This is a genomic window from Curvibacter sp. Hmag1.1 (assembly GCF_059769165.1).
In genome coordinates this window covers 3,831,640-3,888,260 of record NZ_JBMBGX010000002.1, presented here as the reverse complement: position 1 = coordinate 3,888,260, position 56,621 = coordinate 3,831,640, and the positions used below count along the sequence as shown (strand labels likewise).

General features: G+C 58.3%; 54 protein-coding genes (2 of these 54 only partly in view). 18 read left to right on the top strand and 36 right to left on the bottom strand.

What is annotated here, in order from left to right:
• Positions 1-193, bottom strand: the start of a protein-coding gene (gene rlmB / locus ACOAP0_RS18765; RefSeq protein ID WP_498377662.1) for a 23S rRNA (guanosine(2251)-2'-O)-methyltransferase RlmB. It extends 587 nt beyond the left edge of the window; only the first 193 of its 780 coding nucleotides appear in the window; the start codon lies at positions 191-193; its stop codon lies beyond the left edge, outside the window.
• 145 nt (positions 194-338) lie between these two features.
• Between rlmB and ACOAP0_RS18760 the strand changes: the two genes are divergently transcribed.
• Positions 339-3,176, top strand: coding sequence for a CHASE domain-containing sensor histidine kinase (locus tag ACOAP0_RS18760; protein WP_498391503.1), 2,838 nt, complete (start codon positions 339-341; stop codon positions 3,174-3,176).
• 63 nt (positions 3,177-3,239) lie between these two features.
• Here the strand turns inward: ACOAP0_RS18760 and ACOAP0_RS18755 are convergent, their stop codons facing one another.
• Together ACOAP0_RS18755 and ACOAP0_RS18750 are read right to left on the bottom strand one after the other, a co-directional pair.
• Positions 3,240-3,842, bottom strand: coding sequence for a YdeI/OmpD-associated family protein (locus ACOAP0_RS18755; protein ID WP_498377660.1), 603 nt, complete (start codon positions 3,840-3,842; stop codon positions 3,240-3,242).
• Between the two features lie 15 nt (positions 3,843-3,857).
• On the bottom strand, positions 3,858-4,544 hold the full coding sequence (locus tag ACOAP0_RS18750; RefSeq protein ID WP_498377659.1) for an ABC transporter ATP-binding protein: 687 nt from the start codon (positions 4,542-4,544) through the stop codon (positions 3,858-3,860).
• Here ACOAP0_RS18750 and ACOAP0_RS18745 point away from each other — a divergent pair.
• On the top strand, positions 4,543-5,196 hold the full coding sequence (locus tag ACOAP0_RS18745; protein ID WP_498377658.1) for an arylesterase: 654 nt from the start codon (positions 4,543-4,545) through the stop codon (positions 5,194-5,196). The two genes, ACOAP0_RS18750 and ACOAP0_RS18745, sit on opposite strands and share 2 nt — an antisense overlap.
• A 54-nt stretch (positions 5,197-5,250) precedes the next feature.
• Here the strand turns inward: ACOAP0_RS18745 and ACOAP0_RS18740 are convergent, their stop codons facing one another.
• The 23 genes from ACOAP0_RS18740 to ACOAP0_RS18630 all read right to left on the bottom strand — a co-directional run bounded on the left by ACOAP0_RS18740 (position 5,251) and on the right by ACOAP0_RS18630 (position 27,169).
• The gene (locus ACOAP0_RS18740) at positions 5,251-5,439 is read right to left on the bottom strand and encodes a hypothetical protein (protein ID WP_087493702.1); all 189 of its coding nucleotides are present in this window, start codon (positions 5,437-5,439) and stop codon (positions 5,251-5,253) included.
• A 46-nt stretch (positions 5,440-5,485) separates the two neighbouring features.
• On the bottom strand, positions 5,486-6,379 hold the full coding sequence (locus ACOAP0_RS18735) for a DUF2189 domain-containing protein (RefSeq protein ID WP_498377656.1): 894 nt from the start codon (positions 6,377-6,379) through the stop codon (positions 5,486-5,488).
• A 53-nt stretch (positions 6,380-6,432) separates the two neighbouring features.
• Positions 6,433-7,638 carry a PLP-dependent transferase gene (locus tag ACOAP0_RS18730; RefSeq protein WP_498377655.1) on the bottom strand — a complete coding sequence of 402 codons (1,206 nt, stop codon included), beginning with the start codon at positions 7,636-7,638 and terminating at the stop codon, positions 6,433-6,435.
• A gap of 28 nt (positions 7,639-7,666) precedes the next feature.
• Entirely contained in the window at positions 7,667-8,191 is a 525-nt protein-coding gene (locus ACOAP0_RS18725; RefSeq protein ID WP_087493699.1) for a phosphoribosyltransferase, read from the bottom strand.
• Between the two features lie 74 nt (positions 8,192-8,265).
• A complete protein-coding gene (locus ACOAP0_RS18720; RefSeq protein ID WP_087493698.1) occupies positions 8,266-9,642 on the bottom strand; it encodes an adenylosuccinate synthase in 1,377 nt (458 codons plus the stop codon).
• Positions 9,643-9,653: 11 nt separating this feature from the next.
• Entirely contained in the window at positions 9,654-10,802 is a 1,149-nt protein-coding gene (locus ACOAP0_RS18715) for an ATP phosphoribosyltransferase regulatory subunit (protein WP_498377654.1), read from the bottom strand.
• A 55-nt stretch (positions 10,803-10,857) separates the two neighbouring features.
• A complete protein-coding gene (locus tag ACOAP0_RS18710) occupies positions 10,858-11,049 on the bottom strand; it encodes a DUF2065 domain-containing protein (RefSeq protein ID WP_498377809.1) in 192 nt (63 codons plus the stop codon).
• 1 nt (position 11,050) lies between these two features.
• Entirely contained in the window at positions 11,051-11,953 is a 903-nt protein-coding gene (hflC, locus tag ACOAP0_RS18705) for a protease modulator HflC (RefSeq protein ID WP_498377653.1), read from the bottom strand.
• A gap of 9 nt (positions 11,954-11,962) precedes the next feature.
• The gene (hflK, locus tag ACOAP0_RS18700; protein WP_498377652.1) at positions 11,963-13,333 is read right to left on the bottom strand and encodes an FtsH protease activity modulator HflK; all 1,371 of its coding nucleotides are present in this window, start codon (positions 13,331-13,333) and stop codon (positions 11,963-11,965) included.
• Between the two features lie 38 nt (positions 13,334-13,371).
• Complete coding sequence (hflX, locus tag ACOAP0_RS18695; RefSeq protein WP_481874050.1) at positions 13,372-14,544, bottom strand: GTPase HflX; 1,173 nt, start codon at positions 14,542-14,544, stop codon at positions 13,372-13,374.
• 52 nt (positions 14,545-14,596) lie between these two features.
• The gene (gene hfq / locus ACOAP0_RS18690; protein WP_313866398.1) at positions 14,597-14,842 is read right to left on the bottom strand and encodes an RNA chaperone Hfq; all 246 of its coding nucleotides are present in this window, start codon (positions 14,840-14,842) and stop codon (positions 14,597-14,599) included.
• A 116-nt stretch (positions 14,843-14,958) separates the two neighbouring features.
• Positions 14,959-16,296, bottom strand: a complete 1,338-nt coding sequence (der, locus tag ACOAP0_RS18685; RefSeq protein ID WP_481874051.1) for a ribosome biogenesis GTPase Der — start codon at positions 16,294-16,296, stop codon at positions 14,959-14,961.
• A 12-nt stretch (positions 16,297-16,308) separates the two neighbouring features.
• On the bottom strand, positions 16,309-17,403 hold the full coding sequence (bamB, locus tag ACOAP0_RS18680; protein WP_498377808.1) for an outer membrane protein assembly factor BamB: 1,095 nt from the start codon (positions 17,401-17,403) through the stop codon (positions 16,309-16,311).
• A 38-nt stretch (positions 17,404-17,441) separates the two neighbouring features.
• Positions 17,442-18,089, bottom strand: a complete 648-nt coding sequence (locus tag ACOAP0_RS18675; RefSeq protein WP_498377650.1) for a YfgM family protein — start codon at positions 18,087-18,089, stop codon at positions 17,442-17,444.
• 12 nt (positions 18,090-18,101) lie between these two features.
• On the bottom strand, positions 18,102-19,415 hold the full coding sequence (gene hisS / locus ACOAP0_RS18670) for a histidine--tRNA ligase (protein ID WP_498377649.1): 1,314 nt from the start codon (positions 19,413-19,415) through the stop codon (positions 18,102-18,104).
• Between the two features lie 6 nt (positions 19,416-19,421).
• The gene (gene ispG / locus ACOAP0_RS18665) at positions 19,422-20,678 is read right to left on the bottom strand and encodes a flavodoxin-dependent (E)-4-hydroxy-3-methylbut-2-enyl-diphosphate synthase (RefSeq protein WP_498377648.1); all 1,257 of its coding nucleotides are present in this window, start codon (positions 20,676-20,678) and stop codon (positions 19,422-19,424) included.
• Between the two features lie 11 nt (positions 20,679-20,689).
• Positions 20,690-21,592 carry a helix-turn-helix domain-containing protein gene (locus ACOAP0_RS18660; protein WP_498377647.1) on the bottom strand — a complete coding sequence of 301 codons (903 nt, stop codon included), beginning with the start codon at positions 21,590-21,592 and terminating at the stop codon, positions 20,690-20,692.
• On the bottom strand, positions 21,585-22,424 hold the full coding sequence (gene pilW, locus ACOAP0_RS18655) for a type IV pilus biogenesis/stability protein PilW (protein ID WP_498377646.1): 840 nt from the start codon (positions 22,422-22,424) through the stop codon (positions 21,585-21,587). The genes ACOAP0_RS18660 and pilW overlap by 8 nt, the downstream gene beginning before the upstream one ends.
• Entirely contained in the window at positions 22,417-23,568 is a 1,152-nt protein-coding gene (rlmN, locus tag ACOAP0_RS18650) for a dual-specificity RNA methyltransferase RlmN (protein WP_498377645.1), read from the bottom strand. Before rlmN ends, pilW begins: the two co-directional genes overlap by 8 nt.
• A 6-nt stretch (positions 23,569-23,574) precedes the next feature.
• On the bottom strand, positions 23,575-24,000 hold the full coding sequence (ndk, locus tag ACOAP0_RS18645) for a nucleoside-diphosphate kinase (RefSeq protein ID WP_087493686.1): 426 nt from the start codon (positions 23,998-24,000) through the stop codon (positions 23,575-23,577).
• Positions 24,001-24,068: 68 nt separating this feature from the next.
• Positions 24,069-25,301, bottom strand: coding sequence for a pseudouridine synthase (locus tag ACOAP0_RS18640; RefSeq protein ID WP_498377644.1), 1,233 nt, complete (start codon positions 25,299-25,301; stop codon positions 24,069-24,071).
• Positions 25,298-25,969, bottom strand: a complete 672-nt coding sequence (gene scpB / locus ACOAP0_RS18635) for an SMC-Scp complex subunit ScpB (RefSeq protein WP_313866389.1) — start codon at positions 25,967-25,969, stop codon at positions 25,298-25,300. The genes ACOAP0_RS18640 and scpB overlap by 4 nt, the downstream gene beginning before the upstream one ends.
• 108 nt (positions 25,970-26,077) lie before the next feature.
• The gene (locus ACOAP0_RS18630) at positions 26,078-27,169 is read right to left on the bottom strand and encodes an RluA family pseudouridine synthase (RefSeq protein WP_498377641.1); all 1,092 of its coding nucleotides are present in this window, start codon (positions 27,167-27,169) and stop codon (positions 26,078-26,080) included.
• Here ACOAP0_RS18630 and ACOAP0_RS18625 point away from each other — a divergent pair.
• On the top strand, positions 27,120-27,926 hold the full coding sequence (locus ACOAP0_RS18625; protein WP_087493683.1) for an outer membrane protein assembly factor BamD: 807 nt from the start codon (positions 27,120-27,122) through the stop codon (positions 27,924-27,926). The genes ACOAP0_RS18630 and ACOAP0_RS18625 overlap by 50 nt on opposite strands.
• Here the strand turns inward: ACOAP0_RS18625 and yoaA are convergent.
• Positions 27,895-29,898, bottom strand: a complete 2,004-nt coding sequence (gene yoaA / locus ACOAP0_RS18620) for a DNA repair helicase YoaA (RefSeq protein ID WP_498377640.1) — start codon at positions 29,896-29,898, stop codon at positions 27,895-27,897. The genes ACOAP0_RS18625 and yoaA overlap by 32 nt on opposite strands.
• The gene (locus tag ACOAP0_RS18615) at positions 29,895-30,053 is read right to left on the bottom strand and encodes a DUF465 domain-containing protein (protein WP_442873360.1); all 159 of its coding nucleotides are present in this window, start codon (positions 30,051-30,053) and stop codon (positions 29,895-29,897) included. The genes yoaA and ACOAP0_RS18615 overlap by 4 nt, the downstream gene beginning before the upstream one ends.
• Positions 30,054-30,212: 159 nt before the next feature.
• Between ACOAP0_RS18615 and ACOAP0_RS18610 the strand changes: the two genes are divergently transcribed.
• A complete protein-coding gene (locus ACOAP0_RS18610) occupies positions 30,213-30,974 on the top strand; it encodes a PP2C family protein-serine/threonine phosphatase (protein ID WP_481874062.1) in 762 nt (253 codons plus the stop codon).
• On the opposite strand, the gene ACOAP0_RS18605 is transcribed toward ACOAP0_RS18610, so the two are convergent.
• From ACOAP0_RS18605 to ACOAP0_RS18570, 8 genes are all read right to left on the bottom strand, one after another.
• A complete protein-coding gene (locus ACOAP0_RS18605) occupies positions 30,971-31,474 on the bottom strand; it encodes a hypothetical protein (RefSeq protein ID WP_498377639.1) in 504 nt (167 codons plus the stop codon). The genes ACOAP0_RS18610 and ACOAP0_RS18605 overlap by 4 nt on opposite strands.
• 41 nt (positions 31,475-31,515) lie before the next feature.
• The gene (gene zapE, locus ACOAP0_RS18600; protein ID WP_498377638.1) at positions 31,516-32,613 is read right to left on the bottom strand and encodes a cell division protein ZapE; all 1,098 of its coding nucleotides are present in this window, start codon (positions 32,611-32,613) and stop codon (positions 31,516-31,518) included.
• Positions 32,614-32,694: 81 nt separating this feature from the next.
• A complete protein-coding gene (lpdA, locus tag ACOAP0_RS18595) occupies positions 32,695-34,122 on the bottom strand; it encodes a dihydrolipoyl dehydrogenase (RefSeq protein ID WP_498377637.1) in 1,428 nt (475 codons plus the stop codon).
• Between the two features lie 140 nt (positions 34,123-34,262).
• Entirely contained in the window at positions 34,263-35,528 is a 1,266-nt protein-coding gene (odhB, locus tag ACOAP0_RS18590; RefSeq protein ID WP_498377635.1) for a 2-oxoglutarate dehydrogenase complex dihydrolipoyllysine-residue succinyltransferase, read from the bottom strand.
• Between the two features lie 45 nt (positions 35,529-35,573).
• On the bottom strand, positions 35,574-38,468 hold the full coding sequence (locus ACOAP0_RS18585) for a 2-oxoglutarate dehydrogenase E1 component (protein WP_498377634.1): 2,895 nt from the start codon (positions 38,466-38,468) through the stop codon (positions 35,574-35,576).
• Positions 38,469-38,675: 207 nt separating this feature from the next.
• A complete protein-coding gene (locus ACOAP0_RS18580) occupies positions 38,676-40,568 on the bottom strand; it encodes a propionate--CoA ligase (protein WP_498391502.1) in 1,893 nt (630 codons plus the stop codon).
• Positions 40,569-40,741: 173 nt separating this feature from the next.
• Positions 40,742-41,350, bottom strand: a complete 609-nt coding sequence (locus tag ACOAP0_RS18575) for an isochorismatase family protein (RefSeq protein ID WP_498377632.1) — start codon at positions 41,348-41,350, stop codon at positions 40,742-40,744.
• A 56-nt stretch (positions 41,351-41,406) separates the two neighbouring features.
• On the bottom strand, positions 41,407-42,075 hold the full coding sequence (locus tag ACOAP0_RS18570) for a TetR/AcrR family transcriptional regulator (RefSeq protein WP_498377631.1): 669 nt from the start codon (positions 42,073-42,075) through the stop codon (positions 41,407-41,409).
• Positions 42,076-42,298: 223 nt separating this feature from the next.
• Between ACOAP0_RS18570 and ACOAP0_RS18565 the strand changes: the two genes are divergently transcribed.
• The 14 genes from ACOAP0_RS18565 to ACOAP0_RS18500 all read left to right on the top strand — a co-directional run.
• Positions 42,299-42,856, top strand: a complete 558-nt coding sequence (locus tag ACOAP0_RS18565) for a C40 family peptidase (protein WP_232459894.1) — start codon at positions 42,299-42,301, stop codon at positions 42,854-42,856.
• Positions 42,857-42,895: 39 nt separating this feature from the next.
• Complete coding sequence (gene alkB, locus ACOAP0_RS18560; RefSeq protein WP_498377630.1) at positions 42,896-43,549, top strand: DNA oxidative demethylase AlkB; 654 nt, start codon at positions 42,896-42,898, stop codon at positions 43,547-43,549.
• A gap of 155 nt (positions 43,550-43,704) precedes the next feature.
• Positions 43,705-45,141, top strand: a complete 1,437-nt coding sequence (locus ACOAP0_RS18555) for an aldehyde dehydrogenase family protein (RefSeq protein WP_498377629.1) — start codon at positions 43,705-43,707, stop codon at positions 45,139-45,141.
• Between the two features lie 36 nt (positions 45,142-45,177).
• Positions 45,178-45,885 carry a VOC family protein gene (locus tag ACOAP0_RS18550; protein ID WP_498377628.1) on the top strand — a complete coding sequence of 236 codons (708 nt, stop codon included), beginning with the start codon at positions 45,178-45,180 and terminating at the stop codon, positions 45,883-45,885.
• A gap of 81 nt (positions 45,886-45,966) precedes the next feature.
• Positions 45,967-48,570 carry a DEAD/DEAH box helicase gene (locus ACOAP0_RS18545; RefSeq protein WP_498377627.1) on the top strand — a complete coding sequence of 868 codons (2,604 nt, stop codon included), beginning with the start codon at positions 45,967-45,969 and terminating at the stop codon, positions 48,568-48,570.
• Positions 48,571-48,785: 215 nt separating this feature from the next.
• The gene (locus ACOAP0_RS18540) at positions 48,786-49,715 is read left to right on the top strand and encodes a hypothetical protein (protein WP_498377626.1); all 930 of its coding nucleotides are present in this window, start codon (positions 48,786-48,788) and stop codon (positions 49,713-49,715) included.
• Between the two features lie 130 nt (positions 49,716-49,845).
• On the top strand, positions 49,846-50,319 hold the full coding sequence (locus tag ACOAP0_RS18535) for a MarR family winged helix-turn-helix transcriptional regulator (RefSeq protein WP_498377625.1): 474 nt from the start codon (positions 49,846-49,848) through the stop codon (positions 50,317-50,319).
• Between the two features lie 149 nt (positions 50,320-50,468).
• The gene (locus ACOAP0_RS18530) at positions 50,469-51,524 is read left to right on the top strand and encodes an aromatic ring-hydroxylating dioxygenase subunit alpha (RefSeq protein ID WP_498377624.1); all 1,056 of its coding nucleotides are present in this window, start codon (positions 50,469-50,471) and stop codon (positions 51,522-51,524) included.
• Positions 51,521-52,513, top strand: coding sequence for a PDR/VanB family oxidoreductase (locus ACOAP0_RS18525; protein WP_498377623.1), 993 nt, complete (start codon positions 51,521-51,523; stop codon positions 52,511-52,513). The genes ACOAP0_RS18530 and ACOAP0_RS18525 overlap by 4 nt, the downstream gene beginning before the upstream one ends.
• A gap of 190 nt (positions 52,514-52,703) precedes the next feature.
• Entirely contained in the window at positions 52,704-53,402 is a 699-nt protein-coding gene (locus tag ACOAP0_RS18520) for a FadR/GntR family transcriptional regulator (RefSeq protein WP_313866370.1), read from the top strand.
• Positions 53,403-53,422: 20 nt separating this feature from the next.
• Positions 53,423-54,436, top strand: coding sequence for an L-idonate 5-dehydrogenase (locus tag ACOAP0_RS18515; protein ID WP_498377621.1), 1,014 nt, complete (start codon positions 53,423-53,425; stop codon positions 54,434-54,436).
• Between the two features lie 53 nt (positions 54,437-54,489).
• Positions 54,490-55,458 (top strand): sialic acid TRAP transporter substrate-binding protein SiaP, encoded by a 969-nt coding sequence (locus ACOAP0_RS18510; RefSeq protein ID WP_198301877.1) that lies wholly within the window; start codon positions 54,490-54,492, stop codon positions 55,456-55,458.
• 11 nt (positions 55,459-55,469) lie between these two features.
• Positions 55,470-56,081, top strand: coding sequence for a TRAP transporter small permease (locus ACOAP0_RS18505; RefSeq protein ID WP_498377620.1), 612 nt, complete (start codon positions 55,470-55,472; stop codon positions 56,079-56,081).
• Between the two features lie 12 nt (positions 56,082-56,093).
• Positions 56,094-56,621 carry the 5' end (the start) of a TRAP transporter large permease gene (locus ACOAP0_RS18500; protein ID WP_087493661.1) on the top strand. Its footprint extends 879 nt past the window's final position, so 528 of the gene's 1,407 nt are visible here — the first part of the coding sequence; its start codon is at positions 56,094-56,096; its stop codon lies off the right edge, out of view.

Below are 56,621 nucleotides of genomic sequence, written 5' to 3'. Positions count from 1 at the left end.
CGGCAAGTTTGGCCAGGCGCATGCCGTCGGCTTCGATCAGGCGTACACCGCTTTCTGCCACTTTCTCGAGAAACTGGCGCATGCGCGCGTCACGGCGGGTGGGCTCGTAGTAAATCTCGATGATGGATTTGGGGGCGGTCTTCAGGCGCACGCCCACGGCATGAAAGCCGAATAAAACTTTGGGGGAGGACATGGGAGGATTATCGACGCTGGCGCCTGCACCGCCGTCAGGGGCTACAGAGCCAATATCGGTCTTTTGTTGGTACGATCATCATATTTGATTCACTTTTATCATTTAAAATGTTTTAATGTGATATTCGCTTCATTTTTCTAATTCCATGAGCACCACCAACATCGCTGGACTCACTGTAGGCAAGCCTGCGGCGTGGCTCATGGCATTGCCGCCATTGGCAGCCAACGCAGTGTGCGCGGTGGCCTATGTGCTGGTGGCAACGCTGGTGCACTTGCTGTTTGCCTTGCCCAACCCGCTTCTGGTGGCTGGCACTGCGGCTTCGGGAGTCGCAGTAGCAGGGGCCCTGATGTGTGGGCGCAAGGTTTTGCCCGGCCTGTGGTTGGCACGCCTGGTGTGGGACCTCTGGCTGATGGAAGGCACTTCCGGGTCCAGAGAATGGGCACTTGCCAGCCTGGGGGCTTGTGCTCTGGTGCTGCAAACTGAAGTGGCGCGTGTCGCCGTGTTGGCATTGCAAATCCTGCCCAGCAAACTGCGGCGTCTGCGCAAAAGCCTGCAGATCTGTGGCGCGGGGCTGCTCGCGACCAGTGCGGGTACCGCCCTGTACCTGCTGGTTCTGTCCCAGATGCAGGAGGCCGCAGCCGTACACCATTGGGGCCTGCAAGCTGCTGGGCTGCTACTGCCCGAATGGGCCGGCATCGCCATCCTCTTGCCTCTGACCATTCTGTGGCTGCAGGATGATGCATGGCAGGAACCCCGCAAGTGGCGTGTGAGCACACTGCTGGCATTGGGCGGTGCACTCACTCTGGGCATCACCGCGCGCGCCGTGTGGACCGACGAACAACAAACACTGGCCCGCTTTCAGGACTCGAACACTGCGTTGGCCCAACGTCTGAATGCCGATTTCCGCAGTGCGCATCAGTCGGTGCAGATACTGCAGAGCCACTTGCGCAATGCGCCTCGAGAGACTGCCGCGCAATTCAGTGAGGTAGCCACTGCGATCCAGGCGAGCCATCCGCATGTGCAGGCGCTCAGTTGGAACCCCCTGATACCCCACGAACAGCGCAGTCAGTTCGAGAGGCGACTGCGTACTGAATACGGCCCGCAGGCAGCCCTGGTAGACCGGGCAACTGACGGCAGCCTGGTCCCCAGCCGGAAGGCCGACTTTTACGTCGCGGTGGAACACATTGCCCCCCTGGAGAAGAACCGCGCCGCTTTGGGCCTGAACATCCACGCCAATCCGGCACGGCGTGCTGCGATAGATAAGGTCCTGCGCAGCGGCGAGGCGGCAATTACCCCCCGCATTCAACTGGTGCAGGAAACCGGCAAATCATGGGGCGCGCTGTACCTGAGTCCTGTAGCACCAGCAGATACCCAGGCAAGTACGGGCCCCAAATCCACCCCTGTCGGCTTTGCGGTTGCGGTGCTGCGCATGGAAGATATCGTGGGCAGCGCTGTCGAGGGGCTGCGCTTTGCCAACTTTCGCCTTGCCAGTGGCGAGCCCCCCCGCCGCCGCGTGGTGCGCTACCAGTTTGTGGATCAGAACGAACCGGCCGAGACGCAAGCCCTGTACGAAGATGGTCAAGCTGCCAGGCCCCCTATCCGCGGCCTCTTGCACAACTTCAGCCTGCTCTCACTACCGGTACCGGCACCGGTGAGTCAGACCATTCATTTTGCCGACCGCAGCTATGCCCTGAAAGCCACACCCAGTGGGGACTTCTGGTTGGGCGAACTCAGCCGCACCCCATTTTTTGCACTGGGAACCGGCATATTGCTGACGTGGGTGACCTTGGCGGCCAGCCTGATGCTGACCGGATCCACCCAATTGCTGACCATCGCGGTAGAGCGGCGCACCCGCCAGCTGCAAGAGGCCGATGCGGCCCTGCAAACCACCAACTTACGGCTGCAACATCAGTCAGTCCAGCTGCGCTCGGTACTTGAGGCCATGGACCAGGGCTACATGGGTTTTGACGCCGATGGCGTGCTTGTGCTTGCGAACGACAAGAGCTTTGACCTGATCGCGCTGCCGCCCGGCGAAGAGCGCGAGAGCTACCTGACTGTGGCCCGCCATATCGGACGCAACTTCCAGCTGGCGCAGGCGCAGGCGCTGTCGGTGGCGCAAAGCATGTTGAGTGTGCGCAACAACAAAGAACACCATGTGTACCGCGACCTGGTGCCAGTCAAACCTGATGCGGTGGCCAGCTACCTCGACATGCGCGTTCACACCTTTGAAGACCCAGCCCTGCGCACCATCGTCCTGCTGCACGACACCACGCCCGAGATGCAGCTGGAACGCTCCAAGTCGCAATTCATGTCTTTTGCAGCTCATGAAATCCGCACGCCACTGACCGTGATCCATGGTTATGCAGACCTGCTGGCTACGCGAGCCCAGAGTGCGGACAGCGTCAAAGAAATGGGCCAGCAGATCTTGCGTAAATCCCAGGGACTGAATCAGTTGCTCCAACGCATGTTGGACCTGTCTGAGCTGGACATGAATGGTCTGGACATCAAGCGCACCCGCATCACCGACCTTGGGGCCCTTTGCGCGATGGCCGCCCGCGGCCTTCAGTTACCCGAGGGCCGTGAGCCGCCTGTGCTTGAGCACCAGGACCCGATCCCTTGGTGTCGTGTCGACCCGGTGGCGATCACCATGGCGGTCACGGAACTCCTGCACAACGCCTATGCCTTCAGCCCTGCGGGCACTCCGGTCACAATCAATGTGGGCCCGCTGAATGAAGATGTAGACAACCCCGGTGGTGTGCGTATCCGCATCCGTGATCAGGGACAAGGCATGACGCATGAAGTGCAGCAACACATCTTTGAGCGCTTCTATCGTGCAGACAGCTCCGGCAAGCACCCCGGATTCGGCCTGGGCCTGAGCACCGCCAAACTGATTGCGGACCTGCACAAAGCCCAACTCCACATTGAAAGCACGCCGCTGCAAGGCACTGTGGTGACAATAGACATCCCTCAAGGGGACGTTTGAATAAAAACAAGTTGTAGCGCCCATCGCATATGCGTGAGCAGCTTCACTTTTGATAGCAGCAGACTACTTGACGGGCTTGCGCCACTGATTGGCGCGCTCATTGGTCGCAGCCAGCCGCGCTGTCTCCTGCACCCGCTTGTCCCGTGTGGCCGGAGTTTTGGCCTGGCTGATCCACTCCAGGATGCTGCGCTTGACCGAACGGGGGAAAGCTTCAAAGAAGCCGGCAGCGCCGGTATAGGCGTCTAGTGCCAGTTGTAGATCGTGGGGGACGGACAAGGCCTCGACCGCGTCGAGTGCGAACCATGAGCCGTCGGCTCGAGCTTTTTCCACCTTGGCCAAACCGGGAGCAGCCATGCGACCGGCGGCCAGCGCACGCTCAATGCGCTGTTTGTTGGCGGCAGACCAGCCTGTGCCCGCTTTGCGAGGCGAGAACCACAACATGGCTCGCTCCGCATCCAGCGTCTTGGGCTTGCTGTCAATCCAGCCGAAGCACAAAGCTTCTTCCACCGCCTCGTCATAGCTCATGCAGCTACGGCCGGTGTCCTTCTTGAAGCTCACCAGCCAAATACCGGTATCCCGCCCATGGTTCTGGCTCAACCACTGGCGCCATGCATCGCGTGAAGCAGGCTGGAATGCGTTGTCCGGGAGCACTCCTGAATCCGGCATGACACCCACCTCTAATCAGGCCGCCACTGCCTCTGGGACTACCCGACCTGCCTCGATCAGAATGCGGCGGTCGCAACGCGCAGCGATGCTTCGGTCATGCGTCACCAGAACCAGGGTGGTGCCTTGCTCGCGGTTGAGGTCGAACATCAGTTCCATGATTTTTTCGCCGGTGGCAAAGTCCAGGCTGCCAGTGGGCTCGTCGGCCAACAACACGGCTGGCTTGACCACAAAGGCGCGCGCCAGCGCGACCCGCTGTTGTTCTCCCCCGGAAAGTACCTTGGGGTAAGAGTTCAAGCGCTGGGACAGGCCCACGCGTGACAGCATCTCGGTGGCGGCAGCACGGGCGTCTTTGCGGCCATCCAGTTCCAGGGGCAGCATCACGTTTTCCAGTGCAGTCAGATTGCCCAGCAGCTGAAAACTCTGGAACACGAAACCCACCTGCCGGGCACGCAGCGCGGCTCGGGCATCTTCGTCCAGGACGAATATGTCCTGCCCGGCCAAGCGCACGGTGCCGCCCGTGGGCGTATCGAGACCGGCAATGATGGACAACAAGGTACTCTTGCCGGAGCCCGAAGCCCCCACAATGGCTGCGGTCTCACGGGCATTGAGTGCAAAATCAATGTCGCGCAGGATCTCCAGCGTGCCGGTGGAATCTGTCACCGCCTTGAAAACATGCTCAACCGAAATAATGGAATCACTCATGGGGCTCTCTGTAGTTCGTAGACACTGTATCGCGCTGCTCATTTTGGCCTCTTTTGCAGGGGCAAACACAGCGCATGCCAAAGAGTCCCCTGCATCTGCCAAAGTGCTGGTGCTGGGCGACTCCCTCAGCGCGGAGTACGGGCTCAAACGCGGTACCGGCTGGGTCGCCCTGATGGAGCAGCGTATCGCCGCCGACAAAGTAGCCGCCACCGTGGTAAACGCCAGCATCAGCGGGGACACCACCTCCGGTGGCAGATCCCGCTTGCCTGCCCTGTTGGCGCAACACAAACCTACTGTGGTCGTAATTGAGCTGGGTGGGAACGATGCCTTGCGCGGCCTGCCATTGAGCATGACGCAAGACAACCTGCTCGCCATGACCCAAGCGGCCCAGGCCAGTGGAGCCAAGGTGCTATTGGCCGGCATGCAGGTGCCGCCGAACTACGGCCAGGACTACACCAAACGTTTCAGTGAGACGTTTTCCACCGTAGCCAAAACGACGAAGGCGGCGCTCGTTCCATTTTTGCTCAAGGGTGTGGCCGATGTTCCGAATGCAGCAGCCCTGTTTCAAGCAGACCGGATCCACCCCAAGGAAGAAGCGCACCCGACCATCCTCAACACCATGTGGCCGGCAATAAAAAACCTCTTGCGGTAGGAGCACCACAAGAGGTCTGGCCGCTGAGGAGAGGCGGTCGGCGGGCAATAGCGATCAGGCTTGGGGAGTTTCAGTAGGCGCCTCAGCGCCCGCCGAGGCAGCTTGTTCAGCCGCTTCATTGGGGGTCAACTCCACGCCGTCGCCCGTCTTGCGCTCGGCTTTTTGCTTGAGCTTTTCTTCTTTCTTTTTGCGTTTGGCCAGTTCTTTCTGACGCTTTTCGTATCCGTAGTTGGGTGTTGCCAAAGTGTGCTTTCGTTAATTGAAGCCACTTTAACACCTTGCCGCGCACTCACGGCGACGCGACAGGGTTTTCGACCGGGTTCGCCGGACTTTCATCGGCGGGCCACTGCACAGCGCCGCGATAGGCATGCCAGGTCGCATGGCCCAACCAAGGCCCCACCAGCAGCAAGCCAAGGTGCCAGGGCAACGCCATGGCGACCGCGAGCAGGCCGGTTAGCAAAGCGCCCCACAAAATCATGACGCCCGTGTTCTTCAAAAAAACCTCAATGCTGGTGATAGCGGCAGAAATGGCATCGGTGTCCCTGTCCAGAATCATGGGGATGGACACGACGGTCAGCGCAAAGACCAACATGGCAAATCCACCGCCGACCACGGCATACGCGAATACAAATTCCAGGTTCTGCGGATTGAACACCGCTTGCACTACGCCGGTCGTAGAGGGCATGCCGGTATTGAAAAACACCGCAAACACCACCAGCGATGCCCTGCCCCACAGCAACTCCAACACGATGAGCACCAGCACCAGCATGGCCATGCTGGGAACATGACGGTCCCAACAAACGATGGAGGCACCCAGCGCAGGCGTCAAGCCTTCATCGCGACGGCGGCTGACCTCATAGAGGCCCATGGCCAAAAACGGGCCAACCAATAAACAACCGGAGGCAATGGTCATGGTGTACTCCGGGCTGTTTCTGAACACGGCGCCGAGAACCAGCGCCATGGTGGTGAACGCAACGCCATAAAAGAGTGCAATGCCGGGATGAGCCATGAGGTCACCCGCTCCCCGCCGCAGCCACCGGAAAGGATCCATCAACTTCAACGGGAGAATCGTCTTCCGGGGCGCCTCGGAGGGCGGTGGCACATATGGAGCCGGCTCCAAATCAGGCGAGCGCACGGTACTGATGGCATCAAGAGATTCGGTAGGCGAGGAAGTGGTGCTCATGCGCGGCAGGTTACGCCGACACCTGCTACTTGCCTACTCAGGAAAACGCGCAGTCAGCGCAAGACTTCCAGTGCCTGCGCAATGTCGGCCTGCAAGTCGGCCACATCTTCAAGTCCTATAGAGAAGCGCACCAGCGTTCCCCGCAGAAGATGCTCCGGCCAGGCCGTACGCATGCTTTCCAGTTCGTAGGGCACCACCAAGCTGATGGGGCCACCCCAGCTGTAGCCCAACCTGAACAGCTTGAGAGCGTCGCAAAAGGCATCTGTTTGGGCTTGGGTAAACCGGGCGTCCAGCATCACACTGAAGAGACCGGCGGCTTTGCCCTCTTCGCCACCTGTCAAGGCCATCCAGTGGCTATGCCCGGGGGACTCAGGCAAGGCCGGATGCAGCACCTGCACAAACTCCGGCTGGGTTTGGGCCCATGCCGCGAGGCTGCGTGTGGCCACATCGTGTGCGCGGTAACGCAAACCGATGGTTGGCAAGGAGCGCAGAACAGCTTCCACGTCGTTCATGCCAACCCCGATACCGAAGCGCATATGGGTCAGCTTGAGCTTGAGGTGCAGTCCGGGGTTGCGGGTGATCACACTGCCCATCAATACATCGCCACCGCCGCTCGGATACTTGGTCAAGGCATGTGCCGAGACGTCTACGGCCACCGGGCTGCTGGCACCGGGAACCAGGTCAAACGGGTTGAAGGCCAAGCCTGCGCCCCAGGTGTTGTCGAGCGCGGTGAGCACCTTGCGGCGCTGGCAAATCCGCACCATTTCAACAATGTTGGGAAACTCCAGGCTCACAGAGCCCGCCGCCTCCAGCCACACCAGCTTGGTACGGCTCGAAATCTGGGCTTCCAGATCCTCGGGGTCCATCGGGTTGTAGTACTGGTGGGTAATCCCCCACCCCATCAACTCGCCTTCGACGATGGACTTGTTCGGTCCATACGCGTTATCCGGCAAGAGGACCTCGTCGCCGCTTTTCAACAAAGACAGCGCCACCAGTCCCAGCGCCGCGAGGCCACTGGGAACCAACAAACACTCTTTGCCTCCCTCCAGGGTCGCGAGGCGCTCTTCAAGCGCATAGCTGGTGGGCGTGCCGTGCAAGCCGTAGGTGTAGGCGGACTTGTCCTTCCATTCGCGGCTGCGCATCGCGGCCACAGTAGGGAAGAACACCGTAGACGCCTTGAAAACGCCGGGTTGCGGCGCTTCAAAGCCAGCTGGTGGCTGGTACGGATGGTGAATGAGGTGGGTGATCCGGTCTGTCATGCGGCGATATCCGTGAAGCGCTGGAACGTCAAACGCTCCACTTCTGGATCAGCTGCTGGGGACGCAGGGAGTCGTAGCTCTCAAATGGCTGGTGAATCCAGGGGTTGGTCGGCAGGAACTCCACCGAGTAGTCAGGCGTAAACACGCTCACCGCCTTGGTCCAGATCACCGCGCTACGCAACTCGGTGATCGGTGCATAGTTGTTGCGGAGCTGATTGATCACCGCGTTCAAGGTGTGACCGGAATCCGCCAAGTCGTCAACCAGCAGCACTTTGCCGGCGATTTCACCCTTAGGAGTGGTGATGTAGCGGGCAATGTCAAGGTTGCCTTGCTGGGTGCCGGCTTCAGCCCGGTAGGAGCTGGTGGACATGATGGCCAGTGGCTTGTCGAACACGCGGGACAAGATGTCGCCAGGGCGCATGCCCCCGCGTGCGAGGCACAAGATGGTGTCGAACTCCCAACCGGACTGGAACACTTTGATGGCCAGTTTTTCGATCAGGTTGTGGTACTCGTCGTAACTTACGTAGAGGTGCTTGCCGTCTTCAGTCAACATCAGAGTGCTCCTAAAAAAGTAGCTGCTCGCGCAGTTTTCACGGGGGTTACAGGCATAAAAGGCATCAAACCAACTTACTCGGGCAGGTAGGGGTGACGCATCATGATGGTGTGATCGCGATCCGGACTGGTGGAGACCATGTGGATAGGCACGCCGGTGACTTGTTCGATACGCTGCAGATACAAGCGGGCGGCTACGGGCAGCTTGTCGTATTGCGTTACGCCTACGGTGCTGTCGCTCCAACCTTCCAGAACTTCGTAGATCGGCTTACAGCGCTCGATTTCATCTGCTCCCATGGGCAGAATGTCGACCTTTTCGCCGTCCACTTCATAGCCGGTACACAGCATCAATTCCTTGAGACCATCCAACACATCGAGCTTGGTGATACACAGGCCGGACAAACCGTTGACTTGGGCGGAACGCTTGAGCAATGCGGCATCAAACCAGCCGCAACGGCGTGAGCGACCGGTAGTCACGCCCTTTTCAGCACCCACGGTGCTCATGTGGTAGCCGGGTGTGCCGGGCACTTCCCACTCCAACTCGGTGGGGAACGGACCGCCGCCCACACGGGTGCAGTAGGCCTTGGTAATGCCGAGGATGTAATGCAACATGCCGGGACCGACACCGGAGCCTGCTGCAGCATTCCCTGCCACGCAGTTACTGGAGGTGACGTAGGGATAAGTGCCGTGGTCCACGTCCAGCAATGTGCCTTGGGCACCTTCGAACAAGAGGTTGGCGCCTGCCAAATGGGCCTCGTTCAACTCTCGCGAAACATCAGCCATCATGGGCTTGAGCAAGGCAGCGTGTTCCATCGCTTGCTGGAATACTGCTTCAAACTGCACGCGGCCATTGGCCATGAAAGGCGCCAACAAAGGGCCGAAATCGAACGCCTCGGAACCAAGGTAGGTGGCGAGAACGTGGTTATGCAAGTCCAGCAGTTCGCGCAGCTTGGCCGCGAAACGCTCAGGGTGTTTCAAGTCTTGAACGCGCAAGGCACGTCGTGCAATCTTGTCTTCATAAGCGGGGCCGATACCCCGGCCTGTGGTGCCGATCTTGGCCGTACCGCCCTTTTCGCGGAAGGCTTCACGAGCCACATCCAGCGCCACGTGGAAAGGCAGAATCAACGGGCAAGCTTCGCTGATGCGCAGGCGTGAGCGCACTTCCACACCGGCTTTTTCCAGACCTTCAATTTCTTCAAACAACTTGCCTGCAGACAACACGACGCCGTTGCCAATGTAGCATTTAACGCCAGGGCGCATGATGCCGGAAGGAATAAGGTGCAAGGCTGTTTTGACGCCATTGATGACCAGCGTGTGGCCCGCGTTGTGACCACCTTGGAAGCGGACGACCCCTTGGGCGCTTTCGGTGAGCCAATCGACCAGCTTGCCCTTGCCTTCATCGCCCCACTGGGTGCCGACGACCACTACATTTCGACCTTTGGTTGTATTCATTTCGCTCTGGATTAAATAGCTGTTACGACCCACTGACCAGCGGCTTGCACCAGCTCACGGTCGCAATGGAACTCATCGACTTCACTTTCGTGTCCGGGAAGGACACACACCACGGTTTCGCCCTGCCGGCGCAAATCCGCAATTGCTGCTCGCAAGGCCGCAGCCTCACCCCAAGGCGCGCGAATCGCAGCCCGCAGGGGGCGCACTTCGGCTGCTTGGGCCAATACCTTGACATCCAAACTGAAGCCCACGGCAGGACGTTTGCGCCCGAACACCGACCCGACCTCGTCATACCGGCCACCACGGGCCAAGGCGTCACTCGCCCCTGCTGCATAAATCGAAAAGCGCATACCGGTGTAGTAGGCATAACCGCGCAAATCGGCAAGGTCAATTGACACCTTCACACCCTCAAGATGACCTGCCAGCCATTGCAGATGGTCCAGCGCTTGGCTAATTCCTGGCAAGGCCGGCAATTCTTTGCGAGCCTGCTGAAGCACATCTGCGTTGCCGTACAGGTTGACGAGGCTACGCAAAGCAGCGCCGACAGTCTGTGGGCAGGATTGCGTCAGCTCTGTCAATGCACTGCTGTCTTTGGATGTGAGAGCAGAAAGGACTTCGTTCTTCTGAGAGCTGCTCAAACCGGATTCATCGAGCAAACTGCCCACGATGCGGGCGTCCGCCATGTCCACGGTGAGTGCGCCGACCTTACAGGCCTTGAGTGCGTCCAAGGTGAGTGTCAACACTTCCAGGTCAGCCTCCAGCCCTGCATGACCATAGATCTCTGCGCCGAACTGCAAGGGTTCGCGAGTCGCATGAGGGGCAGCAGGTCGGGTATGCAATACAGGCCCGCAGTAGCAAAGACGGGTGACTCCGCTGCGGTTCAACAAGTGCGCATCTATGCGGGCCACTTGGGGCGTGCTATCAGCACGCAAACCCATCATGCGGCCGGATATCTGATCGACCAGTTTGAAGGTCTGTAAATCCAACGCTTCACCGGTACCAGAGAGCAATGACTCCAGATGCTCCAGCATAGGTGGCATCACGAGCTCGTAGCCATAGCAACGGGCCATGTCCAGCAGATCTCGACGTATTTCTTCGATGTGGCGGGCCTCGGAAGGCAGCACATCGGCAATGTGATCCGGGAGGACCCAAGCAGACATGGAATTGAGGGGAGGCTGTTAAAACCGAGATTTTACCGGCCTTGAGGCCCGGATTTCAGGGCAACAGCCACCAAATGCAGACTAATCCGCACAGGATGCTGCATAAGCCGAAGAAACGTATCTGCCCATCCTGCAATTGCAGGAGCTGGGAAAACAGTTTGCGCCACCCTTGGGGTGACGCAAAAGGAAACAAACCTTCAAGCACCAGCACCAAAGCCAGTGCCATCCAAACCGCGTCAGCGTTCACGCTACTTTTTGGCTGCAGGCGCAGCACCGCCACCGTTACGGAAGGTCTTGAAGAACTCAGAACCGGAGGGATCCAGAACCATCACATCGCTCTTGTTGGCGAAACTACTCTTGTAGGCCTCCAAGCTGCGATAAAACTGGGCAAACTGAGGATCTTTGCCGAAGGCGTCTGCGTAAATGCGAGCAGCCTCTGCATCCCCCTCACCCTTGATTTTCTGGGCGTCACGATAGGCGTTGGCGATAGCAATTTCACGCTGGCGATCTGCATCGGCCCGGATTTTTTCGCCTTCTGCCGCACCGGTTGAGCGCAATTCATTGGCCACGCGCTTTCGCTCGGCTTCCATGCGGCGATAGACGGACTCTGTGATGGCCTCTACATAATCTACCCGGGTAATTCGGACGTCCACGACATCCACACCCCATGGTTTGGCTCCGCGTACTTTGTCCAAAACCTCCGCCTTCACGTCCGACATCAACGCTTCGCGCTTGAGGGACAGGAGTTCTTTGACCGTACGCTTGTTGATCTCTTCCTGGAACGCATTACGCACCACCCGGTTCAACTGGCTGGCTCCGGCGCTCTCATTCAAGCCCACGTTGCGGATGTAATCCGATGGTTCAGTAATGCGCCAACGCACATACCAGTCAATGACCACACGCTGTTTTTCGGCCGTGAGCATGGGCTCGGCATCTGTGCTGTCCAAGGTCAACAAGCGCTTGTCGATATAGGACACATTCTGGAAAGGTGGCGGAAGCTTGAAGTTCAAGCCGGGCTCGGTGATCACTTCCTTGATTTGACCCAAGGCATAGACCACGCCGAATTGACGCTGATCCACCACGAACAAGGTGGAACTTGCCAGTGCCAACAGCACCAGCAACGAAGAGAAGATAAGTCCAATACGGTTCATAGTGTTGTCCTAGCGCACGTCGCGTTCACGGGTTCTCGCGGCATCGCGGCTGCGTGGATCGTTGTTGCCCAAAGCTGCCGCAGGCGCTGCAGGAGCAGACTGCGTGGATGTAACGGGACCGGAAGCCGGTTCAGCCGCAGCAGGCGCACCTGTCATCTGTAGCACTTTGTCCAAAGGCAGATAAAGCAAATTCCCACCCTGCTTGGAATCCACAATGACCTTGGTCACGTTACTGTAAATCTGTTGCATGGTGTCCAAGTACATACGGTCGCGCATGACTTGGGGTGCCTTCTGGTATTCGGCATACACCGAGCGGAAACGTTGGGCATCACCTTGGGCCTGTGCTACTACCCGGGCCTTGTAGGCGTCTGCCTCTTCCTTCAATCGGGATGCAGAACCCACGGCGCGGGGAACTACATCGTTGGCATAGGCTTGGGCTTCGTTCTTGGCGCGTTCGCGCTCTTGCCCGGCCTTCAAGACATCATCAAACGATGACTGCACTTGTTCAGGTGGGCGAACTCCGCCTTGTTGAAGGTTGACCCCGACCACCTCAACGCCAACCTTGTAGCGATCCAGAATGGTTTGCATCAGGGCTCGCACACGTGGAGCAATCTGATCGCGCTCTTCAGAGAGCGCTGCGTCCATCTTCATCTTGCCCATCACCTCACGGATCGCTGTTTCGGCGGCCTGAACCACCGCCTCGCTGGGATTTTTGCTCTCAAACAAGAAAGCCCGCGCATCGCTCAAACGGTATTGCACTGCGAATTTGATATCGAGAATGTTTTCGTCCTCGGTCAGCATCGCAGACTCTTTCAGGCCGGTGGCTTTGAGGACTACATCGCGACCCACATCTACTGAGCGGATTTGACTCACGAATACCAATTCATGCTTCTCAATCGGGTATGGAAGACGCCAATTGAAACCCGCATTCACTGTGGATTTGTATTTTCCGAATTGCGTGATGACAGCCTGCTGGCCTTCTTGCACGATAAAGAAACCCGTGCCCAACCAGATCAGGACCAACACCCCAACAATCAAGCCAGCGCCAATACCAGCATTCTTCATGTCAGGTTGAAAGCCACCGCCATTGCCTCCAGCAGGCTTCTTGCCTCCGCCGAACAAGCCAGCCAGTTTCCGGTTGAAGTCCCTCCACAGCTCATCAAGATCGGGGGGACCGGATTGGGACGTATTTTTGGGGCCGCCGGACTGCGGACCCGCAACAGGCGAAGGCCGCTCCGCCTCGGGCTTGGCCTGACCCTCTGGGCCCTGCCCTTCCTGCTTGTCGTCACCGCGCCCCCAACGGGAATCGTTCAAATTGAACACATTACGCAACCAGGGTGCCAATGGCATGCTCTTCATTCGAAACGCAGATAGTTTCATGGAATCTTCTTTAGTGCTATGGGGCGCATTGTGCCAATTCACACACCGTCCCCAGAGGGCTCAGGGTGAATTGACGGCAAGTCATTCAAATCTGTCGCAGATTTCGCAATTTCAGCTAATTTTTGGCGCAGCAAAGGCATTCCGGTCAAGTTGCGCGCACTGACGAATATACGTGGAGTCTGTAGCCCCTCGATTTCATAGGTATCTTCCAAACGCAAGGGTTGTGCATCTGCGGAAATAGCGTCAACCTTGTTGAAGACCAACAATTGAGGAATGTCGTCGGCACCAATCTCTTTGAGTACTGCCTGGACCTGGGCGATTTGCTCCGGAAAGTCCACATTGGCAGCGTCTACGACATGAAGAAGCAAGTCGGCATCAATAGCCTCTTGCAAGGTTGCCTGAAAAGCATCCACTAAACCATGGGGCAAATCGCGAATGAATCCCACGGTGTCAGATAAAGATACCGATCGGTTGGCCTCACCGAGGTACAGTTGTCGCGTGGTAGTGTCCAAGGTTGCGAACAGCTGATCGGCAGCGTAGGCGCGTGCCTTTACCAACGCATTGAACAGCGTGGATTTGCCTGCGTTGGTATAGCCGATCAACGAAATGTTGAAAGCATCACGGCGCTCCCGTTGACGGCGTTGCGTCTGTCGCTGTCGCTTGACTTTGCTCAAACGCTCTTTGGTTCGCTTGATGTTCTCGCTGATCATCCGGCGGTCCAGTTCAATCTGGGTTTCACCGGGACCTCCGCGTGTTCCGATACCCCCTCGCTGACGCTCCAAATGAGACCAGCGGCGCACCAAGCGGGTACTGAGATACTGAAGTCGAGCCAACTCAACCTGCAACTTGCCCTCGTGGCTCCTCGCCCTTTGCGCGAAGATCTCAAGAATCAAGAAAGTCCGGTCATTGACCGGAAGCTGCATGTGCCGCTCCAGATTTCGTTGTTGACCGGGGCTGAGCGCCTGGTCAAACAAAATTTCGGTGGCACCGGTCTGCAGTGCCAGCTGTCGGATTTCCTCTGCTTTCCCGGAACCTACAAACAACGCTGCGTCTGGAGCGCGGCGTTTGCACACAACACGCCCCACAGGTTGCAATCCAGCTGTTTGAGCCAGAAGTCCGAGCTCTTCCAGCTCAGAATCGAAATTCGGACCACCCAGATCGACACCAACCAATATGGTCGGCGCCAATTTGCTTTCTTGGGGATTATTCAATGGGAGAAAAATTCACTGCAGGAGGATCCAAAGGATCCCCTCTTTTGAAGCATCAAGCAGATGCTGCTTCGTCGCCAGCGGCTGCCAGGTTCACTGCGCGTCCGGGAACAATAGTTGAAATGGCATGCTTGTAAACCATTTGTGTCACTGTATTGCGGAGCAAGACCACGTACTGGTCAAAAGATTCGATCTGTCCCTGTAACTTTATGCCGTTCACCAAATAAATGGAAACAGGCACATGTTCGCGACGCAAAGCGTTCAGGAAAGGATCTTGGAGGAGTTGGCCTTTGTTGCTCACGATATTCTCCGTGTTCAAAAAATGATAAGGGTTTGACGATACCACACATGCTTCGAGCCCCTCTTGCTGACGAGGCGTTTACGCACAGGGACCTGTCAGATAACTTGCTGCTTTACTTAATCTTTATCAGCAAATGGATTCTGAGAAGACTTCATTTCAATCCGTAAGGGAGTTCCAATCAAATTGAACTCCTTGCGGAAGCGACCCTCCAAAAACCGCTTGTAGGCTTCGGTAACGTGCTCAAGGGAGTTACCGTGAATCACAATAATGGGCGGATTCATCCCCCCTTGGTGGGCGTAACGCAATTTGGGCCGGTATGCACCGGTTTTCTTAGGTGTCTGGAATTGCACCGCCTCCAATAGCAGGCGGGTCAATACTGGTGTCGGCATCTTGCAATTGGCTGCTTTGTGCGCTTGAGCGATTGCTCCCCACAGCGGGCCTAGGCCCTGGCGTTTTTTAGCCGAAATAAGATGCAATGCAGCGAACTTCAAGAAGCCCAGACGGGTCTCTAAAGATCGTTTCACCAACTCGCGCTGGTATTCGTCGATCGCATCCCATTTGTTTACCGCCACAACCACAGCACGACCGGATTCCAGTATGTAGCCCGCTATGTGGGCGTCCTGGTCAGTTACGCCTTGTTCAGCGTCGATCAACAACAGGACCACGCTGGCAGACTCAATGGCCTGCAGCGTCTTGACGACCGAGAATTTCTCGATGGCCTCAAACACTTTGCCTTTTTTGCGCAATCCTGCGGTGTCTACCAACTCAAACTTCTGACCTTCCCGCTCAAAGGGGACAGAAATGGCATCCCGCGTGGTACCGGGCATATCAAATGCCACCAAACGCTCTTCACCCAACCATGTGTTAATCAGAGTCGATTTGCCTACGTTTGGTCTGCCGGCGACTGCAAGCTTAATCACGGAGGGATCAGAAGGCTCAGGGTCGTCCTCAGGCTCTTCAAGATGCAATGCGTCCAGTGCCATCTCGATCAAAGAGCGCATACCCTGACCATGGGCAGCAGATACCGGGAAGACCTCACCCAAGCCTAACTCAAAGAACTCAGCAAGTTGGGAGCCGGCTTTCATGCCTTCCGCCTTGTTGGCAACGACAAGGCACGGCTTACCAAGCTTTCTCAGATAGTTGCCGATGTCATGATCCTGCGCGGATAACCCCGCCCGAGCATCTACCACAAATACAACCACATCAGCCTCGGCAACCGCCTGCCGGGTTTGCTTCGCCATCTCTTTGAAGATGCCGCTCCCGGCATCGGGTTCAAAACCACCGGTATCGATGACGATGAATTCCTGCTTGCCGTGTTTGCCATTGCCGTAATGGCGGTCACGTGTCAATCCGGCATAGTCGGCAACGATCGCATCGCGGGTTTTCGTCAAGCGATTAAATAAGGTCGACTTCCCGACATTCGGGCGCCCCACAAGGGCGATAACTGGCTTCATTCGGGACCTCTCTTATTCTGGACGGAAGGCAAAAATACCTCCCTTTTGGGTCACAACGACCAACGTTTTTCCAGCAAGGACAGGCGACGCCCCCAGTGGTGAACCATCAAGCACCAAACGCCCTAAAGAGGAACCGTCTGTTTTCGACAGTAGGTGCACGAGTCCGGCACTGTCGGGTACCGCCAGAGTCTCTCCGAGGAGCAACGGTGTTCCCAAATCACGCCACTTCAAGCTCGCCAATTGCCATGCCACCTCACCATCAGCGCGGCGCCATGCTACGAGCCTGCCATCGGCCTCTGTACCAAACACTAACTTGTCATCGCCAGAAACACCAGTGAATCCGTTTGCAGCTCTGGACCAAATCACCTTTTGATTCGCCAGACTCACACACGCCACTGCATTCTGGTAGGCGCGGAGGCACACATCAGATCCCAAGCGACTGATTCCTGGCATAAGGTCCACCAGGCGATCGACCTCGTTGGTTCCTCGACTGACGGACACTGGAATTTCCCAACGCTGAATACCTGTCAATGGATTCAAACCCACTAACCACCCACCGATTCCTGCCACCAGGGTATCACCCACAGGGAAAAGCACAGCAGCCCGATCCAACACCAGGCTATCGCTCCCCCTTTGTTGTTGCCACAGGCGCTTACCCGTTTCGCTGTCAAAAGCAATAAGTGTCCGGTCGGGAGTGATCACAAATACGCGTCCACCGGCAACCAAAGGTGGCGTTACGGCGACTGAAGTCAATTTTTGTTGCCAGATCCGCTTCCCTTTCTGCAGTACAACCAACTCCCCGTCGGTCGTAACGACTGCAGTCTTTTCGCCATCTGCACCGACACCAGCCGAAATTTTCTTACCTATATCTGACGTCCAGCGGACGACCCCGGTATCTGAATCCAAGCTAAAAATTGATCCCGAACTGGATGCCACATATACGTCGGAGCCAACCAGCTTTACATCAAGCGGGAAACCGACTTCCCCAATCGATGAAGACCAGACCTTCTTCACTGCCAACAGTGAGGCTGCGGGAGCGAGTTCAGCAGGCTTGGGTTTGGACGGACCGGCGCAACCAGCCAACACAAAGGCCATTACCCCTACCATCAGAAAATCAGCGGTCCGTCGCATGTGCAGATTTCGACTCACTTCGATTCGCTGACACCCAGCGCAGCCAGTTTGACTTCCACCAGCCGGCGGTATTGATCACGCTCGGACAATTGCTTGATTGCGTCCTTGTACAGAGACACCGCTTCTTCGGCCTTACCCTGTGCCATCAGCAGGTCAGCCTTTTTGTCAGCAACGAGGCCCATGAACTCGAGGGGAAACTTGGCATCCAACGTCTTTGAAGCCGCATCAATACTCTTAGCTTCAATTAACAAACCCGCTAGTCGTATTCTCGCCAATGCCGCCAATCCTGGGTCTACGCTACTCTCAGCAACGGTGATCAACGCAGTTTGAGCCACGTCTGGTTTACCCGATAGGTAAGCCACTTTGGCAAGGGTGAGGCCTGCTTGCTGGGTATAGACGGTTGAGGGAAATCGCTGGCGCATATCTCCATAGGCACGGTCCGCGGCAGCAACATCGCCACCAGCAATCACACGATCCACTTCTTCATACATGGCAGAAGCTTGCTCGGCCTGCCGCTTGGACCACCACTGATAACCATTCCACGCGGCAAAGGCACCAAACACGATGATCAACAGCCAGGAAATTGCGTTCCCATACTGCTTCCAAAAATGTTTCAGTTGATCGAGTTGCTCTTGTTCTTCGAGATCTAAATGATTTGCCATGTTGAACTTGGTTTAAGCGGTTGGATAAAGGCTAGCAGCCCATGATGCCATCTCATCTATCCGAAGAGTGGCTTGCGGAACATTCGAATCCCGCAATGATTTGACAGTGACTTGTCCGGAAGCGAGTTCATCAGGTCCAAACACGAAAGCGAATCGGGCGCCCGAAGCATCTGCACGCTTGAATTGAGACTTCATGCTCGGCATCCCTTCTGAGGTGCTAGCTTGCATCTGGACAGAAAGACCAGCTTCCCGAAGGACTTGCAGCGATGGCATCACAGCTTGCAGATTTGCAACATCTGTAATCACTGCAAAAACATCCAAACCCGGCTGCATCAGTGCCACGCCGGACTCTTTGATTAACTCCAGAACGCGCTCAACGCCCATGGCCCAACCCACCGCGGGAGCTGGTTTTCCTCCGATTTGCTCTATCAAGTAATCGTATCGGCCACCCGCACAAACGGTGCCTTGGGACCCCAGTTTCGTGGTAACGAACTCAAACACCGTCAAGTTGTAATAGTCCATCCCCCGAACCAAGCGAGGGTTCACCGTGTAGCTCACTCGGTGAGCATCCAGTATTTTTTTCACCGTTTCCAGATGCTCTCTGGAGGCATCACCCAAGAAATCGATCAGCTTGGGCGCAGACTCGATCACACCCTGCATCCCGGGATTTTTGGAGTCTAGAAGGCGGAGTGGATTCAGGTGCAAGCGCCGCTTGGCTTCTTCATCCAGCAGATCCAGATGGAGTTCAAAATGCTGGATCAAAGCGGCTCTGTGCAAATTACGTTCGTCTGGCTGCCCCAGACTGTTTATCTGCAATTCAATATCCGTCAAACCCAACTCTTTCCAAAGCATGTGGGCCATCAGAATTACTTCAGCATCGATTTCGGCGCCACCGAAACCGAGCGCCTCTGCCCCGATTTGGTGAAACTGGCGGTACCGCCCGCGCTGTGGACGCTCATGCCGGAACATGGGCCCCATGTAATAGAGACGCTTAGGACCGTTGTAAAGCATCGAATGCTCCACAGCTGCGCGCACAACTCCTGCTGTATTCTCCGGCCGCAAAGTCAGCGCCTCGCCATTCAAACGGTCTTCAAAGGAATACATTTCCTTTTCGACGATATCTGTCACTTCACCCAAGCCCCTCACAAATAGTGAGGTAGGCTCAACGATCGGCGTACGCACATTCTCAAAGGCAAAGCGCCGCATTAAATCCCGTACCCGGGCTTCCAATGCTTCCCATGCCGCAGATTCCGGCGGCATGATGTCGTTCATGCCTTTGACGGCAACAATCTTGTCCGCCTTACGCGGACTATTCTTCTCGGACATAAGCTCTCAAATGCTGGGGGTGCGGGGCGTGAAACGCTCCCGGATGTAGTTTTCCACTACGTTCTGGAAATCAGCCGCGATAGACTCGCCGCGCAAAGTCATGCGTTTCTCGCCGTCGATAAAAACGGGCGCTGCCGGAGCCTCACCGGTACCGGGAAGACTGATACCGATATCGGCATGCTTGCTTTCTCCCGGGCCATTGACGATACAGCCCATGACCGCGACCTTCATGTTCTCGACGCCGGGGTACTGGGTACGCCATACAGGCATCTGGTCCCGCAAGAAGTCGTCAATTTGCTTGGTCAGTTCCTGAAAAGTGGTACTGGTGGTTCTTCCACACCCCGGGCAAGCAGTAACGCTTGGAACGAACTGGCGAAGACCTAGTGACTGAATAATTTCGGATGCGACTACTACCTCTTGCGTTCTGGCCTCGCCAGGTGCAGGTGTCAAAGACACTCGAATAGTGTCGCCGATACCCTCTTGCAACAGAATTCCAAGAGCCGTTGCAGAGGCAACTGTACCTTTGGTGCCCATTCCAGCCTCAGTCAGCCCGAGGTGCAATGAATATTTTGAACGCTTGGCCAGTTCGCGGTAAACCGCGATCAGGTCCGTGACGCCGCTCACCTTGCAGGAAAGCGTGATCTGATGTCCCGCCAGCCCGATCTCCTCTGCGCGTTGAGCAGATTCCAAGGCAGAGGTGATTAAAGCCTCATACATCACCTGCTTGGCATCCCAAGGGTTAACTCTCCGGCTATTCGCATCCATCAAACTGGCGAGCAATTCTTGATCAAGGCTCCCCCAATTCACGCCAATCCGAATCGGCTTATCCCATTGAATAGCGGCTTCAATCATCTGGGAAAACTGACGATCACGCTTGTCGCCTTTACCCACATTTCCCGGATTGATGCGGTACTTGGACAGGGCTTTGGCACAGTCGGGAAATTCACTCAACAGCCGGTGACCGTTGTAATGAAAGTCGCCGATCAAGGGCACTGAGATACCCATACGATCTAACTGCTCCCGGATATGCGGGACCGCCTCAGCAGCCTCAGGAGTATTCACCGTAATACGCACCAACTCGGAGCCTGCCAAGGCAAGTTCCTTCACCTGGATGGCGGTACCGATTGCATCTTCAGTGTCCGTGTTGGTCATGGACTGGATACGGACCGGCGCATCGCCACCGACAGTCACTTCATGGTCGCCCCACTTGACGACAGACTGCAAACTAGTGCGCGCCAAGGGTTGCGCCAAGGCGATAGGCATTTGCTGCTCCACTACTTCACCTCAAATCTGGCAACGTTATCTCTGGAAACAGTCGACATATTGAAGGGTTTGCCCCTCACCTCGACATCCACCATGTCTGCCTTGCCGACTACGACGGCCAATGGAGATACACCAGTGGCAGAAGTGATGCCATCAGCCTGCAAAGTTCTACGAACCAATACAGCACCAGTGGAGTCAACAACCTCCACCCACGTTGTACCTTTCGCGCGAATCACAATCATCTCGGTTGGCTTTTGCACCGGGGCTGAGCTTGCAGGTAACGCCGCCTCAGTCACTGGTTGCTTCACCAGCTCCGCCGGAGAAGGTCCTGGAACCACCTCTACCGGAGGCAATTTCTCTTCAAGTTTCTCTGCAACCGGCACCGGTTCAATGGCTGACTCTTTAAGGGGCGCAATATTTGCTGGAGTTACATCGGCTTTTGACGCGAAATCAGGCAAGTGCATTTCCGGCGCGAAAGCGATACCCAATACAGCCAACAGCAATAGTGACACCACGATCACAACAGGTCGTTTGAGTACGTCTACAAACCCGACGGATGCCGCTTCACCAGGAACCTTGAATGGAGCGTTGATACCTTTATCCCCTGCCTCAAAACTGGGCTTGACTGTCTGGGGGAGGAGCTCAAGGATGGGGGCTGAATCGACTTTCAGAGCTCGGCAGACACTAGAAGCCAATGCTCTGACGAACACCGCATCCGGCAATAAGTCTGCACGATCCGCCTCTAAAGCCTCCAGCTTCTTGACAGGCACTTTCATGGACACAGCCAGAGCAGCGATATGCAGTCCTGCCGCCTCGCGGGCATTTCGCAAAAGGCGGCCAGCCGTTACGGGCGCTGCAGCGAGCGTCGTTTCCGGCAACTCAGGGAGCGCGCCACTCATCTCAACCTCATTCATCGAATGCTCCCCTATCAAAAGAACCCGCTTCTTTGGACTGTGCAAACCGTTTTCGGAGTTGCGCACCGAGTTGCGTCATTGCATCCTTGTTGCCCAACATCTGCTCAATCTTGATACCCAACCAGAGTGACTCCGCATTTGCGTATTCACTATTGTTGATCCTACGAACGTGAAACTGTGCCTTGGCCAAATCCCCACGCTGCATCAACAAAAGTGCAAGGTTGTAACCTGCTACAGGGTTTGAAGGATCCAATTCATTTGCTCGCGTCAAACTGGCAATCGCATCGTTGCGAGCCCCTGCCTTCACTTGGCAGACACCCATTGCCATCCAAGACTTGGAACGCTCGTTGTAGTTCGGATTTGCAATGGCCCCCATGAACTGCGTGTAGGAGTCTTGGGCACGGCCTTGTTGACAAAGAAGCCAACCGTAATTGTGTTGCACGCTGGCAGCCTGAGGATTGAGTTGCAATGCGCGCTTGAAACTTTCCTCTGCCAAGGGGAAATCATTCAAGCGCATGTATATCAAGCCGCGCAGATTGTGCGCCTCAAAAAGCCCCGGGTCCGCGCTAATTGACTGCTTCAGTTCATCCAAAGCAACCGTAGTTTGGCCATTGTTGTAATAGCCAGCGGCTAACTCCAAGCGGATCTTGGCGCGCTTACGGGCAGGTGATTCATCTGAATCTGTTAGTAAATCATTACTGGATGCCGGCGTTTGCGCGCCACCCGCACAACCTTGCAATAAGCCGATAGCCAAAGCAAGAAAAACTAACGACACGACAGCACGGCCAAATGGCCGCAGAGCTAGCGTCAGCGCGGAAAATCCATCAGTCATTTCGCATCCCATCATTACCGCGCGTTTCGAAATCGCGGACCTGCTTGAGCATAACCGTGCGTTGCTTGGAAATACGAGTCCCTACGTTCGTACGGTCTTTGACATCCCCGGCGAGTTGACCGCAAGCGGCATCAATATCGTCTCCACGGGTCTTTCGGATAGTAGTCACCAAGCCACCATCTACCAGGATGCGTGCGAAGGCCTGAACTGCATTGTTAGAGGAACGCAGCAATCCAGAGGCAGGAAAGGGATTGAATGGGATCAAGTTGAACTTGCAAGGAACGCCAGATTCTTTCACCAGTTGCAACAATAACTTGGCATGCTCTGGGTGGTCATTGACCCCATCCAGCATGCAGTATTCAAAGGTAATGAAGTCGCGAGGCGCATGGGCCAAATACCGGCGACAAGCCTCCATCAATTCCTTGAGCGGGTACTTTCGATTCAAAGGAACCAGGTTATCCCTCAGCGAGTCTTCAGGTGCATGCAAAGATACAGCGAGGGCTACGGGACAATCCTCCCCCAAGCGGTCCATCATTGGAACTACGCCTGACGTCGAAACTGTGACTCGGCGGCGTGACAGCCCGTAACCATGGTCATCCAACATGACCTTCAAAGCCGGAACGAGCGCCACATAATTCTGCAAGGGCTCGCCCATACCCATCATCACGACGTTGGAGATAACCCGATCAGACACCCCCAGGTGACTGCGTAAAAAGTGCTCAGCAAACCAAAGCTGCGCCAATATTTCCCAAGTTTTGAGATTGCGACTGAAGCCTTGGTGCCCGGTCGAACAAAATCTGCATCCTACTGCGCATCCGGCCTGGGAGGATATACAAAGTGTCCCGCGGTCAGACTCGGGGATAAAGACCGTTTCGACAGCATCTCCATTGCCAACATCGAACAACCACTTGATGGTGCCATCTGCTGAGATGTGTTGAGTGATTACGGGCAGGGCACGTACTTCTGCGTGCCCCCGTAATTTGTCCCTGAGCGACTTGGCGAGATCGCTCATATCATCAAATTGGCTCGCGCCTTTTTGATGCACCCAACGGAACAACTGGGTAGCCCGAAACTTCTTTTCGCCTAGGCTTTCGCAGAAGGCGGCCAGACCCTCGAGATCAAAATCGAGCAGGTTGACCGCCATACTGAATTAACGCGAGTAAACGTTCATGCCGGGGAAGAAAAAGCCCACTTCCACTGCCGCTGTTTCAGGAGCGTCAGAACCGTGAACCGCATTGGCGTCAATGCTGTCAGCAAAATCGGCGCGAATGGTGCCGGGAGCTGCCTTTTTAGGGTCTGTTGCACCCATCAAGTCACGATTTTTGCCGATGGCGCCTTCACCTTCCAATGCCTGGATCATGACGGGACCGGAGATCATGAAGTCCACCAAATCCTTGAAAAAAGGACGCTCTTTGTGCACAGCATAGAAGGCTTCTGCCTCACCGCGGGAGAGGTGCGCCATGCGTGCAGCAACAACCTTCAAGCCGGCTGCTTCGAAGCGGGCGTAGATTTGACCGATCACGTTCTTGGCCACTGCGTCGGGCTTGATGATGGAGAGAGTGCGTTCGATTGCCATGTTGATTCCCAAAAGTATAAAAAATTAATTGCCCGTGATAGACAAAGCCGATGATTTTAGCATCGGCATTAGCGGCTTCGACCACCATTGCGTCTTTGTCCGCCACCGCCGGGGCGGCCACGACCATTGGACTCTTGCCGCTGCCTGGAAAAACTGTCTGCGCCGATGTAACCCAGAGAAGTTTTCATAGGATCAGGCTGCGCTCCACCTTCCTGACGTCCACCCTGACGCGGAGACTTTCCATTGACCTGACGAGCAGTGCTTCCTTGACCGCTCGCACCTTTCGGGGAAGCCGGACCCCGACCGCCTTGGCGAGGGCCACGACCTCGGGGGCGGGGAGCACCCGCAGCCCCATTCGAATCCTCGCGGGCTCTGGGCTTGCCCGCGCTCGCAGCCTGCATCAGGGCACGAATATCGGTCTCATCCAGCTCCATCCAAGCTCCACGCTTGAGTCCACGAGGCAATACCATGGCCCCGTAGCGAATACGGATCAACCGACTGACCGCATGCCCCACAGATTCGAGCATGCGCCTGACTTCGCGATTCCGACCTTCGGAGATAGTGACCCGGTACCAGCAATTGGAGCCTTCGCCACCACCGTCCTCTATGGAGCCGAACTGGGCTACTCCGTCATCCAATTGAACCCCATCCAAAAGGGCCTGCTTTTCATCTTTGCTCAGAGCGCCCAATACCCGCACAGCATATTCACGCTCCAATCCGAAGCGAGGGTGCATCAGGTTATTAGCCAATTCGCCCGAACTGGTAAACAAGAGAAGCCCCTCTGTATTCAGGTCGAGGCGACCGACCGATTGCCACTTGCCTTGGTGCAGTTTAGGCAACCTGCGAAACACGGTCGGACGGTTTTGCGGGTCGTCATGCGTAACTACCTCGCCAACTGGCTTGTGATACGCAATGACTCGGGCAGGTGGCGGCTCAATTCGGAAACGGATAGGCTTCCCGTTTACTTTGATGTTGTCACCAAATTGAATGCGTTGGCCAATGTGCGCCGGCTCGTTATTGACAGAGATTCGTCCCTCGAGAATCAACTGCTCCATTTCAAGCCGCGAACCCATACCGGATTGAGCCAACACTTTGTGCAACTTGGGCGTTTCTGCTTGGGGCAACAGAATCCGCTTGGGCAACACGACATCTTCTGCTTCTTCATCCGCGTCAAATTGACCGGAGATCACATCATCGAAACGATTCGTGCCCTTCGGCAATGCCGCCTCGGTAGCCATTTGCTGCTGGGGCGCGCCAGACGGTGTCACAGCGGCATCAGGCGTCAATTCGTTCTCGTTCATGTTTGTGTTCCGTTATCAATTTCTTCTAGCGCGGCCTGAAGCGGCATCGCCATTTGTTGCTCGTCTGGATTGCTTGCTCCAACTGTTCCATGATCAACCACCTCGCCCGAAGCTCCCAACAGCCCCTCTAGTCCAGCCATGGAATCTTCTCCGCGCTCTGGCGATTCGAGAATTGGCAATTGATCCAGGGACGCAAGGCCCAAATCATCCAAAAACTGCTTCGTGGTTGCGTACAGCGCAGGCCTGCCAGGTGCCTCACGATGCCCGATCACCTCCACCCATCCCCTATCTTCCAATTGCTTGATCAACAATGAACTGATGGTGACGCCACGGATGTCTTCCATGTCACCTCGGGTAACCGGCTGCCTGTAGGCAATAATGGCCAATGTCTCTAGGGTTGCGCGGGTGTACTTGGGCGGCTTCTCGGGGTGCAATCTGTCCAGATATTCCCGCATTTCAGGACGGCTCTGGAATCGCCATCCACTCGAAACGCTCACTAACTCGACACCCCGGCCCACCCATTCAGTTTGTAACTCACTGAGCAAACTCTTCACAGTGTCAGCGCCAATTGCATCGGCAAACAATTCACGCAAAGCCTTGACAGTCAAAGGCTGCTGGGCACATATCAAGGCGGTTTCAAGAACACGCTTGGCATCGACCATATTCATAGTCTGTACGTAATGATGGAGAGCCGGAAAAAATGGCAGACCGGAAACGATCGCACCGACGGTAGGAAGGGCCTTGGCCGCAACTTGACTACCCTACGAGAGACGTAGCTACAAACCTCCCGGTTTGCGAGCTTGATTGTACCCGAGGCCCAATTCAGCGCAAAGCGCCATGAAATCAGATGGCGGGCCACATTCAAATTCCAAAGACTCTCCCGAAACGGGATGCTTGAATGCCAAACGGCAGGCATGCAGAGCTTGACGAGTCATTTCCCCCAACACAGCTCCTCCGTATACCGCATCGGCCACCAATGGATGGCCGATGTGCGCCATATGGACCCGGATCTGATGGGTACGCCCCGTGTGCAAAATGCACCTGACCCAACAGGCTACTTGACTGTTGCTGATCAAACTGAAGTCTGTTCTCGCCTCTTTGCCGGATTGATGTACCAGATCGACCACCGCCATTCGCAGTCGATTACGCGGATCTCGTCCGATAGGAGCATCGACTTCTTTCAATCGCGTCCAAGGCCAAGTCTTGTGTGCAATCGCGAAATATTGGCGACTTACTTCCCTCGCGGCTATTGCATTTACGAGAGCATCCATGGCAGTCCTTGATCGGGCCACCACCATCAATCCACTGGTGTCCTTGTCAAGCCGATGGACAATCCCCGCCCGTGGGACCAGCGCGGCATGCGGACTGTAGGCCAGCAGACCGTTCAGGAGTGTTCCGCTCCAATTTCCGGGCGCCGGATGAACCACCAACCCTGCTGGTTTGTTGATAACCAATACGTGTTCGTCCTCGTGGACCACGTCCAGAGCCATGGGCTCAGGCTTGAAGGCCTGGCTTTGCGGGGTTGGCTTGAGCTCCACAGTAAGCTCCTCACCCACCTTTACCTTGCCCGAAGTCTTGGTAACGACTTTGCCATTAACTTGTACGAACCCGGATTCAATAAGTTGCTGGAGATAGCTGCGCGAAAACTCCTGAACACTGAATGCCAGTGCCCGGTCAAGACGCTCACCATGCAAAGAAGCGTCTAATGTGAAGCTGCGGAACTCTGCTTCGCTGGCGATATCAGACGCCTCATCCGCCTCTGCTTGCACAGAGTGCGCCGATATAATTCCAACGGTTTGATTCAAGAAAGTCCCCAAGATGCTGCGTGCGAAATTATCGGTCGTTTGTGCCACGATGCTGACGACCATGGCGACACTGCTGGCAGGTTGCTCCAGTGCACCGGTAGACAAAACGGCAGGAATGAGCCCCAACCGACTGTACGCCGAGGCCAAGGACGAGATGGGTGCATCCCAATGGGACAAGGCCGTACCGCTGCTTGAAAAGCTGGAGGCCAGAGCCGCTGGTACCCCACTCGCACAACAAGCTCAGTTGGACAAAGCCTATGCACAGTTCAAGGCAGGTGAACAAGCCCAATCTTTGGCCACTTTGGAACGCTTCATCAAACTCCACCCTGCCAGCCCTGCATTAGATTACGCCATTTACTTGCGGGGCATCGTTAACTTCAATGACGACCTGGGCTTGCTGTCATCCATTACCCGTCAAGACCTCGCCGAACGGGATCAGAAGGCGGCCAAAGAATCTTTTGAATCATTCAAAGAGCTGACGACACGATTCCCTGATTCGAAATACGCACCAGATGCGCAACAGCGCATGAATTACATCGTGGGTTCCTTGGCGCAGTACGAAGTGCATGTCGCCAAGTACTACTACAAGCGTGGTGCGTATCTGGCTGCCGCCAACCGCGCTCAGCAGTGCATTACCGATTACCGCGATGTTCCAGCCACTGAGGAGGCACTTTTTATCCTCTACAAGTCCTACGACGCCTTGGGCATGGAACAGCTTCGTGACGATGCCAAACGTGTGCTTGAAAAGAACTTCCCCCAGTCCGACTTTCTGCTCAAAGGCGGGAAAGCTAATTCAGATCCATGGTGGAAGATTTGGTAAGCGCCTTGAGTTCTGCCTGAAACTGAGTGTCGTCCTTGACGATACGCATGACAGGCAAGGCTGACAGTAACTTGCGCCCGTAGCCCATGGAGCGCAGTCGTACATCGCACACCACCAGCACACCGCGGTCTGACTCCCTGCGGATCAGGCGCCCTACCCCTTGTCGTAAGGCTACGGCAGCCATGGGTAGCTGAACCTCATTGAAAGAGCTACCCCCAGCCTCATCCACTTGCTTACATCTGGCTTGGAGTAGCGGGTCATCCGGCGGAGCAAAAGGTATCTTGTCAATCAGCAGTAGTAGCAAGCTCCGGCCGGGAATGTCTACCCCCTCCCAAAATGAGGCAGAGGCCACCAACACACACCCTAATCCTTCCCGCTGCTGGAAGCGCTCCAGCAGTTCTCGCTTGGAGCTCTCACCTTGCACCAACACAGCCATATCCAGGTGAGGTGGAAGGAGCTTCCGTATCGTTTCACCAATCAAGCGCATAGCACGCAAAGTGGTAGTTAAGACCATGGTGCGTCCGCCAAGAATCTCTGCGCCTTCTGCTGCCAATGCAGCAACGCGAGTGCCATGATTGGGGTGAGACGGCGCAGGAATCGCGCCGGGAACGTACAGCGCGGCCTGATGCTCGTAATTGAAAGGACTTTCAACCTTCAAGACATTGGCACCATGGAGCCCTGCAGAGTTCACAAACCAAGCCAAATCTGAGCCGGGGCCCAAGGTTGCAGAGGTAAAGGTCCACGACACGCGGGAACCAGCCTCCAGTGCGCCCGTCACTTTGCTCCGCATCGCGTCTGATATGTCCATAGGAGACTCCACGAAGCGCAAACGAGTGCCGTTATCCATCCAACGGATCAATCCATCTTCCGCTGGAAGTGCTGCCCGATCCAAGTGATCTTTAAGTACCGACGCCCGTTCAGCCAATGCGGCCAGCTCCGGGTGCGCATCAGCCACGCCTTGAAGCGCTTGCAATAGAGTGGCATGGGCCTGCAACAAGCGTCTCAGGCGACGCTCCCACAAACCAGGCGACAGTCCTTCCGGAACAAGGGCTTGCCATGGCAAGCGAGGGGTGTTTGCAGCGCTCTCCTGACACACTAATTGCATGTCCACAACCGCCATTTCCAGTTGCTCTACCAGCAGCTGCCAATTGGCCATGCCCCGTGCCCATTGCAAACACACGAATACCACATCCCGCCCCAGATTGAGCAATTGCAGGGTCGACCATTGCCGCCCGAGAAATTGGACTCCGATGTCATTGAGCTGGTGCGCCTCGTCAAAAACCACCGCATTCACGGTCGGGAGAAGTTCAGCGACTCCGGATTCACGCACGTTGGAGTCCGCAAAAAACAAATGGTGGTTAATGACCACCACGTCCGCGGCCATGGCATCCCGCCGCGCCTTATAGAGATGGCACTCCTGGTACCGTGGACACTTTGATGTGGTGCAGTTTTCACGGGTAGATGTGACCAGCGGAAGTAGCTGCTGCGACTCTTCCAGTGCCGGCACCTCTGAGACATCTCCGGTTCTGGTCGCCGTCACCCAGCTCTCCACCTGCCCCAACAAACGCAAGGGCGCTGCGCTTTGCAGGATTCCGGAATGGCGTGCATTGGCCAATCGGTGCAAGCACACATAACTGCTGCGCCCCTTTAGTAGAGCTACGCGTACCGGAATTTTCAGTATTTCCAGTAGCTCCGGAATGTCGCGCGTGAAAAGTTGGTCTTGCAACGCTTTGGTGGCCGTAGAGAGAAGCACCTTTTGTCCACTCAGCAAAGCGGGCACCAGATACGCAAAGGTCTTCCCAACGCCAGTACCGGCCTCTACCACCAGCACACCACCGTCCTGAATATTGCCAGCGACTGCAGCAGCCATATCTTGCTGTCCTTTACGGGGCAAGTATTCCGCAACCGCACCTGCCAACAAGCCGCGGGGCGAAAACACTTCTGCGACACGCTGTACCAACCGCGAAGTCATGCCGACTCGTCCGGACTTAGGCTGCGCTCCAGTACTGTTATTTCATCGCGGAGGGCAAGACGCCTTTTCTTGAGTCGTTGCAACTGCAAATCATCGCGAAGCCTACCGGGCAGGTCCGCGCTGTCGATGCAGACATCCAATTCATGATGTGCCATCCTCAATTCGATAAGCCGGCGCCCGGGGGAATGAAGATTGGTTTCCAAAGGTAAAAGCGCCCCGCTAGGTGGTTAAACTGGTTGTCTGAACTGCGATGCATTCGATAATACGGCGAGTTGCATACGCTCGGCACCGATTTACCCCTTCAACTGCACACCATGTCCTCTGGCTATCGCCTCAGCGCCTCTACCGGCATCCACAAGGGTGACCGCGAATACCAGCAAGACCAGGTGTCTTTGTTTAAGCACCCCAGAGTGAACGGGTGTCTACTTGCCATCGTCGCTGATGGCATGGGTGGACGTAGCGGCGGACGCAAAGCATCCGACCAAGTCATGTTGACGGCCAAGCAATTATTCGAGCGCTATGACCCGGATACAGACGATGCCATTGCGACCTTGCGGCAGATGGTGCAAGAGGCCCACATCGTGATCAAGCTGACAGCCATCTCGTCTGAAGAGGAGCCGCACAGCACTCTCGCTGCGTTTTTGATCAATCCGGGTGGCGACTGCCACTGGGCCCATACCGGAGACTCCCGCGTGTACCAATTCCATGGCAACCGCTTCATCAAGCGGACCATGGATCACTCCTATGTGCAGGCGCTGGTCAATCGGGGAGAAATCACCGAAGAGCAGGCCGCCACCCATCCGCAATCCAACATCTTGATGGGCTGTCTGGGTACTGAAAATGAGCCCCCTGTGGACTTCCACTTCATTCCCAAGTTGCGTACCGGTGACGTGCTGATGGCCTGCAGCGACGGCGTTTGGCACTACTTCAACAATGGCGAGCTAGGTTCCGTGTTGTCTACCCTTTCCGCGCGCGAAGCCACCGAATTTTTGATTGAGAAAGCACGCTCCCGAGCCCGGGGTGGTGGCGACAACCTGTCGGTAGTCATCGTCAAAGTGGAATCTTTGCACCACTAAGGTGTGGTCGGCAGGGGCTCCGCCCGGTCCTTTTTTTCCAGCAAACGTTTTTCCAACTCTACTTTTCGACGAGCCGCCTCTTCCTGCTTGGCTTCAAATGCTGCCAGATTGGCGGCTGCCTGCTCGGGCGTGATAGGTGTTGCCTTGTCCATAGCCGGAGCAGCAGGCTTCGCAGGCGCCGGTGCTACTTTGGTTTCTGCTGGAGGTGCTGCCGGCTTACCTTGAGTTTCCAAGTTTCGCTGAACCTCGTCCGCTTGCTTCTCACTCAGTCGATCCAGTTGCTCACGGGTGCGTTCGGCACGCTGAGCATCCCGCAATACGAGTTCACGTTTCCGCAAGACGGCCGCTTGTGCGCGCCGCTGGGTGGCTACTTCAGACAGGCAGGCATTCACTGCAAAGCGCTCGTAACACAATGCCTCGGCATTGCGACTCTCGGCCTGCAATTTCGCGCGCTCGGCCTCGACTGCTTGGAGAGAATCGCCTCCTTGCGCAAGGGCCATAACGGACAAAAGTACTAGGCAAATACCAAACAGATTGCGCATCATATGAGTCGCGTATCCACCGTGCGACGCTCCAAATCCAAAAATTCTTTGGACTGCATTTCTGTCAACCGCGAAACGGTGCGGGGAAACTCATGCGACATGGGACCCTCGGTGTACAAGCCTTCGGGCGCCACATCCGCAGACATGATCAGCTTGACGCGCCGGTCATAGAGCACGTCCACCAACCAGGTGAAGCGCCGGGCTTCGGATGCCATGCGCACCGGCATATGCGGCACACCACTCAGAAACACGGTGTGGAAGCGTGACGCGATTTCCAGATAGTCATTTTGCGAGCGGGGACCCCCACACAGCGTCTTGAAGTCAAACCACACTACGCCCCCCGCCTTGCGCATGGCGCTGATCTGGCGCGACTCGATATGCAACAGCGGGTCTTCATCATGCTGCTCGGCCAGCGCATTGAAGGTAGCCGTCATCGCGGCATCCGCTACCGGGCCATTGGGCACGTGGTAAAGCTTGGCGTCCTCCAGGGTGCGACGGCGGTAATCCGTTCCGTTATCGACGTTGAGCACTTCCAGCTTGGCATTCAACAGGGCAATGGCCGGCAGGATGCGGTCCCGGTGCAAGCCACCGGGATAAAGATCATCCGGCTTGAAATTCGAGGTCGTCACAAAACCCACACCGTTGTCAAACAGGGCATTGAGCAAACGGTGGAGGATCATAGCGTCGGTAATGTCCGCCACGTGGAACTCGTCAAAGCAGATCAAGCGGTAGCGCTTGGACATGCGCTTGCCCAACTCGTCCAGAGGATTCACCGTCCCTTGCAGGTTTACCAGTTCGTGGTGAACCTCACGCATGAACTCATGAAAATGCAAGCGGGTTTTACGCTTGAGCGGTACGGCATTGAAGAAGCAATCCATCAGAAAGCTCTTGCCCCGCCCTACCCCGCCGTACATGTACACACCTCGCGGAATCTCAGGCCGGTTGATCAGCTTCTTGAGGGCATTCGAGCGTTTGGCTTTATAGACAGCCCAATCGTTGGCACAGCGCTCCAAGGCCTCCACGGCGCGCAACTGCGCCGGGTCAGCGGTGTATCCACGGGCCTTCAACTCCGCCTCATAGGCTTCTTTGACGCTCAATGCATGCTCCGGTATGCTACAAAAAGAGAAGCTGCTAGCGCACGAATGACGGGCGCTAGCAGCTTGTTTGGCTTACAACGATCAGAAGTTCAGCGTACGCTTGTCCACTGCCAACGCTGCTTCCTTGGTGGCTTCACTCAAGGAGGGGTGTGCATGACAGATGCGTGCGATGTCTTCCGCACTGGCCTTGAACTCCATGGCCACCACCGCTTCAGAGATCAGCTCGGAGGCTTGTGGTCCGACGATGTGAACGCCCAGGATTTCGTCGGTCGTGGCATCGGCCAAGAACTTCACGAAACCGGTGGTGTCGCCCAACGCGCGTGCGCGGCCGTTCGCCAGGAACGGGAACTGACCCGCCTTGTAGGCCACACCATCCGCCTTGAGCTGCTGTTCGGTACGGCCGACCCAAGCGATCTCAGGGCTGGTGTAAATCACCCAAGGAATGGTGTTGAAGTTGACGTGTCCGTGCTGACCGGCAATGCGCTCAGCCACGGCAACGCCCTCTTCTTCCGCCTTGTGCGCCAACATCGGGCCACGCACCACGTCGCCCACCGCCCAAACACCGGGCAAGTTGGTTTTGCAGTCGCCATCCACCACGATGGCACCACGCTCGTCCAGTGCCAAGCCCACAGCCTCGGTGTTCAGGCCGATGGTGTTGGGCACGCGGCCGATGGAGATGATGAGCTTGTCTACATCCAACGTTTGGGCTTCGCCCTTGGCGTTGGTGTAAGCAACGGACACGCCCTTCTTGCCGTTTTTGATTTCGCCGACCTTCACGCCCAGCTCAATCTTCAGGCCTTGCTTGGTGAACGCCTTGTGCGCTTCCTTGGCAACACCTTCATCGACTGCGCCCAGGAACACGGGCAGGCCTTCGAGAATGGTGACCTCGGAGCCCAGACGCTTCCACACGGAACCCATTTCCAGGCCAATCACACCGGAACCGATAAGGCCCAGCTTCTTCGGCACAGCACCGATGTTCAAAGCGCCGTCGTTGGACAGGATGTTGACTTCATCAAAAGGCGTGCCGGGCAATGCGCGGGCATTGGAACCGGTGGCGATGATGATTTGCTTGCCGGTGATCGTTTCTTCCGCAGCGCCGGCCACCTTGATTTCGTACCCGCCTTCAGCAGCCTTGACGAAAGAGCCACGACCGTGGAAGAACGCAATCTTGTTCTTTTTGAACAAGTACAAGATGCCGTCGTTATTCTGCTTCACGACGGTGTTCTTGCGGGCAATCATCTTGGCCACATCCATGCTCACACCTTTCACCTCGATGCCGTGCTCGGCAAAGTGATGATTGGCGTGGTTGAAGTGCTCGGACGATTGCAGCAAAGCCTTGGAAGGAATGCAGCCCACGTTGGTGCAGGTACCGCCGGGAGCGGGGCCGCCAGCGGCGTTCTTCCACTCGTCGATACATGCCACATTGAAGCCCAGCTGGGCAGCGCGAATGGCGGCAATGTAGCCACCGGGGCCGCCGCCAATGACGATCACGTCGAATTGTTTGCTCATGAATTTCTCGCTTCTATTTCCAGAGACTCAGCAGGACCAGAGTGCCTGCTTCCAGAAACACCGCGGAACCGGCACTGCCGGGCCGCTGGTGTTGTCCCCTGCAAGGGGGAGGCGGCAAAGCCGCCCGGGGGTGAGCCCGATCAGATATCAAACAGCAGACGTGCTGGATCTTCCAGCGCTTCCTTCATGGCCACCAGACCCAAAACGGCTTCACGGCCATCGATGATGCGGTGGTCATAAGACATTGCGAAGTAGTTCATGGGGCGAACCACCACTTGGCCGTTCTCGACCATGGCGCGGTCTTTGGTGGCGTGAACACCCAGAATGGCGGACTGGGGCGGGTTGATGATGGGGGTAGACATCATGGAACCGAAAGTGCCGCCGTTGGAAATGGAGAAGGTACCACCGGTCATTTCTTCAATGCCCAGCTTGCCGTCCTTGGCCTTCTGGCCGAACTCGGCAATCTTCTTCTCGATATCGGCAAAGCTCATCTGATCCGCATTGCGCAGGATGGGCACCACCAAGCCGCGCGGTGAACCCACGGCGATACCGATGTCAAAGTAGCCGTGGTACACGATATCGGTGCCATCGACCGATGCGTTCAACACAGGGAACTTCTTCAGGGCGTGCACAGCAGCCTTGACGAAGAAGCTCATGAAGCCCAGCTTGACGCCGTGTTCCTTCTCGAAACGCTCTTGCATGCGCTTGCGCATTTCCATGACCGGAGCCATGTTGATTTCGTTGAAGGTGGTCAGGATCGCGTTGGTGGACTGGGACTGCAGCAGACGCTCAGCCACGCGCGCACGCAAACGGCTCATGGGCACGCGCTGCTCAGGGCGGTCGCCCAGGTTCACGGAAGGAGCCGCCACTTGAGGCAAGGATTTGGTGGGAACGCCCGTGGGGATTGCGGCAGCAGCTACCACTTTAGGAGCAGCGACAGCGGCCAACACGTCACCCTTGGTGATGCGACCGTCTTTGCCTGTGCCTTCAACGCTGGAAGCAGAAATGCCGTTGTCAGCCAACAATTTGGCTGCAGCGGGCATGGCAACGCCTGCCTTGGAGTTGCCGGCTGCAGCAGCAGCTGCCACTGGGGCTGCGGCTGCCGGCGCAGCGGCGGGAGTGGCAGCAGCAGGTGTGGAAGCGGAAGTTGTAGCACCAGCCACTGCAGCCGTGTCGATGCGGGCGATCAGCTGCTCGGCAGCCACGGTAGCACCATCAGCAGCCACCAATTCCACCAGCACACCGGCTGCAGGAGCGGGCACTTCCATCACGACCTTGTCGGTTTCGACTTCGATCAGGATTTCGTCGACAGCAACTGCTTCGCCGACTTTCTTTTTCCATTGCAACAAGGTTGCTTCCGCCACAGATTCAGACAGCTGTGGGACTTTGACTTCTACGATTGCCATATCTAATTCTTTCCGTAATGTGTTGGGGGATGAAGTGCTGCTGACTTACTTGGTCAGAACAAAGCCCTTCAACTTGCCGAATGCGCCTTCAACCAGAGCCTTTTGTTGCTCTTGGTGCAAGTGGGAGTAGCCCACTGCCGGCGACGCGGACGCAGCGCGTCCGGAGTAGCCGAGCTTCTGGCCTTCCAACATGTTTTCGTGAATGTAGTGCTGCACGAAGAACCATGCACCCTGGTTTTGCGGCTCGTCCTGGCACCACACCACGTCGGTGGCATTGGGGTACTTCTTCAGTTCGGTCGCAAACGCTTTGTGCGGGAAGGGGTACAGCTGTTCCACGCGGATGATGGCCACGTCGTCCTGGCCCTTTTCTTCGCGCTTCTTCACCAGGTCGTAATACACCTTGCCGGAGCAGGCAATCACGCGCTTGACCTTGTCACCCTTGAGCTCCTTGCTCTCGGGAATCACGGTCTGGAAGGCACCCTTGGTGAACTCGGACAGCGGCGATGTCGCGTCTTTGTTACGCAACAGGCTCTTGGGCGTCATGATGATCAATGGCTTGCGCAGGTTGCGCACCATCTGACGACGCAGTACGTGGAAGATCTGGCTGGCGGTGGTGGGCTGCACGATCTGCATGTTGGTGTCAGCAGCCAATTGCATGAAGCGCTCCAGGCGTGCCGAGCTGTGCTCAGGGCCTTGACCTTCGTAACCGTGCGGCAACATCAAAGTGATGCCGTTCACACGGCCCCACTTCACTTCGCCGGACGCAATGAACTGGTCAATCACAACCTGGGCGCCGTTGGCGAAGTCGCCGAACTGGGCTTCCCAAATCACCAGGGTGTTCGGGTCGTTGGAAGCGTAGCCGTACTCAAAGCCCAACACCGCCTCTTCAGACAGGATGGAGTCGATCACCACGAACGGAGCCTGGTTGTCAGCCACGTTCTGCAATGGCACGTAGGTACCGGCATCCCACTTCTCGCGCTTCTGGTCGTGAATCACGGCGTGGCGGTGGGTAAAGGTACCGCGTCCGCAGTCTTCACCCGACAGACGCACGGGGTAGCCGCTGGCCACCAAGGATGCGAAGGCCATGTGCTCGCCCATGCCCCAGTCCACATTGACTTCGCCACGGCCCATGGCTGCGCGGTCGTCGTAGACCTTCTTCACCAACTGGTGGGGGGTGACACTCTCAGGAATGGTTGTCAGCTTTTCGGACAGGCGCTTCCACTCGGTCAATGGAATGGCGGTGTCGCCAGCGTCCGTCCACTTCTTTCCGAGGAACGGAGACCAATCCACCGAGTACTTGCTCTTGAAGTTGGTCAGCACTGGGTCCACGGTGTGCTTGCCAGCATCCATGGCGGCGCGGTATTCCTTGACCATGGAGTCGCCAAGGTCTGCACCCAGGCCTTGGGCAGCCAACTTGTCGGCGTACAACTTGCGGGTGCCGGGGTGGGCGCCGATCTTTTTGTACATCAAGGGCTGAGTCAGGGAAGGTGTGTCCTGTTCGTTGTGGCCCAACTTGCGGTAGCAAGTGATGTCCACCACCACGTCCTGCCCGAATTCCATGCGGAACTCCAAAGCCAGTTGGGTCGCCAGCACCACGGCTTCCGGGTCATCACCGTTCACGTGCAACACGGGCGACTCGACCATCTTCACGATATCGGTACAGAATGCACTGGAGCGCATGTCGCGGGGGTCGGAGGTAGTAAAGCCGATCTGGTTATTGATGATCAGGTGCACCGTACCGCCGGTGGTGTAACCACGGGTCTGGGCCAAGGCCAAAGTTTCCTGGTTAACACCTTGTCCGCCAAAGGCCGCATCGCCGTGCACCAGCACGGGCAGCACTTGGGCACCTTTGGGGTCGCCACGTCGGTCCATACGGGCACGCACAGAGCCCTCCACCACCGGGTTCACGATTTCCAAGTGAGACGGGTTGAACGCCAAGGACAGGTGAACGGGGCCGCCAGCGGTGGACACGTCCGAGCTGAAACCTTGGTGGTACTTCACGTCACCAGCAGGCAGGTCCTCAGGGGCGGTGTGGTCAAACTCGGCGAACAGGTCCGCAGGCATCTTGCCCAAGGTGTTGACCAGCACGTTCAGGCGGCCGCGGTGGGCCATGCCGATCACGATTTCCTGAATGCCCTTGGCACCGGCTTGCTGGATCAGCTCGTCCATTGCGGCAATGAAGCTCTCGCCACCTTCGAGGGAGAAGCGCTTTTGGCCCACGTACTTGGTGTGCAAGTAGCGCTCCAAGCCTTCAGCCGCAGTAAGGCGCTCCAGGATGTGCTTTTTCTTTTCTGCGTTGAACTGGGGCTTGCTGCGTGTTGCCTCCAGCTTTTGCTGCCACCAGCGCTTCTGATTCTGATCGGTGGTGTACATGTACTCCACGCCGATGGTACCGCAGTAGGTTTCACGCAATGCGTTCATGAGCTCACGCAGGCTCATGGACTCTTTGCCAAAGAATGTGTTGCTGATGTTGAAGACCGTTTCCTGGTCTGCATCGCTGAAACCGTAGAACGCAGGCTCCAGCTCGGGAATCTTGTCGCGCTCCATGCGCTTGAGAGGATCCAGGTCCGCCCAGCGGGCGCCGACGTTGCGGTAAGCGGCAATCAATTGCTGCACTGCCGTGCGCTTGCGGCCCATCTCGGAGTCCGCGCCGCTGGCGACCACCGTATGTTTGACACCTTTTTTTGCCAGATCAACGAAAGCGTTGATCACGGGCATATGGGCTACGTCTTTCGATGTGGTGCCGTCTGCAGCGGGAACGTGCTGCAAGGCATCAAAGTAATCGCGCCAGGTATCGGGAACGCTACCGGGGTTGGCCAAGTAGTTCTCATACATCTCTTCGACATAAGGAGCATTGCCACCGAACAGGTAGGTGTTGTTTTGGTAGGTTTGGTACACGGACGAGCCCGTGTTCGCACCATTGGAGCTGGAATCACTCATATTTCGCTGACCTCCGTTCCCCTTCAGGGAACATTAGCTGGTTAAAGCTGGTTAATTAACCTTCCGCGACACGGCTGAACCGATTGGCGGATGCGACTGTGGCATGGGAAGGGCCTTCATTGCAGGGCGGATTGTGCCACCGAATGATTTTTGGGGAAAGTAAAGTATGGGCGAGGGTATGCACTTCTTGCATACCCTCATGCCGATTCAAGCCAACAAATCACGGATCTGTTGAAGCGCTCCGGGATCTTCCATGGTGGTCAGGTCGCCGGGGTCACGCCCCTCACATACCGCCTGAATGGCGCGGCGCAGCAATTTGCCACTGCGCGTCTTGGGCAACACGGACACGAAACGCACCCGCGCTGGCCGCCCCACCGCACCAATGGTTTGGTCGACCACTTTCATGATCTCGCCTTCGAGTTTGAGCTTGGCAGCGTCGTCGACCAAACCACTGCCATCCTTCACTACCGCAAACGCGACCGCCACCTGCCCTTTGAGCTGATCCGCCACGCCCACCACTGCCACCTCTGACACATTAGGGTGGCTGGAGATGCTTTCCTCAATTTCACGGGTCCCCAAGCGATGGCCGGCCACGTTGATCACGTCGTCAGTCCGCCCCAGGATGAAGAAATACCCGTCCTTGTCGCGCACGGCCCAGTCAAAGGTGCTGTAAAGCTGCTTGCCGGGAATGCTGCTCCAATAGGTTTTCACGAAGCGCGCATCGTCTTTCCAGACAGTTTGCATGCAGCCGGGTGGGAGCGGGCCTTCGATGGCGACCACGCCTTTCTGGTCGGGGCCTGTCAGTTCTTCAGCCGTGTTCTCGTCGATCAGCTTGATGTTGTAGCCGTACATGGCCACGCCGGGGCTGCCGAACTTGCTGGGTGCTTTTTCCACGCCATTCGCAATGGTCAGGATGGGCCAGCCGGTTTCGGTCTGCCAATAGTTGTCGATGATGGGCTTGCCCAGGCTCTCACTGATCCACTGTGCTGTGGGCTCGTCCAAAGGCTCGCCGGCCAGGAAAAGCGCCCGCAGGCTGGAAAGGTTGTACTTGGTGAGCATGGCAGGGTCCTGCTTTTTCAGCACCCGTACGGCCGTGGGAGCGCTGAACATCACCGTCACCTTGTACTTCTCCACCAGGCTCCACCAGACGCCTGCGTCGGGACGTGTGGGCAGCCCTTCGTACATGATGGTGGCCATGCCGGCAATCAGTGGCCCGTAAATGATGTAGCTGTGCCCCACTACCCAACCGATGTCGCTCGTGGAAAAGTAGGTTTCGCCGGCGTTGCCGCAGAAGATGTGCTTCATGCTGGCAGCCAGGGCCACCGCATAGCCGCCGGTGTCGCACTGCACGCCTTTGGGCTTGCCGGTGGTACCGCTGGTGTAAAGCGTGTAGCTCGGGTGAGTGGACTCCACCCACTCGCAGGGCACCACTGCATCCAGATGATTCAGGCGTTCAGCGCCCCACAGATGGTCGCGGCCAGCTACCAAATTCATAGCAGCCAGTTTGCGGTCCACCAACAATACGGCGGCCGGCTTGTGGCTGGAGGTGGCGATAGCCTCGTCCAGCAAGGGCTTGTACTCCACGACCTTGCCACCGCGTGAGCCGGCATCGGCACTCACGATGACCACAGGCAACGCATCTTCAATACGGGAGGCCAGCGACCCTGCTGCGAAGCCGCCGAACACGACGGTGTGGATCGCACCAATCCGTGCACAGGCCAACATGGCAAATGCAGCCTCTGCGATCATGGGCATGTAAATCAGGACCCGTTCGCCCTTCTTCACGCCCAATGACAGCAGCACAGCCGCCATGCACTGCACTTCGGCGTGCAACTGCGCAAATGAATAGACGACCTCTGAATTGGTTTCGGTGGACACCGCGATCAGTGCTGCCTGGTCCGGCCGCGTCGCCAAATGCCGGTCCACTGCGTTGTGGCACAGGTTGGTGGTGCCGCCCACAAACCACTTGGCAAAGGGTGGATTGCTGTAGTCACATACCTGGGCAGGTCCGGTTTTCCAGTCAATCAGCCCTGCTTGCTCGGTCCAAAAGCCATCGCGGTCATCGATGGAACGGCGGTAGAAATCAGCGTAGCCTGTCATTGTTTGTCTCCGGTCGGGCCTATAAAACTGAATTCATAATTATGGAGAGCCAACTTGCTGCAAGCTGACTTTTCCCCCGCCCGGCACTCCGCTCATCAACAAGCCACAAAAAAAGCGGCAGTCTTTCCAGACTGCCGCTTACTGAATGGAGCCGCCCCGCCGGCGCTCTGAACTTATTTGATCAGGGCCTGCGCTTCCTTGAATACAGGGTGCTCCGCAGTACGAATCCATTCAAAAGCCACCATCTCGGTCGTCACCAGCTCGGCGCCAGCGCCAGCCAAACGGTCGAAAGCAGCATCACGGTTGCGCTCGGTGCGGGAGCTGCAGGCATCAGTGACTACCCAGACTTCAAACTCGTCTTCGAGCAAATCCAGTGCTGTTTGCATCAGGCAGACATGGGCCTCACAACCGGCAATCACGATAGCGCTGCGCTCAGACGCTGCAGGCTTCTGCAAATGCTTGGGCAAGCTGCGGGCATTGCCCTGCACCGGCTTGGCCGGCGGGCGCAGCCATTCGCCCAAACCCTCTTCAATGGCGCTGAACTGCATTTTGTTCAGAACCCGGGCCCGCGCCTCGTCCAAGGCAGCCTTCACATCCGGCACGGTATGGCCCAGGCCAGAAGGGTATTGCTCTGTATAGAAAGCAGGCACTTCCAGCAAAGCGGCCAGCTTGGCCAAACGCACGGCGTTGGCCACCACTAATTCAGACTCGAACATGGCAGGCATCAAACGGGTCTGGTAATCCACCAGCACCAGCTGGCTCATGTCCACATCGATCAACATGGGGAAATCCTTCTCAAAAAACGTGGGGCGAGCATAACCGCCCCGCAATGGCCCATTCAGCCGAACAAATCCACTTGCAACTTGGCGGGGTCATCCTGCTCGGCCGGCGCTTTGCCTTCCAGCTGGGTCGCCAAGCGGTCGAGGTAGAGCGCAAAACCATCAAAAGCCACGTCATTGATGGCAAACATGCGGCGCGAATCCCGTAACAACAGTACGCCCAACGCCGCCGACAACAGACCCGCCACCTCGGAGGGCAGCCGCGAATCCGCACACCCCAGGCCCTCCAAAGCCTCCGCCACTGGCTCCAAAGACGTTTGCAAATCCTGAATCAATTGCCTCACCAGTGTTACCTGAGGCTCGCCAGAACCGTCAGATGCCAGCAAATGGAGCACGATGCCCGTATCTCCGGGGCGGGCGAAAAAGTGCGCCAACCAGGCGTTGGCCCGCGCATGCAGCAAGGTGCCGGGGTTGATTTTGGACAGTTTGGCTTGGGCCGCTGCCGCCCGCGCCCCTTCCAGGGTCTCTTGCAGCACCGCAGCCAGCAAAGCCTGCTTGCTCGGGAAATAGGCATACAGCGCGCCCGGCGTGTAGCCGGCACGTGCGGCAATCTCGCGGACACTGGCGGACTCCAAGCCGCCCTCAGCAATCGCCGCGCGCACTGCCTGCAGCACCAGACTGCGCCGTGTGTCTGCCAGTGCCTGTTGGCGCCTTAACTTGAGCTCCATCCGTCACACCCCGCGAAGAAAAGCCAATACGATCAGCGATTTTAATAAACATCGATTAATTTAAACAAACAACAAATCACTGAACATTGTTTAATTATTCATCGCCGGATTTCGCCTGAATCCTTATAAATTCAGGATTCTTGAAGTAAATCAAATAGTTAAGTGTGTAACTGAAGGTGTCACATTACTTGACACATGGAGGCAAGCTCACTAGAGTGCGACGATGCGTTTTGTTCTGCTCCTCACACTGCTGCTTTCCTTGGGCCTCGCGCACGCGGAACCGGCACCTGCTCCGGCCTCTGGCGATGAAATGTCCCGTTTCATCAACGACCGCGGCTTCCTGGCCCGCATCGGGGATGTCGGCAACAAGGTCACCAACCGTGCCTCCGAGCTGGTCATGAACTCCATGGCGTTTCTGGGCGTTCCCTACAAACGCGGCGGCACCCAAGCCGACACCGGTTTTGATTGCAGCGGTTTCGTACGCGCCATCTATGAGCAAACCGCCGGCCTTTTGCTGCCGCGCCAAGCTTCCGAACAAGCCGCTGCCACCCAGAAAATCGACAAACACGAACTCCAACCTGGTGACCTCGTGTTCTTCAACACCATGCGCCGCGCGTTCAGCCATGTCGGCATTTACGTGGGCAACGGCAAATTCATTCACTCGCCAAAGCCCGGTGCCGAAGTGCGTGTGGAAGATATGGGCGTTAGCTACTGGGCCAAGCGTTTTGACGGCGCCCGCCGCGTGAACGCCGAAGAAGCCCAGCAGGCCCCTGCCCGCTAAGCCCGACAGTCACACGGCGCAGGCCGTACCGGGTTCCCCATGAATCTGGATCTCTTCAGCGCAGAGGACACTGCGCCCTCAACTCCCTATGAGATTGCGCCCGGCGCCTGGGCTCTGCCGGGATTTGCTGTCATGCAGGCGGATGCGCTTTGGGCAGGTATCCAAAAGGTCATCCAAATCCATCCGCTTCGCCACTTGCTTACCCCCGGTGGCTCGCGCATGTCGGTCGCCATGAGCAACTGCGGCGATTTGGGCTGGGTCAGCGACGCAGCCGGCTACCGCTATCAAGGCACAGACCCGCTCACGCAAACTCCGTGGCCGGCAATGCCCGAAGGTTTCCGGGAAATGGCCATGTCGGCCGCCGAACGGGCCGGATACCCTGCGTTTGAGCCTGACGCCTGCCTGATCAACCGCTATGCCCCCGGCGCGCGCATGACCCTGCACCAGGACAAGAACGAACGCGACTATTCTGCCCCCATCGTCTCTGTGTCGCTGGGCCTGCCTGCGGTGTTTGAGCTAGGTGGCTTGGAGCGTGGCGACAAGGCACAACGCCTGACATTGCAACATGGCGATGTGCTAGTCTGGGGCGGGCCGGCGCGGCTCCGTTTCCATGGCGTACGCGCTGTAGAACCCGGCCAGCACCTGCTCACCGGTGCCCACCGGTTCAACCTGACCTTCCGCAAGGCAGCCTAGGGACAACCCCAAGGCGCTTTGGGGAGCGCGCTCAAAACGCAGCGCAGGTGACAGCAGGTCGCTGCACAAGCCCCCACAATGCCGCCTGTAATCTGTGTGGGTAGTACAACCGTTCCCCGGAGACCGTCCACACTCCCCTCTTTCTGGAGCCCCGAATGAACTCACCGTTTCAAGATGCCGACCCGCAGCTGATGCAAACCACCTTCGAGGCTCAGCGGGCCACTGCGCTGGCCTGGCGCCAGTCCACCGCGGCCGAGCGCATTGAACGTTTAGAGCGGCTGCGCACCAGCTTGCTGGCCCACAAAGAGGCCCTCTACGAGGCCTTTGCCGCCGACTTTCACAAACCCCGCTTTGAAGTAGACGGCACCGAGATCGTGCCCAGCCTGGACGAAATCCGCCACAACATCAAATGCCTCAAGGGCTGGATGCGCCCTACCCGCATCCGCGCCACCGAACTCACCATGGGCAACAGCGCCCATGTGCAGTACCAGCCCCGCGGCCGCTGCCTGATCATCGCGCCCTGGAACTACCCCCTGTACCTGATGCTCAGCCCGCTGGTCTCCGCCCTAGCCGCCGGCAACACGGCCATCCTCAAGCCCTCTGAGATGGCGCCGCGCGTGGCCCAAGTGCTGGCTAGCATCGTGGCCAAGGCCTTCCCGGCGCATGAAGTGGCTCTGTTTGAAGGGGCACTGGCCACCTCGCAGGCCTTGCTGGCCATGCCGTTTGACCACATCTTCTTCACCGGCTCACCCGCCGTGGGCAAGGTGGTCATGGCGGCTGCGGCCAAGAACCTGACCAGCGTGACCCTCGAGCTGGGCGGCAAGTCCCCCACCATCGTGGACGAGACCGCCGACCTGCAAAAGGCGGCTGAAACCATTCTGTGGGGCAAGTTTGTCAACGCCGGCCAGACCTGTGTGGCGCCCGACTACCTGTATGTGCACGCCTCGGTGCGCGATGCGTTTGTGGCCGCCTGCCAGGCCATCCTCAAGGCCCGCTATGGCGACAGCGCCCAGAGCCAGCGCAGCAACGCGGACTTCACCCACATCATCAACCAGCGCCACACGCAGCGCATTGAAGGCCTGCTCAAAGACGCCACTTCGCGCGGCGCACGGGTGCTGAGTGGCGGCGAGGTGGACACCGCCGGTAACTACATTGCCCCGACCCTGGTCGACAACGTGCCCATGGACTCCACCCTGATGCAGGAGGAAATCTTCGGCCCGGTGCTGCCCATCATTCCCTACACCGACCTGCAGCAGGTCATCACCTCCATCAATGCCGACCAGAAGCCACTGGCCCTGTATATCTGGAGCAGCAACCAGAGCAACATCGACACCGTGCTCACCAACACCAGCTCCGGCGGCGCCTGCGTGAATCACTGCGTGCTGCACGTGGCCCACGGCAACCTGCCCTTCGGCGGGGTCAACAACTCCGGCATCGGCAGCTCGCACGGCATTTACGGGTTCAAGGCCTTCTCGCATGAACGTGCGGTGCTCAAGGGCGGCTGGCTGCCCAGCATCCGCATGTTCTTCCCGCCCTACACAGCGGGCCGCACCAAGCTGCTGAACTTCTTGGTGAGCTGGGTCAGCCGATAGAGGTTTGAGGCTGCGCCGGGGTGTTATCGTGCGGCGATGAAAACACAGATAGACCACCTCGTCGTTGCAGCACACACCCTGGAGCAGGGTGTGCAGTGGTGCGAAGCCACCCTCGGCATCACCCCGGAAGCCGGCGGCGAACACAGCCAATTCGGCACCCATAACAAACTCTTCAAGATCGCGACACCTGCCCACCCGCTGGCGTATTTCGAGATCATTGCCATCAATCCCGGCGCCAAAGGCCCGGCCAACCCCCACGCCAAGCGCTGGTTTGACTTGGACAACCCTGAGCTGCGTGCCGCAGTGGCCCAAGAGCCGCGCTTGGTGCACTTTGTGGCCGGCACCGATGAACTGCAAGGCGCTCGCATTGCCCTCAAGAACATCGGCATCGACCGCGGCCCGGCCATGCCCGCCAGCCGCCACTCGCGCAAAGGCGTGCTGCACTGGCAAATCACCGTGCGTGAAGACGGCTACCGCCTGTTTGAAGGCTGCCTTCCCACGCTCATCCAATGGGGCAAACCGGACGACGCCGAGCCCCTGCGCCTGCACCCGCGCAACAGCCTTCCGCGCAGCCGCGTGAGCCTGGACAGCATCGGGGTGAGCCACCCGAGCGCGGCCAAACTGCAAGCGGCTTATGCAGCCATAGGTCTGGAAGGCGTGGCCATCTCGGAGGGCCCGGCCAACCTGAGCGCCACCCTCAAGACGCCCAAGGGCCTGGTCACGCTGCAGAGCATGGGCATTTAGCCTGCGGGTGTTGACGGAGATTTGCTCTTCTTTTGATAGCTGCTCGCGCACATTCCACCTGCGCTAGCAGCCATTTTGACTATGAAACGCAAGCGCACACCGCCTCTGCCTGCCGACTCAAGCGACTCTGAGCCCGACGCCGATGGCACCGTCATCGGCCAGTTCCGCCCCCGCATCACACTGATGACGCTGGGCCGGGGCGAAGGCTTGCTGGGCCTCAAGCCCCAGGGCAAGCTGGGCCCCCGGGGCGACAGCGTGACGCTGGCGCAGTTCGACTGGACTTACCGCACCCCGGCCGGCGACCGATGGGAGACGCCCGCCCCCAGCTCCATCCTCAACAGCCGCCCGGCGGAGTTTGAAGATCTGTTCGACACCGGCGGCCCGCTGGTGCGCCTGCAGCGCAACCTGGTGGCCGAGGCAGATGCCATGGACGCGGTGTGGGACATGGACTTTGTGCCGCTGGCAGACGCCACCTTCCAGTGGCGCAGCCAGAAGCAGCGCCCGCATCTGGGCAGCGTGTGGACGCTGCCGCAGGAAGACCACTTTGGTGACTTCTGGGCCGACCAGGTGCCCCAGCTCCAAGCCCAGGGCTGGACGGTGGTGGTACAACCCGGCTTTGCGCATGAGAGTGTTGCTGTGGAGCGCTGGAAGCTCATCCTCAGCCCCGACACCGGTGAGGTGCTGGGAAAGGTACTGGACAGCCCGCTCGTCAAACCCGCGCGCGGCGTCGAAAAGCTGGCCCTGCCGGGGCGCGAAGGCGAATGGCTGCTGAGCCTGGGCATCGAAATTGAGGGCGAGACGCTGGACCTCGCCCCCATGCTGGCCAACCTCATCAAGCGCGACCCGCGCTGGCTGATCCGCAACTACCTCGACACGCTGGACGATCTGGCCACGGTGTCTTTACGCGCGCCGGGTGGCAAGCGCATCGACGCCGAAGCCGGCCCGCTCAAAGCCATCGTCGGCGCCATGGTGGACTTGCTGACCGACCCGCAACGCATGGCGCCCAAGGGCCCCATCCAACTGGGCGCGTGGGAGGCCCGCCGCATCAACACCCTGCGAGCCAGCTTGCTGGATGCCTCGCGCGTGGGCGCCCACCAGGGCTGGCAGCTGGAAGGCGATGTGGGCTTGGCCGCGCTGGCAAAACGGCTGCACAGCACTGGCCAGCCCCAGCCGGTAGAGGCACCCGTCGGCTTGCAGGTGCAGCTGCGCCCCTACCAGCTGGAAGGCTTGGCCTGGCTACAGTACCTGCGCGCGCAGCACCTGGGCGGCATCCTGGCCGACGACATGGGCTTGGGCAAAACCGCCCAGGCGCTGGCCCATGTGCTACTAGAGAAGCAATCTGGCAGGCTTGACCGCCCGGTGCTGGTGGTGCTGCCCACCTCGCTGCTGTTCAACTGGCAGGCCGAGGCCAAGCGCATGGCACCGGATTTGCGGGTGCTGAACCTGCACGGGCCGGACCGCGCCGCCCTGTTTGAGGCCATGCCCGGGCACAACCTGGTGCTCACCACCTACCCGCTGCTGTGGCGCGACATCGAGGCGCTGGCCGCGCAGCCCTTTCATCTGGTCATTCTGGATGAGGCGCAAATGGTCAAAAACGCGGCCAGCCGCAGCGCCCGCGCCCTGCGCCAGCTGCAAAGCCGCCACCGCCTGTGCCTGACCGGCACGCCGCTGGAAAACCACTTGGGCGAACTCTGGGCGCAGTTCGACTGGCTGATGCCCGGCTTTCTGGGCGACCAGCGCAGCTTCGCCGCCCGCTGGCGCAAGCCGATTGAAGAGAACGGCGAAACGGTGCGCGCAGCCCTGCTCGCCCAGCGCGTGCGCCCCTTCATCCTGCGCCGCCGCAAGCAAGACGTGGCCACCGAGCTGCCACCGCGCACCGAAGTCATCCAGCGCGTGCAACTGCAGGGGCGCCAACGCGAGCTGTACGAGAGCGTGCGGGTGGCCGCCGACAAGCAGGTGCGCCGCGTGCTGCAACGCCAAAACTTTGCCGGCGCGCAGATCAGCATCCTCGATGCGCTGCTCAAGCTGCGGCAGGTGTGTTGCGATCCCTACCTGGTGAAGGGCAGCGATATCGCGCCCGACATGGAGCGCGCCAAACTGCATGCGCTCACAGACCTTTTGGTCCCGCTGGTCGACGAAGGCCGCCGCGTGCTGGTGTTCTCGCAGTTCACCGAGCTGCTGGAGCTGATTGCCGATGCGCTCTCGGCCCTGCGCCTGCCGTTTTTGAGCCTGACCGGCAACACCTGCCCCGCCCAGCGCGGCGACATCGTGCAGCGTTTTCAAAACCAAGAAGTACCGGTGCTGCTGGTCAGCCTGAAAACCGGCGGCGTGGGCCTGAACCTCACCGCCGCCGATACCGTCATCCACATGGACCCGTGGTGGAACCCGGCGGTGGAAGAACAAGCCACCGCCCGCGCCCACCGCATCGGCCAGGACCAGCCGGTGTTCGTCTACAAACTGGTGGTGGAAGGCAGCATCGAAGAACGCATGCTGGAACTGCAGGCCCGCAAACTCGCGCTGTCCGACAGCGTGCTCGGCCACGACGCCGAAGGCGCTGCCAAGTTTGATGAAGCCGATTTGCAAGCATTGCTTGCGCCACTGGGTGCGCTCATGACGGAAGGCCAAACACCGGAAGAAGCCGCGCGGGGCTGGGGGCGGACGAGGAGCCGGGTGGAAGGCATTTAAGTATTCAATCGGCCTCTAGCGCTCATGGAATTTGCGCGAGCAGCTACTGAAACGATAGCAAAGTGACATCTCCATACAAGCAACTAACTCCGGTGCATTCATACAAACTGAGTGAGTCACAATAGATTTCAATTTCCAATGCTAAAAAACTGACTTGGAGCTCTTGCTATGAACACTGCCGCCAAAAGCACACCGAGTTGACTTGCTTCCACACCATGAAATTGAAGATAACTTCACTGCTCTTGGCGATTGCGCTCTTGCTGTTGTCTGGATGCTCAGACTTTGAGCCTCTTGCGCGACCTGAGATCCGGAGTAATGCCCAGCTCTCAATCAGTCCCAGCGGAAATCTGGTGTTTCTCTTTCGCAGGGAGCCAGGCAAGTACAGCAAGATGGATGGCCATCTTTTCTCGGTGGAGAACGGCATATCGCAGCGAGTGCGAGAAGTAACTCTTCCGGAGGAGGTATGGAGTACCTCCTGGGCCTATGAAGAAGACCAGCTTCTGGTTGCGGGCGTGGAAAGCGGAGAGAACATTTTGTGGAAGATTGACGTCTTCACAGACAAACGCACGGTTGTTTATCGGGGTAAGCAACCGTTGAATTTTCTCCATGAGTTCACACCAGGTCGCTATATCTTTTTGGAGGCTTACGGTGTCAGCTCGGGCCGAACGTATTCAACTTGGCAAGTACTGGAAAACGGAACCAAACGTCAGCTTTACGACCGCCCGTTTAACGCCGCTGCACACATCAGCAAGATCGACGATTTTTTGTTTTTGTACCCTCCGGACAAAATTCTGATGACCATCGAAGGGAAGTTTCCCGGCTTTCCCAATGGGGTATTGGATCGGATGCCGTGGTCACTCGATTGCCAGAAGGACAAAACTACGATGTGCTGGCAAACCTACCTTGACAATTACAACGGCAAGTTCTACCCGGGGACGATGGAAATGATTGGTGACGAAGGGCGCTGCAAAGTGCCGGGAATTTGGATTCAGGAAGCTGGCACCGCCTTGTCGAGAAATGGAAAGACAGTGGTGTTTCACTCAATAAAAGACCGCGAAACAAAGGAACGGGGAATTTTCTTGGCTCGATTCGCGCCTGAAACCTGCTTGGTCCATGAAATTCCATTGAACAGAACCAGCCCGTAAGTTTGCAGTGCAAAACAAGTGTGAATGTTTTGATCCTCTTAAACACATTTACGAGCCTGAGCGTGGCTCACATAAGCAACTGGACTGGCTTTGATGCTTTGAAAAAGCGATGACCTCACACAACATGTCGATGCCTCTCCCCATCCCCCTGCAAGCCGAACCCGGCCATTTGATCCGGCGGGCGCACCAGTTGGCGGTGGGTACCTTTGCCAAGACGCATGGCAAGCAGATCACGCCGGTGCAATACGCAGTGTTACGCGCGCTGCAAGATACGCCGGGCATGGACCAGGTGACGCTGGCGGACCGGGTGGCACTGGACACATCGACCACCGCCGACATTGCTGCGCGGCTGGATGCCAAGGGCTGGATCGTGCGGGAGCTGCTGCCCCGGCGCCAGCGTGCGCTGCGCCTGACGCCAGAGGGCGAAGCGGTGCTGGCCGAGATGCTGCCGCGCGTGGCGCCCATGTACGGGCAGTTGCTGGACGCGCTGGAGCCCGCCGAGCGCGAGGAGTTTTTGCGCCTGCTGCGCAAGTTTGTGCACCTGAACACGCCGGCCCCTGCAGACCCGACCGATACGCCGGACCAGCCATCCGACAGCGCATAACCCAAGGCCCCCGGCCAGTCGTCGGATTCACCCCATTTCAAGGGAAAACCCTCATCCCCAACCCCTAGCCGCAGAATTGACTTGGGTCTATGATTTACGTCATTCAGCATACTGAATGAAGAATTCATTTCACCCCTAGGAGCCCGCCCATGTTCCCCGTCAACACCTGGTACGTTGCCGCCCGCAGCGAAGAGATTCCCTCCGACCGCCCCTTGGGCCGCCGCATTTGCAACATCCCCATGGCGCTGTTCCGCAACAGCGCGGGCGTATCCGCCGCGGTGGAGGACTTCTGTCCGCACCGGGGCGCCCCGCTCTCGCTGGGCAAGGTAGAGGGCGACACGCTGGTCTGCGGCTACCACGGCCTGGCCATGGGCTGCGACGGCAAAACCGTGTCCATGCCCTGCCAGCGCACGCGCGGCTTTCCGGCCATTCGCAGCTTTCCCATCCATGAAGAACACGGCTTTGTCTGGGTGTGGCCGGGCGACGCGGCCAAGGCGGATGTGGCCAGCATCCCCAAGTTCGAATGGCTGGGCAATCCGCAATTCGGCTACGGCGGCGGCTTGTACGAGATTGCCTGCGACTACCGCCTGATGATCGACAACCTGATGGACCTGACGCACGAAACCTATGTGCACAGCACCAGCATCGGCCAGAAGGAAATTGACGAAGTGCCCTGCCAGACCCGCGTGGACGGCGACCATGTGATCACCGAACGCTATATGGAAGGCATTGAGGCACCGCCCTTCTGGAAGATGGCGCTGCGCATGAACGGCCTGCCTGACGACCAGTTGGTGGACCGCTGGCAGATCTGCCACTTCACACCGCCCAGCCACATCATGATCGAGGTGGGTGTGGCGCTGCAGGGTCACGGCGGCTACAAGGCGCCGGACGAGTTCAAGGCCGCGAGCTGGGTGGTGGACTTCATCACCCCCGAAACGGACACGTCCATCCACTACTTCTGGGGCATGGCGCGCAAATTCAAGCCGCAAGACACGGCGCTCACCGCCCAGATCCGCGAAGGCCAAGGCAAGATCTTTGCGGAAGACCAGGAAATGCTGGAGCGCCAACAACAAAACCTGCTGGCTTACCCCGAGCGCAAGCTGTTAATGCTGAACATCGACACCGGCGGCGTGCAGTCCCGCAAGGTGATTGACCGCGTGGTGGCCGCAGAGCGCAACCCGGCTGCGGCAGAGGCGGCGGCATGAGCGGGCCCACCCAGACCCCAGTGAGCACGCCTGCAACGTTGCAGGTCAAGGTAGCCGCCAAGCGCACCGAAGCGCAGGATATCTGCAGTCTCGAGCTGGTGGCCGCAGACGGTGGCGCCCTGCCCGCCTTTACCGCCGGCGCGCACATTGATGTGCACCTGCCCAATGGCTTGGTGCGCCAGTATTCGCTGAGCAACGCGCCCACCGAAACAAAGCGCTATGTGATTGGCGTGCTGCGCGATGCCGCGTCACGCGGCGGCTCTACCGCCGTGCACGACCTGGTGGCCGAGGGCAGCACGCTCACCATCAGCACCCCGCGCAACCTGTTCCCCCTGGACAGCGCGGCCCCCCACCATCTGCTGCTGGCCGGTGGCATAGGCATCACGCCCATGCTGGCGATGGCGGAACACCTGGCAGCCACTGGCGGCGCTTTCACCCTGCACCACTGTAGCCGCAGCCGTGTACGCGCCGCGTTTGTGGAGCGGCTGGCTGCAGCGCCGTTTGCAGCACACACCCACCACCACTTTGACGATGGCGATGCGGCACAGAAACTGGACATTGCCGCCACCCTGCAAAGCGCCCCGGCAGGCACCCACTTGTATGTGTGCGGCCCGCAAGGCTTTATGGACGCGGTGCTCAGCGCAGGCCGCGCCGCCGGCTGGCCCGAAGAACGCTTGCACCGCGAGTACTTTGGTGCCGCGCCCACCGCCAAAGCAGACGACGGCAGCTTTGAGCTGGAGATTGCGAGCACCGGCAAGGTCATCAAGGTGCTGCCGGACCAGACGGCACTCGAGGCGCTGCATGCCGGTGGCATAGACATCCCCATGTCCTGCGAGCAAGGCGTGTGCGGCACCTGCCTCACCCGCGTCAAAGCCGGCATGCCTGACCACCGCGACCAGTACCTCCTGCCCGAAGAACAGGCTGCGAACGACCAGTTTCTGCCCTGCTGCTCTAGGTCGAAGAGCGCGCGTTTGGTGCTAGATTTATAGTCAAATTTGCCTATGGCGCCCGTGCGATATGCGCGAGCAGCTCCTGAATTGATAGCGCAAGCCGCCCTTGAGGCGGCTTTTTTTCGTCCATTGCAGGGCCGATCGGGAAAACCCTAGAACTTCTGGAAGCTCAATCACGCCACAATCCGGCCAACTGGTCTTACCAATTTACCTTTTAGCCAATCAACGTATGCCGTTTCAACCCATAGAGCCCCGCCGGCTGTACCGCCAGATTGCGGACCAGCTGCGCCAACTCATCCAGACCGGCGAATTCGCAGTGGGCAGCAAGCTGCCGGCCGAGCGCGACCTGGCCACCAAGATGGGTGTGTCCCGCCCGTCCGTGCGTGAAGCGCTGATCGCGCTGGAAGTCGAAGGCCTGATCGAAGTCCGCATGGGCTCGGGCATCGTGGTCATAGCCCGCGAAAGCGTGCGTATGCTGGACAACGCGCCCGGCCCGCTGGAAATCATCCGCGCCCGCCAACTCATCGAATGCGAGCTGGCTGCACTCGCCGCGAAAAGCACCGACCCCACCCTGGTGCCTGACCTGCTGGAGACCCTGCGCGACATGGAAGCTGACATCGCCGCGCGCACTCTGCCCATACGCGGGGACCGGGCCTTTCACATCCGCATTGCGCAGGCCAGCGACAACAGCGCATTGCAAGCGGTAGTCACCCAGCTGTTTGACGAACGCAACGGCCCCCTGTTCCAGAAGCTGGGCGGCCACTTTGAGCGCGAAGCCACCTGGAAAGCCGCGGTGGACGAACACCGCGCCGTGGTCGACGCCATTGCCGCGCACGACCCCGACATGGCGCGCGCTGCCATGAGCGGCCACCTGGACCATTCGCACGAACGCTTCTCTGCCGGCTGGACCACACCTACCGACGCCTGACTCCACCGGACACACCGACCATGAGCCTTGCCTGCACCTTGAATGGCCCGCTGAACCTCAGCGTGGAACACCACGACACCCAGAACCCCGGCCCCGGCCAGGTGCGCATGCGGCTGGGCGCAGGCGGCATTTGCGGCTCCGACCTGCACTACTACCAGCACGGCCGGGCAGGCATCTTCGCCATCCGCGCGCCCTTTGTGCCGGGGCATGAGGCCTCGGGTGTGGTGGATGCGGTGGGCGACGGGGTTACCAAGGTGAAGGTCGGCCAGAAAGTGGCTGTCAACCCGGCCCACCCCTGCGGCGTGTGCCCCGCCTGCCGGGCCGGACGCAGCAACCTGTGCGAGAAGATGGTGTTTCTGGGCAGTGCGGCCATCTTCCCGCACATCCACGGCTTCTTCCGTGAGCACTTTGTGATGAATGAGGCCCAGCTCACCGCCATTGATGAAGATGTGAGCCTGGGTGAGATTGCCTGCGCCGAGCCGCTGTCGGTGGGCCTGCATGCTGTGCGCCGCGCGGGCGAAGTGCTGGGTGCCACTGTGCTGGTGACCGGGGCAGGCACCATAGGCTGCATGTCGGTGATTGCTGCGCGCCTGGCCGGTGCAGGCCGCGTGATTGCCTGCGACCCCAGCGAGCGGGCCCGCGAGATGGCGCTGACCGTGGGCGCCGACGAAGCTTTGCCCGATACCTCTGCATGGAAAGGCCGTGTCGATGTGGCGCTGGAAGCCGCCGGCCACCCTGCTGCACTGGCGGGCTGCCTGGCTGCGGTACGCCGCGGCGGACGCGTGGTGCAGGTGGGCACGCTGCCCGCAGAAATTCCTTTTCCGGCCAACGACATCATGTCGCGCGAGCTGGACTACGTGGGCGCCTTCCGCGCCGATATCGAATTCGACTGGGCCGTACAGGCCATTCGCAGCCGGCGAGCCGATGTGCGCCCGCTCATCAGCGCCCAGTTGCCGATCAGCCAATCGAAAGCGGCCTTCGATCTGGCATTGGACAGAGGCCGCAGTACCAAAGTGCAGTTGATTCCCGGCTGATTCATCAACCGGACCCGCCTGCGCAACTTTCACAACAAGAGGAGACAAAGAGCATGACATTCAAACGCATTTCGCTGGCCCTGGCTGCAAGCCTGGTGGTCGCCGCCCCCGCTTTCGCGCAGACCAAGCTCAAATGGGCCCACGTCTACGAGCCCAGTGAGCCGTTCCACACCGCGTCCGTCTGGGCTGCGCAGGAAATCCAGAAACGCACCAACGGTCGCTACCAGATCGATGTGTATCCTGCCTCGCAGCTGGGCAAGGAAAACGACATCAACCAAGGCCTGGCCTTGGGCACGGTGGACATCATCATCTCGGGCTCCAGCTTTGCGGCCAAGGCTTTCCCCCGCATCGGAGTGACCTACTACCCCTACACCTTCCGCAACGTAGATCACCTGCTGGCCTACACCAAGAGCGACATTTACAAAGAGCTGACCGCCGGCTACGAGCAAAAGAGCGGCAACGAAATCATTGCAACTACCTACTACGGCACCCGCCACACCACCAGCAACAAGCCGATTGCCAAGTGCGCCGACATGAAGGGCCTGAAGATGCGCGTGCCTGACGTGCCCGCCTACCTGGCCATGCCGCGTGCCTGCGGCGCCAACACCTCGCCGATTGCGTTTGCCGAGGTCTACCTTGCACTGCAAAACGGCACGGTCGAAGCCCAGGAGAACCCGCTGCCCACCATCGAAGCCAAGAAGTTCTACGAGGTGCAAAAGCACATCGTGCTGACCGGCCATATCGTGGACCACCTCAACACCGTGGTCGCTGGCGCCTTGTGGAAAAAGCTCTCGGACGCTGACAAGAAAATCTTTACCGATGTGGCCCTCGAAGCCGCTGCCAAAGCCTCCAAGGAAGTGGCTGCCCGCGAAGGCGAACTGGCTGCCATCTTCCGCAGCAAAGGCGTGAGCGTGACGGACGTGAACACCAATGAATTCCGCGACACCGTGCTCAAGAACGTGCCTTTCGAGCAGTTCGGCTACCAGAAGGCTGACTGGGACCGCATCCAGGCCATCAAGTAAGGCGACACGACATGACGCTTCACAGCTCCCTGCCCTTGTCGGGCGGCGCAGCCGAATCACGTCCCGTCGAGACCAGCGCGGAAGCGCTGGTCGCCAGCTTTGCAGAGGCCGACCAGCACACGGTCGACCTCTCGGGCTACGGCGTTGAAGACTGGATTTGCCTGGGCTTTTTCTGGACCATGGCCGGCCTGGTGTTTCTGCAGTTCTTCAGTCGCTATGTACTGAACGACTCGTTTGCCTGGACCGAAGAACTGGCCGTGTACTGCCTGATGCCGGTGGTATTTATCGGCGCCTCCATGTGTGTGCGCCGTGTGCGTCACATCCAGGTTAACCTGATCTACCGCTACCTGCCGGTGCCTGCAGGGCGCGCGCTGTCAACTGCCGTGGACATTGCGGCACTCGCCTTTTACAGCTACGGTGCCTGGTTGGTTGCGCGCTATGCAATGGCCGTGGACAACGAGCCCATGACCACCATCAACTGGAACAAGAGCCATGTGTATTGGCTGGCCTTTGCAGGCTTCGCACTGATGAGCGTGCGCGCCTTGCAGGTGGGCATTGAGAACTGGCGCCGCGGATTCTCCGCGCTGCAAAACCCCGGCTACTTCGACGGCTCGGACGACTGAACGGACTCCCCCATGTTGCTACTCATTCTTTCTTTTCTGGGCCTGATGCTCTGTGGCCTGCCGGTGGCGGTGTCTATGGCGGGCGGCTCGCTGATTTACATCCTGGTGTCCGGCACCGTGCCCGACATCGTGTTGGCGCAGCGCATGATTGCCGGCATCGAGTCCTTTCCGCTGCTGGCCGTGCCCTTCTTCATTCTGGCCGGCAACCTGATGAACATTGCAGGCATCACCAGCCGCATTTACGACTTTGCGGTAGCCCTGGTGGGTTGGATGAAGGGCGGCCTGGGCCAGGTGAACATCATCGGCTCGGTGATTTTTTCGGGCATGTCAGGCACCGCCATTGCGGATGCAGCCGGCCTGGGTTCGATTGAAATCAAGGCCATGAAAGAGCATGGCTACAGCACCGAGTTTTCGGTGGGGGTGACTGCCGCTTCGGCCACGCTGGGCCCCATCATCCCGCCCTCCCTGCCCTTTGTGATTTACGGAATGATGGCCAACGTGTCCATCGGCGCCTTGTTTGTGGCCGGCATCCTGCCCGGC

What these genes read in the sequence shown, in the direction of transcription:
- ACOAP0_RS18505 (WP_498377620.1), top strand. Translation starts at nt 55,470, where the DNA reads ATGACGCTTCACAGCTCCCTGCCCTTGTCGGGCGGCGCAGCCGAATCA.
- ACOAP0_RS18575 (WP_498377632.1), bottom strand. Translation starts at nt 41,350, where the DNA reads ATGTTGATCGATGTGGACATGAGCCAGCTGGTGCTGGTGGATTACCAG.
- ACOAP0_RS18515 (WP_498377621.1), top strand. Translation starts at nt 53,423, where the DNA reads ATGAGCCTTGCCTGCACCTTGAATGGCCCGCTGAACCTCAGCGTGGAA.
- ACOAP0_RS18715 (WP_498377654.1), bottom strand. Translation starts at nt 10,802, where the DNA reads ATGTCTGCTTGGGTCCTCCCGGATCACATTGCCGATGTGCTGCCTTCC.
- ACOAP0_RS18535 (WP_498377625.1), top strand. Translation starts at nt 49,846, where the DNA reads ATGCCTCTCCCCATCCCCCTGCAAGCCGAACCCGGCCATTTGATCCGG.
- yoaA (WP_498377640.1), bottom strand. Translation starts at nt 29,898, where the DNA reads ATGACTTCGCGGTTGGTACAGCGTGTCGCAGAAGTGTTTTCGCCCCGC.
- ACOAP0_RS18615 (WP_442873360.1), bottom strand. Translation starts at nt 30,053, where the DNA reads ATGGCACATCATGAATTGGATGTCTGCATCGACAGCGCGGACCTGCCC.
- ACOAP0_RS18725 (WP_087493699.1), bottom strand. Translation starts at nt 8,191, where the DNA reads ATGTTGACTGAAGACGGCAAGCACCTCTACGTAAGTTACGACGAGTAC.
- ACOAP0_RS18525 (WP_498377623.1), top strand. Translation starts at nt 51,521, where the DNA reads ATGAGCGGGCCCACCCAGACCCCAGTGAGCACGCCTGCAACGTTGCAG.
- hflK (WP_498377652.1), bottom strand. Translation starts at nt 13,333, where the DNA reads ATGAAACTATCTGCGTTTCGAATGAAGAGCATGCCATTGGCACCCTGG.
- ACOAP0_RS18750 (WP_498377659.1), bottom strand. Translation starts at nt 4,544, where the DNA reads ATGAGTGATTCCATTATTTCGGTTGAGCATGTTTTCAAGGCGGTGACA.
- pilW (WP_498377646.1), bottom strand. Translation starts at nt 22,424, where the DNA reads ATGACTGATGGATTTTCCGCGCTGACGCTAGCTCTGCGGCCATTTGGC.
- ispG (WP_498377648.1), bottom strand. Translation starts at nt 20,678, where the DNA reads ATGCCTATCGCCTTGGCGCAACCCTTGGCGCGCACTAGTTTGCAGTCT.
- ACOAP0_RS18640 (WP_498377644.1), bottom strand. Translation starts at nt 25,301, where the DNA reads ATGAACGAGAACGAATTGACGCCTGATGCCGCTGTGACACCGTCTGGC.
- scpB (WP_313866389.1), bottom strand. Translation starts at nt 25,969, where the DNA reads ATGAATATGGTCGATGCCAAGCGTGTTCTTGAAACCGCCTTGATATGT.
- ACOAP0_RS18570 (WP_498377631.1), bottom strand. Translation starts at nt 42,075, where the DNA reads ATGGAGCTCAAGTTAAGGCGCCAACAGGCACTGGCAGACACACGGCGC.
- odhB (WP_498377635.1), bottom strand. Translation starts at nt 35,528, where the DNA reads ATGGCAATCGTAGAAGTCAAAGTCCCACAGCTGTCTGAATCTGTGGCG.
- bamB (WP_498377808.1), bottom strand. Translation starts at nt 17,403, where the DNA reads ATGGTAGGGGTAATGGCCTTTGTGTTGGCTGGTTGCGCCGGTCCGTCC.
- ACOAP0_RS18675 (WP_498377650.1), bottom strand. Translation starts at nt 18,089, where the DNA reads ATGGCAAATCATTTAGATCTCGAAGAACAAGAGCAACTCGATCAACTG.
- ACOAP0_RS18625 (WP_087493683.1), top strand. Translation starts at nt 27,120, where the DNA reads ATGCTGCGTGCGAAATTATCGGTCGTTTGTGCCACGATGCTGACGACC.
- der (WP_481874051.1), bottom strand. Translation starts at nt 16,296, where the DNA reads ATGAAGCCAGTTATCGCCCTTGTGGGGCGCCCGAATGTCGGGAAGTCG.
- ACOAP0_RS18605 (WP_498377639.1), bottom strand. Translation starts at nt 31,474, where the DNA reads ATGGCCCTTGCGCAAGGAGGCGATTCTCTCCAAGCAGTCGAGGCCGAG.
- ACOAP0_RS18565 (WP_232459894.1), top strand. Translation starts at nt 42,299, where the DNA reads ATGCGTTTTGTTCTGCTCCTCACACTGCTGCTTTCCTTGGGCCTCGCG.
- hisS (WP_498377649.1), bottom strand. Translation starts at nt 19,415, where the DNA reads ATGTCCGAGAAGAATAGTCCGCGTAAGGCGGACAAGATTGTTGCCGTC.
- alkB (WP_498377630.1), top strand. Translation starts at nt 42,896, where the DNA reads ATGAATCTGGATCTCTTCAGCGCAGAGGACACTGCGCCCTCAACTCCC.
- ACOAP0_RS18630 (WP_498377641.1), bottom strand. Translation starts at nt 27,169, where the DNA reads ATGGTCGTCAGCATCGTGGCACAAACGACCGATAATTTCGCACGCAGC.
- ACOAP0_RS18580 (WP_498391502.1), bottom strand. Translation starts at nt 40,568, where the DNA reads ATGACAGGCTACGCTGATTTCTACCGCCGTTCCATCGATGACCGCGAT.
- ACOAP0_RS18760 (WP_498391503.1), top strand. Translation starts at nt 339, where the DNA reads ATGAGCACCACCAACATCGCTGGACTCACTGTAGGCAAGCCTGCGGCG.
- ACOAP0_RS18545 (WP_498377627.1), top strand. Translation starts at nt 45,967, where the DNA reads ATGAAACGCAAGCGCACACCGCCTCTGCCTGCCGACTCAAGCGACTCT.
- ACOAP0_RS18510 (WP_198301877.1), top strand. Translation starts at nt 54,490, where the DNA reads ATGACATTCAAACGCATTTCGCTGGCCCTGGCTGCAAGCCTGGTGGTC.
- ACOAP0_RS18540 (WP_498377626.1), top strand. Translation starts at nt 48,786, where the DNA reads ATGAAATTGAAGATAACTTCACTGCTCTTGGCGATTGCGCTCTTGCTG.
- ACOAP0_RS18755 (WP_498377660.1), bottom strand. Translation starts at nt 3,842, where the DNA reads ATGCCGGATTCAGGAGTGCTCCCGGACAACGCATTCCAGCCTGCTTCA.
- ACOAP0_RS18745 (WP_498377658.1), top strand. Translation starts at nt 4,543, where the DNA reads ATGGGGCTCTCTGTAGTTCGTAGACACTGTATCGCGCTGCTCATTTTG.
- ACOAP0_RS18610 (WP_481874062.1), top strand. Translation starts at nt 30,213, where the DNA reads ATGTCCTCTGGCTATCGCCTCAGCGCCTCTACCGGCATCCACAAGGGT.
- ACOAP0_RS18720 (WP_087493698.1), bottom strand. Translation starts at nt 9,642, where the DNA reads ATGAATACAACCAAAGGTCGAAATGTAGTGGTCGTCGGCACCCAGTGG.
- ACOAP0_RS18585 (WP_498377634.1), bottom strand. Translation starts at nt 38,468, where the DNA reads ATGAGTGATTCCAGCTCCAATGGTGCGAACACGGGCTCGTCCGTGTAC.
- ACOAP0_RS18550 (WP_498377628.1), top strand. Translation starts at nt 45,178, where the DNA reads ATGAAAACACAGATAGACCACCTCGTCGTTGCAGCACACACCCTGGAG.
- ACOAP0_RS18730 (WP_498377655.1), bottom strand. Translation starts at nt 7,638, where the DNA reads ATGACAGACCGGATCACCCACCTCATTCACCATCCGTACCAGCCACCA.
- ACOAP0_RS18520 (WP_313866370.1), top strand. Translation starts at nt 52,704, where the DNA reads ATGCCGTTTCAACCCATAGAGCCCCGCCGGCTGTACCGCCAGATTGCG.
- hflC (WP_498377653.1), bottom strand. Translation starts at nt 11,953, where the DNA reads ATGAACCGTATTGGACTTATCTTCTCTTCGTTGCTGGTGCTGTTGGCA.
- lpdA (WP_498377637.1), bottom strand. Translation starts at nt 34,122, where the DNA reads ATGAGCAAACAATTCGACGTGATCGTCATTGGCGGCGGCCCCGGTGGC.
- rlmN (WP_498377645.1), bottom strand. Translation starts at nt 23,568, where the DNA reads ATGGCGGTCAACCTGCTCGATTTTGATCTCGAGGGTCTGGCCGCCTTC.
- ACOAP0_RS18555 (WP_498377629.1), top strand. Translation starts at nt 43,705, where the DNA reads ATGAACTCACCGTTTCAAGATGCCGACCCGCAGCTGATGCAAACCACC.
- ACOAP0_RS18735 (WP_498377656.1), bottom strand. Translation starts at nt 6,379, where the DNA reads ATGAGCACCACTTCCTCGCCTACCGAATCTCTTGATGCCATCAGTACC.
- ACOAP0_RS18660 (WP_498377647.1), bottom strand. Translation starts at nt 21,592, where the DNA reads ATGAATGAGGTTGAGATGAGTGGCGCGCTCCCTGAGTTGCCGGAAACG.
- ACOAP0_RS18530 (WP_498377624.1), top strand. Translation starts at nt 50,469, where the DNA reads ATGTTCCCCGTCAACACCTGGTACGTTGCCGCCCGCAGCGAAGAGATT.
- ndk (WP_087493686.1), bottom strand. Translation starts at nt 24,000, where the DNA reads ATGGCAATCGAACGCACTCTCTCCATCATCAAGCCCGACGCAGTGGCC.